53 protein-coding genes (1 of these 53 running past the window's edge) are annotated in these 57,301 nt (G+C 47.0%); 25 read left to right on the forward strand and 28 right to left on the reverse strand.

Annotated elements, in window-relative coordinates:
- Nucleotides 1–168 precede the first annotated feature (168 nt).
- Nucleotides 169–906 carry a hypothetical protein gene (locus tag FTT64_RS05165; protein ID WP_045795471.1) on the forward strand — a complete coding sequence of 246 codons (738 nt, stop codon included), beginning with the start codon at nt 169–171 and terminating at the stop codon, nt 904–906.
- On the opposite strand, the gene thiM is transcribed toward FTT64_RS05165, so the two are convergent.
- The 3 genes from thiM to FTT64_RS05180 all read right to left on the reverse strand — a co-directional run bounded on the left by thiM (nt 903) and on the right by FTT64_RS05180 (nt 3,397).
- The gene (gene thiM / locus FTT64_RS05170; RefSeq protein ID WP_016659073.1) at nt 903–1,766 is read right to left on the reverse strand and encodes a hydroxyethylthiazole kinase; all 864 of its coding nucleotides are present in this window, start codon (nt 1,764–1,766) and stop codon (nt 903–905) included. The genes FTT64_RS05165 and thiM overlap by 4 nt on opposite strands.
- An 11-nt stretch (nt 1,767–1,777) precedes the next feature.
- Complete coding sequence (locus FTT64_RS05175; protein WP_180182106.1) at nt 1,778–2,944, reverse strand: hypothetical protein; 1,167 nt, start codon at nt 2,942–2,944, stop codon at nt 1,778–1,780.
- Nucleotides 2,945–3,139: 195 nt separating this feature from the next.
- On the reverse strand, nt 3,140–3,397 hold the full coding sequence (locus tag FTT64_RS05180) for a hypothetical protein (RefSeq protein ID WP_005178638.1): 258 nt from the start codon (nt 3,395–3,397) through the stop codon (nt 3,140–3,142).
- 664 nt (nt 3,398–4,061) lie between these two features.
- On the opposite strand from FTT64_RS05180, the gene pepN reads away from it, so the two are divergent.
- A complete protein-coding gene (pepN, locus tag FTT64_RS05185; protein WP_180182107.1) occupies nt 4,062–6,668 on the forward strand; it encodes an aminopeptidase N in 2,607 nt (868 codons plus the stop codon).
- Between the two features lie 240 nt (nt 6,669–6,908).
- Nucleotides 6,909–7,124, forward strand: coding sequence for a hypothetical protein (locus FTT64_RS05190; RefSeq protein WP_005178631.1), 216 nt, complete (start codon nt 6,909–6,911; stop codon nt 7,122–7,124).
- Nucleotides 7,125–7,194: 70 nt separating this feature from the next.
- Here FTT64_RS05190 and FTT64_RS05195 read toward each other — a convergent pair whose 3' ends face one another.
- Together FTT64_RS05195 and FTT64_RS05200 are read right to left on the reverse strand one after the other, a co-directional pair.
- Nucleotides 7,195–7,641, reverse strand: a complete 447-nt coding sequence (locus FTT64_RS05195; protein ID WP_005178630.1) for a universal stress protein — start codon at nt 7,639–7,641, stop codon at nt 7,195–7,197.
- A 106-nt stretch (nt 7,642–7,747) separates the two neighbouring features.
- Nucleotides 7,748–8,191, reverse strand: a complete 444-nt coding sequence (locus tag FTT64_RS05200) for a universal stress protein (RefSeq protein ID WP_005178628.1) — start codon at nt 8,189–8,191, stop codon at nt 7,748–7,750.
- Nucleotides 8,192–8,475: 284 nt separating this feature from the next.
- Between FTT64_RS05200 and FTT64_RS05205 the strand changes: the two genes are divergently transcribed.
- Complete coding sequence (locus FTT64_RS05205) at nt 8,476–9,495, forward strand: alpha/beta hydrolase (RefSeq protein ID WP_005178627.1); 1,020 nt, start codon at nt 8,476–8,478, stop codon at nt 9,493–9,495.
- Nucleotides 9,496–9,520: 25 nt separating this feature from the next.
- Here the strand turns inward: FTT64_RS05205 and FTT64_RS05210 are convergent, their stop codons facing one another.
- The 4 genes from FTT64_RS05210 to FTT64_RS05225 form a co-directional block, all read right to left on the reverse strand.
- Nucleotides 9,521–10,699 carry a benzoate/H(+) symporter BenE family transporter gene (locus FTT64_RS05210; protein ID WP_180182108.1) on the reverse strand — a complete coding sequence of 393 codons (1,179 nt, stop codon included), beginning with the start codon at nt 10,697–10,699 and terminating at the stop codon, nt 9,521–9,523.
- A gap of 108 nt (nt 10,700–10,807) precedes the next feature.
- Nucleotides 10,808–11,461, reverse strand: a complete 654-nt coding sequence (gene leuE, locus FTT64_RS05215; protein WP_104489198.1) for a leucine efflux protein LeuE — start codon at nt 11,459–11,461, stop codon at nt 10,808–10,810.
- 91 nt (nt 11,462–11,552) lie between these two features.
- Nucleotides 11,553–12,536, reverse strand: a complete 984-nt coding sequence (gene tal, locus FTT64_RS05220) for a transaldolase (protein WP_005178624.1) — start codon at nt 12,534–12,536, stop codon at nt 11,553–11,555.
- A gap of 95 nt (nt 12,537–12,631) precedes the next feature.
- Nucleotides 12,632–13,522 (reverse strand): LysR family transcriptional regulator, encoded by an 891-nt coding sequence (locus tag FTT64_RS05225; RefSeq protein ID WP_180182109.1) that lies wholly within the window; start codon nt 13,520–13,522, stop codon nt 12,632–12,634.
- A 98-nt stretch (nt 13,523–13,620) separates the two neighbouring features.
- Between FTT64_RS05225 and aceI the strand changes: the two genes are divergently transcribed.
- Nucleotides 13,621–14,055 carry a chlorhexidine efflux PACE transporter AceI gene (gene aceI / locus FTT64_RS05230; RefSeq protein WP_104473026.1) on the forward strand — a complete coding sequence of 145 codons (435 nt, stop codon included), beginning with the start codon at nt 13,621–13,623 and terminating at the stop codon, nt 14,053–14,055.
- 104 nt (nt 14,056–14,159) lie between these two features.
- Here aceI and FTT64_RS05235 read toward each other — a convergent pair whose 3' ends face one another.
- On the reverse strand, nt 14,160–15,671 hold the full coding sequence (locus tag FTT64_RS05235) for an acetyl-CoA C-acetyltransferase (protein ID WP_045795462.1): 1,512 nt from the start codon (nt 15,669–15,671) through the stop codon (nt 14,160–14,162).
- A 242-nt stretch (nt 15,672–15,913) separates the two neighbouring features.
- Between FTT64_RS05235 and FTT64_RS05240 the strand changes: the two genes are divergently transcribed.
- The 5 genes from FTT64_RS05240 to dnaX all read left to right on the forward strand — a co-directional run bounded on the left by FTT64_RS05240 (nt 15,914) and on the right by dnaX (nt 22,433).
- Complete coding sequence (locus FTT64_RS05240) at nt 15,914–17,305, forward strand: 3-oxoacyl-ACP reductase (protein WP_171431786.1); 1,392 nt, start codon at nt 15,914–15,916, stop codon at nt 17,303–17,305.
- 165 nt (nt 17,306–17,470) lie between these two features.
- Nucleotides 17,471–18,325, forward strand: a complete 855-nt coding sequence (locus FTT64_RS05245; RefSeq protein WP_180182110.1) for a MaoC/PaaZ C-terminal domain-containing protein — start codon at nt 17,471–17,473, stop codon at nt 18,323–18,325.
- 69 nt (nt 18,326–18,394) lie between these two features.
- Nucleotides 18,395–19,660: a serine hydrolase gene (locus FTT64_RS05250; protein WP_180182111.1), complete on the forward strand. Its 1,266-nt coding sequence runs from the start codon at nt 18,395–18,397 to the stop codon at nt 19,658–19,660.
- A gap of 71 nt (nt 19,661–19,731) precedes the next feature.
- Entirely contained in the window at nt 19,732–20,175 is a 444-nt protein-coding gene (locus tag FTT64_RS05255) for a copper resistance protein NlpE N-terminal domain-containing protein (RefSeq protein ID WP_005178609.1), read from the forward strand.
- Nucleotides 20,176–20,321: 146 nt separating this feature from the next.
- Nucleotides 20,322–22,433, forward strand: coding sequence for a DNA polymerase III subunit gamma/tau (dnaX, locus tag FTT64_RS05260; protein ID WP_180182112.1), 2,112 nt, complete (start codon nt 20,322–20,324; stop codon nt 22,431–22,433).
- A 24-nt stretch (nt 22,434–22,457) separates the two neighbouring features.
- On the opposite strand, the gene FTT64_RS05265 is transcribed toward dnaX, so the two are convergent.
- Together FTT64_RS05265 and FTT64_RS05270 are read right to left on the reverse strand one after the other, a co-directional pair.
- The gene (locus FTT64_RS05265) at nt 22,458–22,895 is read right to left on the reverse strand and encodes a thioesterase family protein (RefSeq protein ID WP_168399929.1); all 438 of its coding nucleotides are present in this window, start codon (nt 22,893–22,895) and stop codon (nt 22,458–22,460) included.
- 72 nt (nt 22,896–22,967) lie between these two features.
- Nucleotides 22,968–24,128 (reverse strand): iron-containing alcohol dehydrogenase, encoded by a 1,161-nt coding sequence (locus FTT64_RS05270; protein ID WP_180182113.1) that lies wholly within the window; start codon nt 24,126–24,128, stop codon nt 22,968–22,970.
- 118 nt (nt 24,129–24,246) lie between these two features.
- Between FTT64_RS05270 and FTT64_RS05275 the strand changes: the two genes are divergently transcribed.
- From FTT64_RS05275 to FTT64_RS05290, 4 genes are read left to right on the forward strand one after another with little or no spacing between them, the layout of a single operon-like run.
- Complete coding sequence (locus FTT64_RS05275) at nt 24,247–24,753, forward strand: low molecular weight protein-tyrosine-phosphatase (RefSeq protein WP_005178601.1); 507 nt, start codon at nt 24,247–24,249, stop codon at nt 24,751–24,753.
- 15 nt (nt 24,754–24,768) lie between these two features.
- Entirely contained in the window at nt 24,769–25,806 is a 1,038-nt protein-coding gene (gene murB, locus FTT64_RS05280; protein WP_180182114.1) for a UDP-N-acetylmuramate dehydrogenase, read from the forward strand.
- Nucleotides 25,807–25,821: 15 nt separating this feature from the next.
- Nucleotides 25,822–26,949 carry a YdcF family protein gene (locus FTT64_RS05285; RefSeq protein ID WP_016659056.1) on the forward strand — a complete coding sequence of 376 codons (1,128 nt, stop codon included), beginning with the start codon at nt 25,822–25,824 and terminating at the stop codon, nt 26,947–26,949.
- A complete protein-coding gene (locus FTT64_RS05290) occupies nt 26,949–27,992 on the forward strand; it encodes an alpha/beta hydrolase (protein WP_005178596.1) in 1,044 nt (347 codons plus the stop codon). Before FTT64_RS05285 ends, FTT64_RS05290 begins: the two co-directional genes overlap by 1 nt.
- 41 nt (nt 27,993–28,033) lie before the next feature.
- Here FTT64_RS05290 and FTT64_RS05295 read toward each other — a convergent pair whose 3' ends face one another.
- On the reverse strand, nt 28,034–29,704 hold the full coding sequence (locus tag FTT64_RS05295) for an FMN-binding glutamate synthase family protein (RefSeq protein WP_005178590.1): 1,671 nt from the start codon (nt 29,702–29,704) through the stop codon (nt 28,034–28,036).
- A gap of 262 nt (nt 29,705–29,966) precedes the next feature.
- Between FTT64_RS05295 and FTT64_RS05300 the strand changes: the two genes are divergently transcribed.
- Nucleotides 29,967–30,653, forward strand: a complete 687-nt coding sequence (locus FTT64_RS05300) for a response regulator transcription factor (protein WP_005178588.1) — start codon at nt 29,967–29,969, stop codon at nt 30,651–30,653.
- The gene (locus FTT64_RS05305; RefSeq protein WP_257231883.1) at nt 30,650–32,539 is read left to right on the forward strand and encodes an ATP-binding protein; all 1,890 of its coding nucleotides are present in this window, start codon (nt 30,650–30,652) and stop codon (nt 32,537–32,539) included. The genes FTT64_RS05300 and FTT64_RS05305 overlap by 4 nt, the downstream gene beginning before the upstream one ends.
- Before the next feature lie 4 nt (nt 32,540–32,543).
- Here the strand turns inward: FTT64_RS05305 and FTT64_RS05310 are convergent, their stop codons facing one another.
- The 3 genes from FTT64_RS05310 to FTT64_RS05320 all read right to left on the reverse strand — a co-directional run bounded on the left by FTT64_RS05310 (nt 32,544) and on the right by FTT64_RS05320 (nt 34,868).
- Nucleotides 32,544–33,725 (reverse strand): JmjC domain-containing protein, encoded by a 1,182-nt coding sequence (locus FTT64_RS05310; RefSeq protein ID WP_005178584.1) that lies wholly within the window; start codon nt 33,723–33,725, stop codon nt 32,544–32,546.
- 169 nt (nt 33,726–33,894) lie between these two features.
- Entirely contained in the window at nt 33,895–34,485 is a 591-nt protein-coding gene (locus FTT64_RS05315; protein ID WP_045795448.1) for a nucleoside triphosphate pyrophosphatase, read from the reverse strand.
- Nucleotides 34,485–34,868 (reverse strand): DUF2237 family protein, encoded by a 384-nt coding sequence (locus tag FTT64_RS05320; protein WP_034597805.1) that lies wholly within the window; start codon nt 34,866–34,868, stop codon nt 34,485–34,487. Before FTT64_RS05320 ends, FTT64_RS05315 begins: the two co-directional genes overlap by 1 nt.
- Nucleotides 34,869–35,011: 143 nt before the next feature.
- Here FTT64_RS05320 and FTT64_RS05325 point away from each other — a divergent pair, with 143 nt between their 5' ends.
- From FTT64_RS05325 to FTT64_RS05340, 4 genes are all read left to right on the forward strand, one after another.
- On the forward strand, nt 35,012–36,199 hold the full coding sequence (locus FTT64_RS05325) for a phosphoglycerate kinase (protein ID WP_005178578.1): 1,188 nt from the start codon (nt 35,012–35,014) through the stop codon (nt 36,197–36,199).
- Nucleotides 36,200–36,331: 132 nt separating this feature from the next.
- Nucleotides 36,332–36,607 (forward strand): hypothetical protein, encoded by a 276-nt coding sequence (locus tag FTT64_RS05330; RefSeq protein WP_180182116.1) that lies wholly within the window; start codon nt 36,332–36,334, stop codon nt 36,605–36,607.
- A gap of 137 nt (nt 36,608–36,744) precedes the next feature.
- A complete protein-coding gene (gene fba / locus FTT64_RS05335) occupies nt 36,745–37,782 on the forward strand; it encodes a class II fructose-bisphosphate aldolase (protein WP_005178575.1) in 1,038 nt (345 codons plus the stop codon).
- 111 nt (nt 37,783–37,893) lie between these two features.
- Entirely contained in the window at nt 37,894–38,748 is an 855-nt protein-coding gene (locus tag FTT64_RS05340) for a DMT family transporter (protein ID WP_104490401.1), read from the forward strand.
- Here the strand turns inward: FTT64_RS05340 and FTT64_RS05345 are convergent.
- Both FTT64_RS05345 and nfsB read right to left on the reverse strand, forming a co-directional pair.
- Entirely contained in the window at nt 38,711–38,944 is a 234-nt protein-coding gene (locus FTT64_RS05345) for a hypothetical protein (RefSeq protein ID WP_005178570.1), read from the reverse strand. The genes FTT64_RS05340 and FTT64_RS05345 overlap by 38 nt on opposite strands.
- A gap of 97 nt (nt 38,945–39,041) precedes the next feature.
- Complete coding sequence (gene nfsB / locus FTT64_RS05350; RefSeq protein WP_005178567.1) at nt 39,042–39,695, reverse strand: oxygen-insensitive NAD(P)H nitroreductase; 654 nt, start codon at nt 39,693–39,695, stop codon at nt 39,042–39,044.
- Nucleotides 39,696–39,943: 248 nt separating this feature from the next.
- On the opposite strand from nfsB, the gene hpaI reads away from it, so the two are divergent.
- Nucleotides 39,944–40,738 carry a 4-hydroxy-2-oxoheptanedioate aldolase gene (gene hpaI / locus FTT64_RS05355; RefSeq protein WP_180182134.1) on the forward strand — a complete coding sequence of 265 codons (795 nt, stop codon included), beginning with the start codon at nt 39,944–39,946 and terminating at the stop codon, nt 40,736–40,738.
- Nucleotides 40,739–40,801: 63 nt separating this feature from the next.
- On the opposite strand, the gene FTT64_RS05360 is transcribed toward hpaI, so the two are convergent.
- On the reverse strand, nt 40,802–41,521 hold the full coding sequence (locus FTT64_RS05360; RefSeq protein ID WP_016659048.1) for a UDP-2,3-diacylglucosamine diphosphatase: 720 nt from the start codon (nt 41,519–41,521) through the stop codon (nt 40,802–40,804).
- A 57-nt stretch (nt 41,522–41,578) separates the two neighbouring features.
- On the reverse strand, nt 41,579–42,088 hold the full coding sequence (locus FTT64_RS05365; RefSeq protein ID WP_005178561.1) for a peptidylprolyl isomerase: 510 nt from the start codon (nt 42,086–42,088) through the stop codon (nt 41,579–41,581).
- 166 nt (nt 42,089–42,254) lie between these two features.
- Here FTT64_RS05365 and FTT64_RS05370 point away from each other — a divergent pair, with 166 nt between their 5' ends.
- Nucleotides 42,255–43,979, forward strand: a complete 1,725-nt coding sequence (locus FTT64_RS05370; RefSeq protein ID WP_016659047.1) for a glutamine--tRNA ligase/YqeY domain fusion protein — start codon at nt 42,255–42,257, stop codon at nt 43,977–43,979.
- Nucleotides 43,980–44,117: 138 nt separating this feature from the next.
- Here the strand turns inward: FTT64_RS05370 and FTT64_RS05375 are convergent, their stop codons facing one another.
- Nucleotides 44,118–44,648: a lecithin retinol acyltransferase family protein gene (locus FTT64_RS05375; RefSeq protein WP_168384366.1), complete on the reverse strand. Its 531-nt coding sequence runs from the start codon at nt 44,646–44,648 to the stop codon at nt 44,118–44,120.
- Between the two features lie 84 nt (nt 44,649–44,732).
- Here FTT64_RS05375 and FTT64_RS05380 point away from each other — a divergent pair, with 84 nt between their 5' ends.
- Complete coding sequence (locus FTT64_RS05380) at nt 44,733–45,581, forward strand: phosphodiester glycosidase family protein (protein WP_180182117.1); 849 nt, start codon at nt 44,733–44,735, stop codon at nt 45,579–45,581.
- Here the strand turns inward: FTT64_RS05380 and FTT64_RS05385 are convergent.
- The 4 genes from FTT64_RS05385 to putA all read right to left on the reverse strand — a co-directional run bounded on the left by FTT64_RS05385 (nt 45,568) and on the right by putA (nt 51,544).
- A complete protein-coding gene (locus tag FTT64_RS05385) occupies nt 45,568–45,822 on the reverse strand; it encodes a hypothetical protein (protein ID WP_045795440.1) in 255 nt (84 codons plus the stop codon). The genes FTT64_RS05380 and FTT64_RS05385 overlap by 14 nt on opposite strands.
- A gap of 166 nt (nt 45,823–45,988) precedes the next feature.
- Entirely contained in the window at nt 45,989–46,213 is a 225-nt protein-coding gene (locus FTT64_RS05390) for a hypothetical protein (RefSeq protein WP_005178553.1), read from the reverse strand.
- Between the two features lie 243 nt (nt 46,214–46,456).
- Entirely contained in the window at nt 46,457–47,539 is a 1,083-nt protein-coding gene (trmA, locus tag FTT64_RS05395) for a tRNA (uridine(54)-C5)-methyltransferase TrmA (RefSeq protein ID WP_087662276.1), read from the reverse strand.
- A gap of 252 nt (nt 47,540–47,791) precedes the next feature.
- Nucleotides 47,792–51,544 carry a trifunctional transcriptional regulator/proline dehydrogenase/L-glutamate gamma-semialdehyde dehydrogenase gene (gene putA / locus FTT64_RS05400; RefSeq protein ID WP_180182118.1) on the reverse strand — a complete coding sequence of 1,251 codons (3,753 nt, stop codon included), beginning with the start codon at nt 51,542–51,544 and terminating at the stop codon, nt 47,792–47,794.
- Nucleotides 51,545–51,673: 129 nt separating this feature from the next.
- Between putA and FTT64_RS05405 the strand changes: the two genes are divergently transcribed.
- Nucleotides 51,674–52,156, forward strand: coding sequence for an Lrp/AsnC ligand binding domain-containing protein (locus tag FTT64_RS05405; protein ID WP_005178547.1), 483 nt, complete (start codon nt 51,674–51,676; stop codon nt 52,154–52,156).
- A 92-nt stretch (nt 52,157–52,248) separates the two neighbouring features.
- On the opposite strand, the gene putP is transcribed toward FTT64_RS05405, so the two are convergent.
- Nucleotides 52,249–53,757, reverse strand: a complete 1,509-nt coding sequence (putP, locus tag FTT64_RS05410) for a sodium/proline symporter PutP (RefSeq protein ID WP_104490403.1) — start codon at nt 53,755–53,757, stop codon at nt 52,249–52,251.
- 424 nt (nt 53,758–54,181) lie between these two features.
- Here putP and aspA point away from each other — a divergent pair, with 424 nt between their 5' ends.
- Nucleotides 54,182–55,630 (forward strand): aspartate ammonia-lyase, encoded by a 1,449-nt coding sequence (gene aspA / locus FTT64_RS05415; RefSeq protein WP_180182119.1) that lies wholly within the window; start codon nt 54,182–54,184, stop codon nt 55,628–55,630.
- Nucleotides 55,631–55,719: 89 nt separating this feature from the next.
- On the opposite strand, the gene FTT64_RS05420 is transcribed toward aspA, so the two are convergent.
- On the reverse strand, nt 55,720–56,424 hold the full coding sequence (locus FTT64_RS05420; RefSeq protein ID WP_163170190.1) for an NAD-dependent deacylase: 705 nt from the start codon (nt 56,422–56,424) through the stop codon (nt 55,720–55,722).
- Nucleotides 56,417–57,301 carry the 3' portion of a LysR substrate-binding domain-containing protein gene (locus FTT64_RS05425; RefSeq protein ID WP_005178537.1) on the reverse strand. Its footprint extends 75 nt past the window's final position, so 885 of the gene's 960 nt are visible here — the last part of the coding sequence; its start codon lies off the right edge, out of view; its stop codon occupies nt 56,417–56,419. The genes FTT64_RS05420 and FTT64_RS05425 overlap by 8 nt, the downstream gene beginning before the upstream one ends.

Consider the following 57,301-nt stretch of genomic DNA (forward strand, 5'->3'; position numbering starts at 1 on the left):
TCATTAGATTAAATTTACTCACAATTATCTTGATTAATATGAATTATTTCATATAATTACAATGATTTATCACAAAATGGACAAATCCAGGAAAATAGTGATAACTGATTCCGGGTTGTGACACTAAAATGAGTCTGAAAAATTAAAACAATCATAGGGTGAAGGATTATGGATATCACTGAGACGGTGTTTGACTTCAAAGCCTTATCCACACAACAACAAGATTATTTTTTTGAAAAAATTGCCGAGTTTGATCAGCAGGTGTTTACGTTAACCTGTGAAAAGGAGCTAAAGAAATATCTGTATGACCCGCAGGCAATTTCGGTCACTATTATTCAATATCATCATCGTGGCAAACTGGTCGGGCAGACTATTATTCCACTGTTGGCCTTAACCCTGTTACATCAGCCAATTCTGGTGGTCAACTCACGCGCCAGTTTTTTAAAAAGCTATCGCCATCAATACAACCATAAAATCATCAACAGTGCGCTCAAAGCCATGCTGAACCAGCGCTTTAAATATCCTTTAACGCCCATGTGGTTTATTGCCACCATCAACCAGCCGAAGCTTTATGCACATTTTGTATCACGTGTTCGGGGCTTTTATCCACGCAGTGATATCCGGATGCCGGAGGATTATTTAAGCGTGTTGCAGGTGATGGCCAGCCGGCAACACGACATCCAGAAGCGTGATGAAGATATTTATGTGCATCAGACCTGTGTGCCGCTGCGCAGTGAAGAAGAACTGCAACAGTTAAGAGTGCATGCCAATCCGCATTGCGATTTTTTTCTGCAACACGCACCGGACTATTTTGATGGCATCGGCCTGATGTGTATTTGCCGTTTAGACAGTAAAACCCTGACCGAAACGGCACTCAACTTTGCTTTGGACCGGAAGGTGTCTTAAGGCGCCAGAAATTTTAAATCGGCATGTTCACGGATGGTGTCCGCATCCAGACTGAAAATTGCATCTATAAACGCCACATTAAAACTGCCAACCTGTGAACTTTGCGCGTGGGCCAGTTTTCCGGCAATGGCAAAATGGACATGCGCGGCAATGGTGGCAATGGTCACCGGACTGACCGCGGCATACGCCGCAATTAAAGCGCCTAGGGCACAGCCGGTTGCGGTGACTTTGGGCTGTAATTCCGAGCCACCATTCACCTGCACCACCTGTTCCAGCTGTCTGGACAGAATAAAATCGGATTCACCGGAAATGGCAATACATTCGGCATGCGCCAAGAGGCTTTTGGCCTGTGCATATACCGCGGTGCTGTCCAGGGTCGAATCAACACCTTTGGATTCTACCTGTGCGCCGGCCAAGCCGCCAATTTCCGACGCATTGCCGCGAATCACACTCGGTTGAAAGGCCAATAGCGCATCAACCATATCTGAGCGCCATTTTAAGACGGGCCCATAACCGACCGGGTCCAGCACCCACGGTTTGGCAAGACGCTGGGCCGTTTCTGCCGAAATCTGCATGGCCTGCATCTGTTCGCTGGTCGGTGTGCCCAAATTAATACTTAAGGCGCTGCAAATACTGCTAAAGCTTTCTGCTTCAAAAGGATTATCAATCATGGCCGGTGATGCACCGGCAGCCAGCAGAATATTGGCGGTGTAATTGGTGGCGACACTGTTGGTGATACATTGCACCAATGGTTGCCGGGTTTTAAGCAGGCTCCAGGCTTCAATAATTTTTTCAATCATTGCCGCGGTTTCATCGGGCAGGCTGCTGTCAAGAGTGGAAAGCTGTTCTGGATAATTCATCAGTTACCCCTTTATTGGGTAAAGTAGTGGTCTTGCTGTTTACAGCGACGGCAGAACAAGGACACATAATGCTGGGCATCATAATCGACATCCAGTTCATCCGAGCCGCAGTGCATACAGCGTTTTAAGGCATAAAATTTTAAGCGCGGTTCAATCTTTTCCCAGATTTTCCAGATCGGTTGTACAAAGATCATTTCATCATAATTGAGAAAACGGAAAAATAGAATTTCCACCATTTTGCTCATCGGTAGTTGTGGTGGATGTGGCAGCGTGGTGGTCATCCATTTTTCTTGCAGGCCACGTTCACGGTACTGTTCTACGGTTTTTTTCAGCAGATTGGTATTAATGAATTTTTCATTGCGCGGCTGTAATAATTTCTGGCCATGCAGATAATCCAGCGCGGTTTGTACCAGATAAAAAATCTGACCCGCTGCCAGGCTGTCCAGCAGGCGAAAACACAGGCTTTTAAAACTGTTATTGCCAGAAATTTGCACCTGCCAGATGCGGCAATAAAACTGCATGAACTGCACCACTTTTTCATACATCAGTTCATAGATGGCATCTTTGACTTCATCTGAACTGTGAAAGGGCACGCCCTGACTCAAATTCTGGTAAAACCATTGTCGAAGCTGATGGGTAATACTGAACAGGCTCGGCTCCGAATAACCGTCCAGCCGCACATTCACATAATACTGGCCGGCTTCATCGGCAAATTCCTTGGCCACCAGAATCTGCTGGTCAAGCAGCTGTTTGATCAGCTGTTTCTGATATAAATAGTTGGGTGAAAAAGGCTGGAATTTAATTCGCTCCCAGTAAATATATTCATCATGCTGGGTATTTTCATGTACCTGATCGTCCAGCATCGACAATAAAAACAGTTTCTGGATAAAGCTTAACTGATTCAGCTTGTGCTCAACCATGTCTTTATCTTTGCCTTTATTTTTGAGCTTGCGGTTTTCCTGTACCAGCGCTTCTTTAATCAGCTGTTTGCGTTTTTTTTCACAGGCCGGGCAATGACAACTGTGCAAATTGCCCGGATACACTTTATGTTCGCAGTAACTGCACTCGTGATAGCTCAGCTCCTGATCGTACTGTTCGGCTTCCACCCAATACATGGCAGCGCGGCACAGCGGACACGAGGTGCTTTCATCTAACTGTTTTTGCAGAATCTGGAGCATATTCAGGTGCAGTCATCATTTTAGAAATAGGATGTCTGGATTATACATGGCTGGGCCGCATTGGTTTGCTCAAAAAAACATAAAGCAGAAAACTTGGACACTATGCTGAATTTAAACGCCCTGACTTGAACAGCTCTTTTTCATAAAAAATACGGCAGGACGCCGTATTTTAAATGGAAGTTAGAGGAGAGAAGATTATACCGGACACGGTAGCGAATCATCCTCCTCACCAAGTTGCTTGGCCTGAATCAGCGCCTGTACTTTTTTGCTTGGGATTTTCTTGCTGCCCAGGGCATCATAGGTATTCAAAATAGAGGTAACTTCATTGGTCTGCATGGGAATGCCTTCACAGCTCATAAAGAGGGCAATCACTTTATGGTCGATGTTGGCCTGATCGAGAGTTTGCAGGGTTTTAATATTTTCTACACGGACGATATGCTCTTTTAAATACATCTCACACCTCTTCTCGTTTTTTCATCATTGTTATCATGCGCTCGGCGCCTTTAAATACAAGCAAGAAGCGTGCACAAAATGTAGCCGATTTGAAAATAATGTAATGACCTACGCTGAAATGGCGATCCATCCAACTGAAAGCGTCATTTAGCCGATAACTGTTTGACTCTAGAAGCGAAATTGAAAAGCTAAATTTGAATAAATCTCCCTTCGCAAATGCTGGCGAATTGTCACCGGATTTATCTTGACGAAGTCTAAATAAGCCTCTGTTTAGACTTGGGAAATTATCCGGTTTTATCTCGCAGTATATTTTTAGCTGCACAGATCACAGGTCTTTGATTACAGAATGTAGTCAAGTGGCAGCTTTATGTAGGAACTTGTATCTCAATAGCGCAGAATTTCAGGTCAGATGGGCAGAACAGCACCAGCATGGCGCAACACCAGTGCGAGAAGATTTTAGCGGGCAGATTAAGCTGTTGGATTCGCTGCATAATTCAGCATCTCTGTATTTTTAAACAGATTTAGTTGAATGATGAATTGAAAAGTTGTGGCCGGATGCCCATATTAGAACAGACGCGCATTCAGCAGACAGACTGAAAAAGTTGGCGTATGATCAAGACATCATCCGCATAATGCCCCGGCGTATAAACAATTAGGACATGATATGAATATCGCAGCAAATCCAGTGGTTGAAGCAGACCAAACTATTTATTTAAAAGATTATCAAAAACCTGCATTTCTGGTGGATTCAATTAATCTGGATATTCAGGTGTATGCAGACCACACCATCGTCAATGCTATTTTGGAGATGCAGCGCCAGACCGAAGGTGATCTGGTGCTGCTGGGCCGTGACCTTGAGCTGAAATCTATTCATCTGAACAGTCAGCAACTGACCGAAAATGACTATCAGCTTGATGCTGAACAGCTGGTAATTCAGAATGCGCCAGATCGTGCACGTATTGAAACCCAGGTGGTGATTCATCCGGAAAGCAACACCATGCTGGAAGGTCTGTATCAGGCTGGTGATCTGTTTGTGACCCAGAATGAGCCGGAAGGTTTCCGTAAAATTACCTTCTATCCGGACCGTCCGGATGTGTTGTCGGTATTTACTACCCGGGTGGAAGCCGATAAAAAATATCCGGTGCTGCTGGCCAATGGTAACCTGATTGAAAAAGGCGAGGTCGATGCCCAGCGTCATTATGCGATCTGGCAGGACCCGACCAAAAAGCCAAGTTATCTGTTTGCCTGTGTGGTCGGCGATTTAGCGGTGCTGAAAGACAGCTATGTGACTTCTGAAGGCCGTAATGTGGCACTGGAAATTTATGCGGTAGAAAAAGATATTCCTAAATGTCACATCGCCATGGAAGCGTTAAAACATTCCATGCGCTGGGATGAAGAACATTATGGTCTGCCGTATGACCTCGACAACTATATGATTGTGGCGGTTAGCCAGTTCAATATGGGCGCGATGGAAAACAAGGGCCTGAACATCTTTAACACCTCTTGCGTGCTGGCCGATGAAGAATACACCACCGATGCGGCAATTATGCGGGTTCAGTCGGTCATCGCACACGAATATTTCCATAACTGGACCGGTAACCGGATTACCTGTCGTGACTGGTTCCAGCTGTGTCTAAAAGAAGGCTTGACCGTTTTCCGTGACCAGTCGTTTTCAGAAGATTTACAATCGGCCGCAGTACAACGGATTGATGATGTCGCTGTATTAAAAGCGCATCAGTTCCCGGAAGATTCTGGCCCATTGTCGCATCCGCCACGTCCAGATCATTTTGTTGAAATTAATAACTTTTATACCGCCACGGTGTATGAAAAAGGGGCGGAAATTAACCGCATGATGTCGACCTTGCTCGGCAAGGAAAAATTCCGCGCGGGTACCGATGAGTATTTCCGCCGTCATGATGGTCAGGCGGTGACGGTCGAAGACTGGGTTGCGGCACTGACTGCCGGTTCAGGCGTTGATTTATCGGCATTTTTAACTTGGTATAACCAGCCGGGTACTCCAAAACTGCAGGCACATGGCGAGTATGATGCTTCGACTCAAACCTATCGTTTAAGCTTTAAACAGAGCCTGAAAGCGCATCCGAAATATCCAGACCTGAAAGCCGTGCCAATTCCGGTGGCTTTGGCGCTGTTTAATGCTGAAACCGGCGAGCAATATGCGCTGCAATCTGAGGCCCTGTTTGAAAATGGCGTAAAAGATGGCGTGTATCTGTTTGATCAGGATGAGGCAACCATCGAATTTAGCGGCATTAATGCCAAACCGGTGGTGTCGCTGTTACGTAATTTCTCGGCGCCGGTAAATCTGGAATTTGATGCCAGTGATGCCGAGTTGGCCTTCCTGATGCAGTATGAAACCAACGGCTTTAACCAGTGGCAGGCGACCCAGACCTTGCTGGAGCGCATTTTGCTAAATGGTCATGCGGTAGAAAGTTATCTTCAGGCCATGAAAAACACGGTGCCGGCACTGGTCAATCAGGACCCGTTACTGGCCTCACGAATTTTTGATGTACCAAGTGAAGGTTATTTGGGCAGCCGGATTGATCAGCACTATAGTCCGGTGGACATTCAGGAAAAACGTGAAGCCTTGTTAAATACGCTGGCGCGTGAATTGGGTGCTTTCTGTAAGGAAACTTACTTAAGTCTGGACCCGGACCTGCAAAAAGAGTTTTCACAGGCCATGGGCGTGCGTGCGCTGAAGAATATTATGCTCAGTCTGATGGCACGTCAGGGCGATACCGAAGCCTTTGATCTGGCGCATCAGCAGTATCAGAATACTGGCAATATGTCAGAACGTTTAGGCGCGCTACGTGTACTGGTCTGGAATGATGCACCGCAAGCCGAATCCTGCCTGCAGGATTTCTATGACCGCTTTAAAGATGAAGCGCTGTCTTTAGACCAGTGGTTTACTGTACAGGCCTCCCATCCAAATGCAACGGCTGAAACCATTCATACCTTAACCCAGCATCCGGACTATGATCTGGGTACGCCAAACCGCATTCGTTCGGTCAGTGGTGGTCTGAATATGAATCCGGTAAATACCTGGAGTTTTGGGGTGCAGCATTATATTCATCTGGCCAAATACCTCGATGAAAAGAACCCGATTTTAGGTTCACGTTTGCTGCAGGTGCTGTCACGCTGGTATACGCTGGATGAACCACAGCGCAGTCAGGTACAGGTGGCCCTGGAAAACTTGAAGCCCTTGGTGAAATCGAAAAACGTGGTTGAAACTTTAAACAGTATGCTGAATGTCTAAACCGGTGCAGCTTTCGCTCGAAAAAATAGAATAATGAAGATTTATTTTATTTTCTCGGTATTTAGCTGTAACTTTATGTGAACTTTCCCGCATATTCGCGGGGAGTATGCTAAATTAAGGCTGAAACGTGTTTAGATAATTTAAATAAAAAAGCTCATCATTGTGGTGGGCTTTTTTATTTTTAGCCTGGAAAGGTTCAGGTGAAAAAGCCGGGTTCTGGCGTGAACAAGAGGTTGAGTGATGCTGGTTAAAATTGAAGATGGTTTTTACTTGAATTCACGACATATTATTGCGTTAAGAGTGAACAGAATATTGAATGAAGAGCGTTTTATGGTGTCTATTGAATATACACCACACTCGATGCAGGACAAGGGGCTGTATCAGCGCATCTTTCCGAATAAAATTGAAGCAGAACTGTTTTTACAGGCATTGCATCAGGAAATTTCCAAACCCTGACCGCTGTTCAGCAGATTTAAAAAAAACTCCTCACGTTGAGGAGTTTTTTTATGGCAGCTTTAGATTTACTTTAGACTTTTACAATTAGCACCGGAATAGGCGATTGGGTCAGCACGTTTTGCGCTACGCTACCCAGCATCATTTTCTTGAAACCGGTCCGGCCATGTGAGCCCATAATAATCAGATCGGCACCGACTTCATCGGCAATCTGCATAATGCCATCTGAGGGTGAAACGCCGTGCGCCAGTTTCTGATCGACCTGCACGCCTTCACGCTGGAAAGAATCAAGAATTTCCTGCAAGCGCAGTTTGGCATTTTTTTCGGCCTGCATGAAATAGTCGGTAATGGCCGGAGCAACTTTATAAAAATCGACGCCGACAAATGGGTCAACCGCAATCACGCTCATTACCGTGACCTGGCAGCCTAAATCTTTGGCCAGACTTAAAGCCTGTTCTACAGCAGCATAAGAAATCGGGGATTCATCCACTGGAACAAGAATATGTTTATAGCTGGTCATGACAGTTTTCCTTATTTTTACATATGAATATCGCGGGCTTTATTGAAACTGACAGTGAATGAAAGTACATCAAAAGCATTCAGGATTCTGAACTGTAGTAGGGCAATTAGGCCTTAATGACCAGCACCGGCAATTCAGAACTGCGCAGTACATCCTGAGCAAAACTACCGAGCAGGAATTTCTGGAAGCCTTTACGACCGTGTGAACCCATCACAATCAGGTCAACGCCCATTTCTTGTGCAGCTTCAACCACATGCTTGGCCGATACTTCACCTTCCACAATTTTAGTACTTACAGTAACGCCTGCAGCTTCGGCAATTTGCTGGCCTTCTTTCAGGGCTTTTTGTGCATTACCGTGTGCCTGCACAAAGTATTCTTTCATGATGGCAGATGAATAATAGAAATCGGCATCAGTGAACGGGTCTTCCGCCACCAGACTCACCAGACTCAGCTGACTGTTAAAGGCACGGGCAATTTCAGCTGCATGTTGCACCGCAGAATAGGAAATTTGAGAACCATCGACCGGAACGAGAATATGCTGATACGCCATGGAGAAACTCCTTATTGATATAATGAACTTAATGTTTAGCTATACTCTATAGATAGCACATCACCGGGGGGCATTCAATTTATTCCGGTGTTCTGTCTGCAAAAAAGATACAGATTTTCAATCACAATACCACTTAAGTAGGTCTTTGATTTAACAAATAATTCTGACTGGAATACTCTACATTGTCAGATCGCATTGTCGTGAAAAACCGGGTTCCATCTGCGCGGCGGCTGCTTTATAGTGAAGAAAAATAAAACAGCTGTATAAACAGGAAGATGGGTGAAATGAAGTATCTGATGTTAAGTCTGTGCATGAGCTTGCTGCTGGTGCTGAGTGGCTGCCAAAGCACAGCCGGTAATAGCCGTATTATTGCTGGCGCATTTAATCTGACCACCCAATTGCAACAGAAACTGATGGATCGGGATGCACCGCAGCAGGTGCGGGTGCTGGAAAATATCCAGTATCAGCAAGATCCGGATTTAAGCCTGGATGTCTATTTGCCAGCACAGACACCTGATGATACCGGATTACGCCCGGCCGTGGTCTGGATTCATGGCGGTGGCTGGATTTCCGGTTCCAAAGCCCATGCGCGCGGTTATTTTAAACGGCTGGCAGATGCCGGTTATCCGGTGTTTTCACTGCAATATCAACTGGCGCCAGCGGCGACTTATCCCACCCAGTTACACCAGATTAATCAGGCACTGGCCTATATTCAGGAACATGGCGCGCTGTTTGGTGTTGATGCCGAGCAACTATTTCTGGCTGGAGATTCTGCCGGTGCCAATCTGGCCAGCCATTATGCAGCCTTGTTGAGTAATCCGGAATTTGCCGCGCATTCGGAATTTGTGCCGGTTCTGGCCTTAACACAGCTGAAAGGGGTGATTTTGCACTGCGGGATTTATGATTTACCGTATTTTATTAAAACCGCGCCGGATGAAATCAAAATTGTCGAGTGGGGCATTTATAACATGGTGCAGGCCTATACCGGCGACCGCAAACAGGATGCGGAATTTCTGCAGCAGATTTCACCGATTCAGCATATTACTCCCGCGTTTCCACCGGTATTTTTAAGTGGCGGCAATAAGGATTTTCTGACTGATACTCAATCTTTACCGCTGTTAGAGGTGTTAAAGCAGCAGCAGGTGCCAGTAAAAGCAGTATTTTATCCCGACTCTAAACGCTGGCTGATTCATGAATATCAGTTCTTAATGCATCTGCCCGAAAGCCAGCAGACTTTTGAGCAGACCCTGTCATTTCTGGCCGATTATAGTAAAGCGGATCAGACAGATAGATCCGCGCCCTAAAATCTGCTGGTCATCATGTTAGTCTTTAGGATTTGGCTTTCCAGGGAAATTTCATCACCAGTAACACCACCACACCGCAAACCAGTCCCCAGAAGGCCGAGCCAATGCCCCAGAACTGGATGCCTGAAGCGCTTAGTAAAAAGGTCATTAATGCGGCTTCCCGGTCATCGGCCTCTTTAAAGGCAATAAAGGCGCTATGGCCAATGGTGCCAAACAGGGCGATACCGGCCAATGCAGTAATCAGCACTGCCGGAAAAGACATCAGCAGGCTGGTTAAGGTGGCGGCAAACAAGCCCATCAGGATATAAAACAGGCCACAGCTCATGCCGGCAATATAGCGTTTTGATGGGTCCGGATGCACCTGATGATCCAGACTAACGGCGGCACTAATCGCTGCAATATTCACGCTATAACAGCCAAAAGGCGATAACACGGCCTGCGCGGTACCGGTCCAGCCGAGCAACTGATTAACATGCGGCTGATAGCCATAGCTTTTAATAATGGCGATGCCGGGTAAATATTGCGAGGCCAGATTAATCACCAGCAAAGGTAAAGCCAGACCTAAAATAGCGGGCAGGCTAAATTCCGGACTGATCCACACCGGTTGCGCCAATGACCAGCTCACCACAGGAAAATGGAAATCCAGTACCAGCGGGCACAGCAGCATCGCGGCAATTACGGTCAGCACAATGCTATAGCGTGGCCAGAAGCGTTTTGACAGTACATAGGCTGCTAGTAAAGACAGGATAAATGCCCATTCATGCTGAATGCTGGCGAACAAGGCAATGCCGAATTTTAGCAGTACGCCGGCCAGCATGGCGCTGGTCAGGCTTTGTGGAATATAACGAAACAGACGTTCAAAAATACCGAAAAAGCCCAACAGTGCAGTCAGCACGCCACACACCAGAAAAGCCCCAATAGCCTGATTCAGACTATAACCACTGCCCGTGGCAATAATCAGGGCCAGCCCGGCGGTTGACCAGGACGTCGACACCGGATATTTGAATTTCCATGAGAGCAGCAAGCCCGACAGGCCAATGCCCAGACCCAAAGCCCAGAACCAGGAGGTAATCTGTTCGGCTGTGGCCCCTAAAGTTTGCGCCGCCTGAATCACCAGTACGGCAGAAACACTAATACCAATTAAAAAAGTGATAAATCCAGCAAAAACAGCCGGAATAGAAAAATCATGTATAAGCTTTTGCATAATCCGTTGCACAATAAAAATGGGAGAGAAAGCCGATAAATCATACGCCTTTCAATGGCCATCTAAAAGCTCAAATCTTTATCAGAAGTTAAAAATTTTGCTTGATTTTTATAGGGTCGAGCTGGCCAGTTTTAAGCCAAAACCACAAAACAGCAGGCCAACTGCGGCCACACCGGTCGCGGTAAGGCGGTAATTCCGGTTGAAATAGGTTGCCAGTTTCATTCCGGAAAAAATCAGAATTGACAGATAACTCATGCTGATGATTTGCAGAATAATGGCCAGCAGGGTAAAGGTCAGCGCCGGATAAGGATAGGCCGGATCAACAAATTGCACAAAAAAAGACAGATAAAACAGAATCGCTTTCGGATTTAAAATACTAATGGTTAATGCGGTGCGAAAAGGATGAACCTGTTCTGGCGTACTGCTGCTATTCTTGGTTTGAGTCGAGCGGCTTTTCTCGGGCTGCCAGGTGCGATAGGCGGCAATCATCAGACGTATGCCCAAATAACTTAAATACAGCGCGCCAATCATTTTCAGCGCTATAAACAGCCATGGAAAACTGTGTAGCACGGAGGCTGCGCCAAAGGCGGTACACAGGATTAAAATCAGGTCACCGGTATAAACGCCTAAAGCGCCCAGATAGCCGGCTTTAATGCCAAAGCGTGAGGCAATTGACATCACATATAAAGAGTTGGGGCCGGGCAGGATCACAATTAAAATGGTTCCAATAATGAACGTCATTACGTCAGTGATACCAAACACAGGAAATCCAGAGAACTAAAAAGGCCGATGCAGCATTATATAGCAACATCGGCCTCGAATACGCGCACAGCGGCGCGGCTAAACAGAAAAATTAAGCTTTAATTTCGGCATCAATACCAAAGCCTTGGCGCAATAACTGGCTTAACTGTTCACGCGCTTTAATAAAGCCATCAATACCGCTTTGCAGTAACTGGAAGGCCATTAAGTCATGTTCCAGCTGCTGTTTAAATTTCTCTTTTGTGATCGGCTCCAGCTCGCCTTGAGCTTCAATCGTGTCACTTGAGAGTTGTGCTGTGACTTCACGCTCATCCTGTTCCAGTTCGGCCAGCAGGTTGGGTGAAACGGTTAACAGGTCACAACCGGCCAGCGCCAAGACCTGATCAATACTGCGGAAGCTGGCACCCATGATTTCAGTCTTCACCGCATGCTGTTTGTAGAACTGGTAAATCTTTTTCACGGACAGCACACCCGGATCTTTTTCAATTGGGTAGTACATGACATTTTCGGCTTTTTTGTACCAGTCCAGAATACGCCCGACAAAAGGGGAAATCAGCGTGACGTTGGCATCAGCGCAGGCATGTGCTTGATGCAGACCGAACAGTAAGGTTAAATTGGTATGAATGCCTTCTGCTTCCAGCTGTTTTGCCGCCTGAATGCCTTCCCAAGTTGAAGCAATTTTAATCAGGATACGTTTCTGATCAATACCATATTCTTTATACAGCGCCAGCAGTTCTTTGGCTTTGGCAATGGTCGCATCTGTATCATAAGACAGTGAGGCATCTACCTCAGTCGATACACGGCCATCAATCAGTTTAAGAATTTCTACCCCGAACTTGACGGTTAAAATATCAATGGTGCGTTCAATCAGTTCGTCTTGCTGATAACCTTCTGCTTTGGCCTGATCAAAGGCTTCGGTTAAAAGCGGTTTACTGTCGGCCTGTTCAGCCGCCGCGGTAATTAAAGACGGGTTGGTTGTTGCATCTAAAGGACGAAACTTTTCAATGGCAGTTAAGTCACTGCTGTCGGCCACAATAGTTGTTAAGCGTTTTAATTGGTTTAAGGCGTTCTGTGTCATTGAATCCGCTTCTCTAGTTGTTCGGTTATTGCTTATGCAATTATTTATAACACAAACTGGATTTAACCCAAGTGAAAAGCGTTACAGATCAGTGTCTAATTTGTGCTTTTTCGTTGATTGCGCAAGTGATTAATCAAAAAACGAGCAGCCAGCCCCAGTTTGCTTTCACGGCTCCAGACCAGATCGACAAAATATTCAAACTTGGGCGAGAAATCCAGAAAGTCCAAAACCTGTAGTTGCTGCTTTAAGTTCGGGTTTTCATTCAGCATTTGCAGCGGCAACACACCCCAGCCCAGACCCTGTAAAATTAACGAGCAGGCAGTATGATGATTATCAGTGCGCCAGTACTGTTTGGAAAATAACAGTTCCGGCTGAGTACGACGGTCACGGCTGGCCACCACAATTTGCCGGCTGTGCAAAATAGCTTCAAAGCTGACCGGTGCCTGTTGAGCCAAGGCAAAATCTCGGGCCGCCACCGGCACCAAGGCTTCGCGTTTCAGTTCTACAAACTGCTCGCCACTGTCGAGCTGTTCACGTTCAAACATCACTGCCAGTTGCGCCGACTGTTCGACCAGCATGTGCATGGCATCTTCCTGTGGCGCTGAAAATATATTGATCTGTAGCGTTGGAAATTCCTGCTGCAGCAGGGCAATGTACTGGGTCCAGTCGCTATGAATCAGCTCGGAAACCACCACAATATTCAGTTCTGATTCCAGCCCTTCACTTAACGCTGCGGCATGCTGTTTCCACTGGTTCATTTCAACCAGCAGTTGCTCGGTCTTTTCATACAGGGTTAATGCCTGTGCGGTCGGCACCGGTTCACGCCCGATGCGTTGAAATAGATTCAAGTTCAGGTCAATTTCCAGATTGGCAATTGACATACTTACTGCAGATGGCACTTTTCCCAGTTGCCGCGCCGCTGCGGAAAAAGAACCGCATTCAATCACGGTTTTAAAGATGATCAGCTGTTCCTGGTTCACATTCATGGGCAGCAACCTGTCAATAATATTGAAAGATTCTAACTCGATTTGTCGATAATTTAAAAATAAGATGGCAGCAATTGATGAAATAGATACGGTTTAACATGTTGCTGTCGAAAAGAAGATTAATTCATGCCTTGAGTTATGAACTGATTTTACTGGTGATTATTGCCCTAGCTTTAAGCCTGATTTTCAAGATGCCGCTGGAAGTGACCGGTAGCCTGGGTGTGGCCATGGCAGTAACCTCGGTCTTGTGGAATATGCTGTTTAATCATTTTTTTGAAAAATTTGAAGCACGCAGACAGCTCAAGCGAACGGTGAAAGTACGGATTTTACATGCCATTGGTTTTGAAGGGGGCTTAATGTTAGCCACCATTCCAATGGTGGCCTATGCTATGCAGATGAGTCTGCCCGAGGCCTTTTTGCTGGATTTAAGCCTGACCTTATGTATTTTGGTCTATACCTTTATCTTCCAGTGGGGTTATGACGCGATTGAGGTACGTTTGGGCTATGCACCGGCCTATCGTGAGTCTGTTTAAAATATGTCTGATGAATTTAAGAGCAGACAATAAAAAGGTAATAAAACGTCCATAAAAAAAGCCACTGCACCAGGCAGTGGCTTTTTCAGTGAAGGCAGGGGAAATTACTTCTCGACAATCGCTGTTACACCTTGACCGCCTGCAGCACAGATTGAAATCAGCACACGACCTGAACCTTTTTCATTCAGCAGTTTGGCAGCAGTCGCCAGAATACGTCCGCCGGTTGCAGCAAATGGGTGACCAGCAGCCAGAGAAGAACCTTTTACGTTCAGCTTGTTACGATCAATTGAACCCAATGGTGCTTCTAGACCTAAGCGATCTTTGCAGAATTTTGGATCTTCCCAGGCTTTTAAGGTCGACAGCACTTGTGAAGCAAAAGCTTCGTGAATTTCATAGTAGTCAAAGTCTTGTAGAGTCAGACCGGCACGTTCCAGCATCCGTGGTACGGCATAGGCTGGCGCCATAAGCAGGCCTTCTTTCTTCTCGACAAAATCAACTGCAGCCGTTTCCTGGAAGGTTAAGTAAGCCAGTACGTCATGACCATTGGCTTTGGCCCATTCTTCAGAAGCAAGCAGAACACAAGATGCACCATCGGTCAGTGGGGTTGAGTTGCCTGCGGTCATGGTACGCGCATCACCTTTACCAAAGGCTGGTTTCAGTTTAGCCAGTTTCTCTACTGAAGAATCCGGGCGCAAGTTGTTGTCACGCTCTAAACCTAAGAATGGTGTGATCAGGTCATCAAAGAAACCTGCTTCATAGGCGGCTGCCATTTTCTGGTGTGAAGATGCAGCAAGTTCATCCTGCGCTTCACGCGAGATGCCCCATTCCAGCGCAGTAATCGCCTGATGGTCACCCATTGACAGACCGGTACGTGGTTCACCATTTTTCGGTGCATCCATCAGGTCTTTGATATTGATTTTGGTCAGCGCTTTTAAGCGGTCTTTACCGGTTTTGGCAATATTCAGCTCCAGCAGGGCTTTACGTAAACCGTCACCAAAAGCAATCGGGGCATCGGAAGTGGTATCGACACCACCAGCAATACCGACTTCAATTTGGCCCAGAGCAATTTTATTGGCCACTAAAAAAGCTGCCTGCAAACCGGTTCCACACGCTTGCTGAATATCGTAAGCAGGTGTTTCAGGAGCCAATTCAGTGTTCAGTACACACTCACGAGTCATGTTAAAATCACGGCTGTGTTTGAGTACGGCACCGGCAACGACTTCACCGAGGCGTTGGCCTTCTAAACGATAACGTTCTACCAGACCATTTAAAGCGGCGGTGAACATATCGATGTTTGAGGCAGTGAAGTAAGCGCCATTTGAACGTGCAAATGGAATGCGGTTACCACCGATAATCGCAACGCGACGGACAGTGTTTTGGCTCATGGTATTATCCTGTTGACCAGATGTTTCAGTTGTAGTTTCAGAAGGAGGAGGGGTTGTACTTTTTTTACGGGTAGATGCCGCACGGGTGCGTGCAGGTTTAGCCGCAGGGTTTGCTGACGAATTTGCCGTGCCAGAACTTTTGGTTGTACGCGTTGTACTTTTTGATGTATTTGACACAGTTTCTGTAGCAGAATTTTCGACCGCCGGATTTTCTTGAGTTGTTTTGCTCATAAGGCTTTTCCAAGCATGTTGATGATCTTCTTAGGGGTTACATTAGCATAATCTAGAATAGCCTGAATTGACTACAATGACATTGCAGAATGCTTTCAGGTCAAGTCATCTGTATATGATCTCAAGTATTATTCATAACAAACTGATCGATCTATTGAAATACAAAGTATCTGACATCATATTGAAGCTAAAGGATAACTTTAGATTAATCACAAATTCATTTTGTCTGAGAGATAATAATCATGACTGACCAATACCAAGCTTTTGCAAAATCTCCAATTGGTAAATTTGTCATTAAAAATTTAGGCCTGCCATCCCCAACTTTCCTTGAGCGTTTTGACAGCGCGACGCCTGTGGTCAAGGGTGCAGTTTTGTTGGGCGCAGCGCCGGAAAGCACATTATCAGGTGCAATTGCCCAGGTTCTGGCCAATATCCATGCCAACAGCTATGCCGGCAATAATGCAGAATTACAGCAGGCTGCTGCACAAGCCGGTTTAAACCTGTGTGCTTTTAACGCGGGCGATAAAGAATCTAAATTTAAAGCGGTGGTCTTTGATGCCTCAGGCATTCAGAACTCTGAACAGTTAAATGCGCTCTATAACTTCTTTAATCCGGTGGCGCGCCAGATTCAGGCCTCTGGCCGTGTAGTGGTCATTGGCACCACGCCAGAAACCGCCAAAACGGTAAAACATGCAATTGCACAGCGTGCGCTGGAAGGCTTTGTTAAATCGGTCGGGAAGGAGTTTAAAAAAGGCATTGCCGCCAATCTGATTTATGTTGATGACGGCGCTGAAGCAAACCTGGAATCGAGCTTACGTTTTGCCTTGTCACCGCGTTCGGCTTATGTATCGGGTCAGGTGATTCGTGTTTCTAAAGCAGATACAGTCGATGTGGATTGGGCTAAACCACTGGCAGGTAAAACCGCGGTTGTGACTGGTGCCAGCCGTGGTATTGGTGAAGCGATTGCGCATGTATTGGCACGTGATGGCGCGCATGTGATTTGTCTGGACGTACCACAGCAACAAGCTGACTTGGACCGTGTTTCCTCTGAAATTGGGGGTTCAACCTTGGCAATTGATATTACCGCCGCTGATGCGGGCGAGCAGATTAAAGCGGCAGCTGCTGCACAGGGCGGTCTGGATATTATCGTGCACAATGCCGGTATTACCCGTGACAAGACACTGGCCAATATGAAGCCTGAACTGTGGGATCTGGTGATTAACATTAACCTGGCTGCTATTGAACGCGTGAACGACTATCTGCTGGAAAATGACGGTCTGAATGCCAATGGCCGTATCATCTGCGTATCCTCGATTTCAGGGATTGCCGGTAACCTGGGCCAAACCAACTATGCAGCATCAAAAGCAGGCGTGATTGGAGTGGTGAAATATACGGCACCGGTGCTGAAAAATGGTGTGACTATTAACGCTGTGGCTCCGGGCTTTATTGAAACCCAAATGACTGCGGCCATTCCGTTTGCCATTCGTGAAGCGGGCCGCCGTATGAACTCGATGAGTCAGGGCGGTTTACCGGTTGATGTCGCAGAAACCATTGCCTTCTTTGCCTCAACTGCATCTACCGGTTTAAATGGTAACGTGGTGCGTGTTTGTGGTCAGAGTCTGTTAGGGGCTTAATATATCCCTCACTCGGAATCCCCCCTAAAATCCCTCTTTAATAAAGGGGGACTTCTCCTCCCTTTTTGAAGGGAGGTCGGGAGGGATTTGAGGGAATTAAAATAGAAAACCCAATTCTTATTAAAGAAAGGGTGATTTAAAAGATAAATATTCCAAAGGTTCAGTATGAATACTCGCCATTTTAGTCAACTTCCCAAGCCGTATTTAGCCTATCCAAAAGTGATTCAGGGCTTAATTTTTAAAAAGCCGAAGGGTGAAAAAGTTCTGCCGCAAGTTGAATATGTGGTGGATTCATTCAAGGTCGACCAGAAACATCTGAAAGCCTATAACGAAGTCTGTGGTTTTAAAAATAACGGCTATATTCCGGCCATTTATCTGGCGGTGTTATCGCAAAGCCTGCAAATGCACATGATGACTGCGGAAGCTTTCCCATTTCCGATTTTAGGTCTGGTGCATATCCGCAATCAGCTCAAGCAATACCGTAAAGTTGGCGTGAATGAGCAGCTGACTTTATCCTGCAAGTTTGGTGAATTGCAGCCACATGACAAAGGCGTACAGTTTGATTTTATCACCACTGCTAAAGTTGGTAATGAAGTGGTGATGGAAGGTTTAACCACCTATTTGTCACGTCACAAAAGTGGCAACAAGCCCGCGGCCAAAGCAGCAGAAAGTGCCGTACCGGATTATGTACCGGCAGGACAATGGGATGTGTCGGAAAATACCGGTCGCCGTTATGCGCTGACATCGGGAGATTTTAACCTGATCCATATTCATGCGTTAACCGCCAAAGCCTTTGGTTTTAAACAGGCCATTGCACATGGTATGTGGAGTAAAGCCAAAGCGCTGGCCAATATCCAGTTGCCAGATGCGTATGAAGCTGATGTCTGGTTTAAGTTGCCAATGTATCTGCCATCTCAGGTGGAATTCTTGACGGCACAGCAGGCACAAAATACTGACTTCCTGATTCGCAGCAAAAAGAATCAGAAGCCGCATGTCAGCGGTAGCATTCGCGCACTTTAAGTCATAGCGCCTAAGTCCAAACCGGATTTAGGCTTTTTTCATTGTTCATCTTGTTGCTGGAAAGGATGCATGAACAGCATAAAAGATTATCTGCGTGCAGATATTCAGAATTATCGTGGTTCAGTGGAAGAACCATTTAAAGATTTAGCCCATCTGTTTAGCCGTTTTCAGGATGCCCGCTCAACGCAAGGCGGCGCTGCGCTGGTGGTTTATTTTCAGGGACATAAAGTCATTGATATTTATACCGGTCAAAAATCTGCCAATGAAGCCTGGCAGCCGGATAGTCTGTCGGTCTGTTATTCCACCGGAAAAGGCGTGCTGGCCACGCTGGTGCATATTCTGGTGAGTCAGGGGCGGCTGGATTATGATGTGCCGGTGGCTGAATATTGGCCAGAATTTGCAGCGCAGGGCAAACAGCAGCTGACTTTAAGAGAGATGCTGTGCCATCGCAGTGGTTTATACGATATCCGTAACCTGATTGCCGATGCCTCGGAAATGGCCGACTGGTCGCATATGCTGGAGGTCATTGCCGCGGCCAAACCGCGTTTTCTGCCGAACAGTGATGCAGCCTATCAGCCCCTGACCTTTGGCTGGCAGGTCGGTGGTGTCTTGGAAAAAGCCTGTAATGAAAGCTTGGCTGTATTGATGCAGCGTCATTTAAGCGAGCCATTGGAATTAAACGGAGCTTATTTTGGCGTGCCGGTAGAGCAGTTGGCGCGGGTAGCGCGACCGTTTGCCACATCTCAGCCCGCCCAATCTGCCCAGCCTCCCAAAAAACAGGCTGCTGCTAAACCTGCACGTACCGCATCGCCTTTAGAAAAGCTGCTGGCCTTCAGTGGGCAACATCCGCAAGATTTTCAGGATGCCATGATTCCCAAAGGCATGAAGAAATTTTCATTCTTTAGTGATGCCGGTTTACAGGCGATTGTGCCGGCAGCCTCCGGGGTATTTACCGCGCAAAGTCTGGCCAAAATCTATGCCATGCTGGCGCAGGGTGGCCAATGGCAGGGGCAGCGACTGATTTCACCACAGGTGTTTCAGGCCCTAAGTCAGGTACAATATACCGCCCGTGACCGGGTGATGCCGCTGCCAATGCATTGGCGTTTGGGCTATCACCGCATTTTGAGCTTGGGCAAGTCGGCATCGTCAGGTTTTGGTCATATTGGTTTTAATGGTTCAGGGGCCTGGTGTGATCCAGAGCGGAATTTAAGTTTTGCTTATACCCATAATTTTCCGACCGGTTCCATCACCGGCGATTATCGCTTGTGGGGATTAACCCAGGAAACCTTACGCTGTGCCGATGGTGTTTTAAAAGGCCGAAAGGGCTGGTTTTAAACAGTTTGAGATGATTTTGAGCCTATCCTTGTGCTATGTTCTGGCACTAGTCAATTTGATGTTGTGCAAAGATGAAAAAAGTCATTTTGATTCCGCTGGTGGCCAGTTCAGTTCTACTCGGATGTCAGGATCAAAACTCAAGCCAGTCACAGACGGTGGTGGAATCTAAGAGCGCAATTCCTGCGTGGGTTGGTGAGTTCAAAGGCACTACGCCTTGTATGGGCTGTTTATCGCGCTGTGATGATTGCCCGGGAATGGCGGTGTCTTTAGAACTTCATCAGGATGAAACCTATACCTTGGTGCGTGAAAGTATGAGCCGGCACAATGCACCGGAAGTGATTCAAGGGCGGATTCGCTTTGCAGATGCATCGCGTCAGCAGCTTGAACTGCTGCAAGTCAACACCCGAAATTTGCTGTATATCGATCTTGAAAAACAATTGCTCGAGATTCGTGTAGATCAAACAGGCAAACGCTATCAAATGCAAAGTGATTTTATTCTGGCCAAGTCTGTTTAAATACTGGCTAATCATCTGCTAAATATACTGATTTTTAATCCCTTTTTTGCTGGCGCGAATAAGGGATTTTTCTTTGGATGCGCCCGTCATTTATTTCACTATTTACTAAAAAAACAGTATGCTTAGACCTGTAAAAAGGAGCATACATGTATCAGGTACTTGCGCGTAAATATCGTCCACGTAATTTTAATGAGCTGGTGGGACAAAATCATGTTTCTCGTGCACTGACCAGTGCCTTAGAGCGTGGCCGTTTACACCATGCCTATCTGTTTACCGGGACTCGTGGGGTCGGGAAAACCACTATTGCGCGTATTTTGGCCAAATGCCTGAACTGTGAAACGGGTGTGACCTCTACGCCGTGTGAAGTTTGTCCGACCTGTAAGGCGGTGAATGAAGGCCGTTTTATTGATTTAATCGAGATTGATGCGGCATCACGTACCAAAGTGGAAGATACCCGCGAACTGCTCGATAATGTGCCGTATGCACCAACGCAAGGCCGCTTTAAAGTCTACCTGATTGACGAAGTGCATATGCTCTCGACGCACTCTTTCAATGCCTTGCTAAAAACGCTGGAAGAACCGCCAGAGCATGTTAAATTCCTGTTTGCCACCACCGATCCTCAAAAGCTCCCGATTACGGTCATTTCACGTTGTCTGCAATTTACCTTGCGTCCTTTGGCAGTAGATGAAATTACCGAGCACCTATCTTCAATTCTCAGCAAAGAGCAGATTCAGGCCGAGCAGGATGCAATCTGGCAAATTGCTGAATCGGCGCAAGGTTCATTACGTGATGCCTTGTCCTTAACCGATCAGGCCATTGCCTATGGTCAGGGTGAAATTCATCATCAGGATGTCAAAGACATGCTGGGGCTGATTGACCGCACCATTATTTATGACCTGATTCTGGCGATTCATCAGAACCAGACTGCGCGCGTGAGCGCACTGTTAATGCAGTTCCGTCAGCAGGCACTGGATGTATCACTGGTGCTGGATCAGCTGATTTCGACTTTGCATGAGCTGGCCTTATTGCAATATCTGCCGGATTTAAGCCTGAAATATAGCGCCGAAATTAACCAGAAAATTACCCAGCTGTCGCAGCGCATTTCGGCTCAGGATTTACAGCTGTATTACCAGATTGCCAGCAAAGGTCGCGCAGATTTACAGCTGGCAGTTACCCAGGAGCAGGGCTTTGAGATGTGCGTGCTGCGTCTGCTGGCTTTCCGTCCCTTACAGCCAAATGAAGTGCCCTTGACGCAGGTCAGCGCACAAAGCAACGCAGTTGCTGTAGCACCGGCCGCTGAGTCAGCTACCGCGCAGCCTGAACCGGTGCATCCCGTTGTTTCAGCTGAGGATGAATTAGAAGCTGAAACTGCTGCTATAAACCCACCCGTTGCTGAACCATCATCAGATGATTTTCTGCAGGATGAAGCGTTAGAGGTTGCTGAAGTTGCATCTCCATCCGAACCAGACCATCCGGTGACTACACCGGCAGAAGCGGCATCTGCGCAGATGATTTTTGATCCGGCGGCAGATGAAGTGCTGTTTGATTTAGATGAAGATGATCGCGCTGATCAGCCGGCAACGCAGGAGGAGGCCAGCAGTGATGATTTCCTGTTTGATGAAATTGCCCCTTTACCAGAAACCACTCCTGCGCAGCCAACTCAACAGCCTGCTGAACTTGCAGCACCGGTTTCGTCTGTCGCACAGCCTGAGCTGACGCATCCGCAGGACTCCAGTCCGCAAGACAGTTTATTTGCGGAGCCAGCGCCGATGCCATCCACCAATCAGCCTGTCGTTGCTGCTGTAGACAATACCGCTATTCCACGTGCTGATCAGCGCCTGATGCCGCAAGATATTCTGCAACTGCCGGTGCAGTCCTTAGAGGGCGAATGGAGTGTGGAAAAATGGGAATACTGGTTCCGTAATAGTGATTTATCACCGGCGGTTCAGGAACTGGCCCAACACGGCCTGATGACCGGACAGATTGAAGCTGAGTCGGTTTTCCATATTCCGGAGCAGTATCAGCAATTGTTAAATTCGCAGTTACAGCATTTAGAAGCAGCGCTGAAACAGCGGTGGCCAAACAGCTTCCTGAAAGTGCAATATGGACAGGTCACAGAGGTGACGCCGTATAGCTTGCAGCAGGAACGTAAAGTACGTGCCTATCAACGCGCCAGTGAGCTGCTGCATCAGGAGCCGCAGGTTAAATCGCTGCTCGAAAGTTTTGATGGCGAATTGCAGAATATCCAGCTGAAATAACCACCGTCAGACCATTTCAACCGTTTACTGAGAACGCAGATAAGGTAACAGGGCATCCCGCATTTCGCTTGGAATCGGGGTGCTTTTACGTTGCTGCGCATCGACAAAAACATGCACCATATGTCCTTGAGCTGAAGCCTGCTGCTGATGCTGCTTGAAAATCGCCAGATCATATTTTAGTGAACTGTTGCCCAGCGCTGCAATCGCCACACCGACCTCAATCACTTCCGGATAACTCAGCTCGGCTAAAAAGCTGCAGCCGGAATCTACCATCAGTCCCATAATTTCGGCCTGATGAATATTCAGTCCGGCTTTCTCAATCAGCAGTGCATTGGCGGCGGTATCGAAGTAGCTGTAATACATGACATTATTGACATGACCATACATGTCGTTGTCTGACCAGCGGGTTTGAATCGGTAAAAAGAAGGTATATTGATCGCGGGTTTTGGCTACCGGTTTCATAAAAAGACGTCATCCCTGAATAGATCGAAAATTTATATTTTTGATTTACCACAACTTTAAATAGCTTCAGCCTTATTGATAAATCGCCTGATAGATGGCCAGCGCATCCTGTTTTTCCATGTCGCGTGGATTATTTTGCAGCAGGCGGGTTTGTAACATGGCATCCTCGGCCAGCTGTTCCAGCATGTTTTCAGGTACATTCAGGGCATTCAGTTTTAAGGTCAGACCACTGCGGTCCAGATAGTTTTGCATGTGGTCAATAAACAGATCACACAAGCCATCTACACAGCCTTTGCTGGATGGGTCGAGCAAGGTCATCAATTCGGCATACTGCTGCTTGGCGGCTGGTGCATTAAATTTCAGCACTTCGGTTAAGACCAGCGCATTGCTGTGTCCATGCGACAAATGAAAATGTCCACCCAGCGGATAGGCCAGTGCATGGACTGCTGCCACCGGTGCATTGGCAAAAGCCTGTCCGGCCAGCATCGAGCCGACCAGCATATTTTGACGGGCTTCTATATTGTTGCCATCTTTTAGCACCAGATGCAGATTCTGGTTCAGCAGTTTAAGTGCCTGAATCGCCAGCATATCGGCATAAAAGTTCTTTTTGTGTTTGGAGGTATAGGCTTCAATGGCATGTACCATTGCATCAATACCGGTGGCGGCCGTAATGTGCGCCGGCAGGTTTTGGGTAAAGTTGGCATCTAAAATGGTGACATCGGCATATAGGGCAGCAGAAACAATGCCGGTTTTGGTGGTTTCGCCGGTGGTGACAATCGAAATGGCCGTGACTTCCGAGCCGGTGCCGGCCGTGGTTGGAATCAGAATAAGAGGCAAACGCGGTTTTTGCGCCTGATTGACGCCATACATGTCATGCAGTTGCTGTTTTTGTTCAGGATGGGCCAGCAGGGCAATAATTTTGGCCACATCCAGCGAGCTGCCACCCCCAAAACCAATGACTGTATCTATCTGGTTTTGCCGGGCGAATTCGGCGGCTTCCAGCACAATATGTTCCGGTGGATCGGCCTGTACGCTAGAATAAATGAAGTAATTACATCCTGCAGCTTCGAGAATTTCCAAAACAGGCGCATGCAATTGTAATTGCACCATCCCCGGATCGGTCACCAGCAGCACACGTTGATTGTTCTGTTCAGTCAGGAGGGCTTTGAGCTGTTGGATGCTGCCCAGTCCGGCAATAATGTTGGGCACAGTCTGGAATTGAAATGGGCTCATACGCTTTATCCTTAATTTTTATACTTAAATCAACATTTATCTATAGTGACAATATAGGATTCATCCTGCAAATAACTTAACATAAGACACTTTAAAAGAAAGCAGTTTTGAGGTTGTTATGTCATCCAGAACGCCATACAAGGTGTTATGTGTCTGTTTGGGCAATATCTGCCGTTCACCTACCGCGGAAGTGGTGTTCAGACATTATTGTGATGCACAGCAACTGAATATCTGGGTCGATTCTGCCGGCACCAGTAATTATCATCCGGGCAAAGCACCCGATGCGCGCAGCCAGCAACATGCTTTGCAGCGTGGCTATGATTTATCTGCCTTGCGTGCCCGTCAGTTAACCACGCGCGATTTTCTAGATTTTGATCTGATTCTGGCGATGGATCAGGAAAACCTGCAAAATATTCAGCATCTAAAACGTCATGCAGCCGAAGAATATGGCGCAGAGTTGCTACGTGCCAAAGTGGCGCTAATGAGCGAACATGATCCACAATATCCACGTCATGAAGTGCCTGATCCTTATTATGGCGAAGCCGATGGCTTTGAACGCGTGCTGGATCAGTGTGAATCCAGTGCACAGGCTTGGATCAATATTTTAAAAACAGAATTGGCTTAAATCAGGTTTAAGAATATGAACATTCAACATCAGGTCCAGCTTAAGCCTTTTAATACCTTAAATCTGGCTGCAAATGCGTCTCATTATATTAAGGTACATTCCACCGATGATTTAATTGCGGCCTTAAATTATGCCAAGTTGCAGCAGCTGAATGTGCTGATTTTATCGGGCGGCAGTAATATGCTGCTGCCAGAGCAGATTCAGGCGCTGGTGTTACATATGGATCTTCAGGGCATTGAATTCCTGAAAGAAGATAATGACTTCAGTACCATTCGCGTCGGTGCGGGTCAGGTCTGGCATGATTTTGTGCTCTGGACCACTGAGCAGCAGTTATTTGGCCTACAAAATCTGGCCTTAATTCCCGGTCTGGTCGGTGCATCGCCGGTGCAGAATATTGGCGCTTATGGGGTTGAAGTCGGTGAATTTATTGAATCGGTACAGGTCTATGACCGCTATAACGGCCAGTTTAATTCAATTCTGGCCAGTGATTGTCATTTTGCCTATCGCCACAGTATTTTTAAAGAAAATCCAAACCGCTATATCATCACCCATGTCACGTTCAAGCTACGGAAACAGCCGGACTTGAAACTGAATTATGGCGATTTAAAAACAGCTGTGGGTGATGAGCAAACCGCTGAAAACCTGCAACGCCAGGTGATCCAGATCCGTCAAAGTAAACTGCCAGATCCGCAGCAATTTCCAAATGTTGGCAGTTTCTTTAAAAATCCGGTGGTGACTGCCGCGGTCTATGAACAGCTGGCGATTCAGTTCCCGAACATGCCGCATTATCCGCAACCCGAAGGCCAGGTCAAAATTGCAGCTGGCTGGCTTATTGATCAGGCTGGCTGGAAAGGGAAGCAGCTGGGCATGGTCGGTATGTTTCACAAGCAGGCACTGGTGCTTGTCAATTATGCCAATGCGACCCTGGCCGATGTTCAGGCAACATATCAGGCAGTACAGCAGGACGTGTACCAAAAATTTGGGATACACTTAGAACCAGAACCGGTGCTGTTTAATGACGCCGGGCTGATTATTCCCCACAATACCTTTTAATCAGGTTAGGCATTTATGAATAGAACTCACTGGATGGTGCGTATCGTACAAATGGCGGCTGTGCTATTTGTGCTGATGGGCTGTCTGGTGGTTTTTATCTATTCGCCGTTTTATTCCAAGTTTGTGATTAAAGTGCTGAATACCATTGTGCCGGTAGAGGTCAATGAAGTGGCTGCACAAAGCCAGCAGATGGGCGCACTGACCGATCAGGAAAATCTGGAACCTGGCTCGAATTTGTGGATTGCCCGGCAAGCTTATTTAAAAGTGATGGAAGAAGAGATCCAGGCCAAAAATTCACAGAATCTCACCATCATTCAGGCACGCTATAAAGCCTTGCAGGCTTTAATTCAGGATGAGCAGCGCAGTCAGCAGGAACAAGAGCAGGACAGCACACCGCAAATTCCATTGCTGGCCGATGTTTCCGCATCTGAGGCGCAACTTGCACAGCCTTCACAGCAGTTACAGGATTTATTGGAGTTAGACAGCTCTGAAAATCAGGCCCTAATGGAACAGTATCTGAAATTTTTAAGAACCCATGAAGTGGCAGCGGTTGAAACCGTACCGGTTGATGAAGAAATTTTTCAGGATATCGCACTGATTCAACAACAAAATAGCCAGAAGCCGCAAATAACTTCCCAGCCGTATGCAATTGTGGTTCTGGGCGGCGGTCTGACCTTACATGAAAATCAAAAAGATATTATTGTGAATAACTACACACGACTACGTTTAGAAAAAACCTTAGAAATTGAAAAACAGTATAAATTACCCATTGTGCTGAGCGGTGTTGAAGCACCTTATATGCAGAAATGGCTGGCAGAACGCGGGGTTGAAGCCAACTTGCTGGAAGATCGCAGTATGAACACCTGTGAAAACTCGCGTTTTAGTTCCTTGCTGCTACAGAAAAAAGGCGGCGCACCAACGGTGATTTTAATCACCGATCAATATCACATGCCGCGCACACGCCGTTTGTTTGCCTTAAACGGCATTGAAACCGTGCCGGTGGTCGCGCCAATTCCAACCGAGTTGACCCAATGGCAGCCTAGTGAGCAGAACTATGATCATAGCCGCCGTGCCAATTATGAAATGCTGGCCACCATCCGCGATATGCTGTTTGGTTCGAGCGACTGCCGGGAGGTGCCATAATGCCGAATATCCCGTTTTTAAATCCGAGTGTGCTGAAACAGCTGGATTTACCGGTTCCTAGCCGCGATACCACGCCGCAGGTGCTGGAGCCTTTAAACCTGAACCGGCCTTATGCGCCCACGGTGGATATTCAGGCCTATCGCCAGCTTTACGGTTTTGACAGCTTAGAGTGCGAGCATTGGCAGGGTTATGTGCAAATGCCGCTGTTTAAACTGCATGTGCAGGTGTTTCAGCCTAAACTTGAAGCGGGCAAGCTGGAAAAAAGCAAAGGTACGGTGTTTTTACTGCATGGCTATCTGGAGCACAGCGGCATTTATCAGCCGATTGTCAAAGAAATTCTGGAGCAGGGCTTTAGTGTCTTGACTTATGATTTGCCCGGCCATGGTTTAAGTAATGGCTCGCCCGCCAGTATCCAGAATTTTGATCATTACCAGCAGGTGCTACACGCCATTTACCAATATGTGCGCAATGCCGATCAATTGCCTAAGCCTTGGCTAGGGGTAGGGCAAAGTACCGGTGGTGCGATCTGGATGCATCATTTACTGGAATTTGCCGAGCGCCGGGAGAATCCGTTTGTTGAGCGGGTGCTGTTACTGTCACCTCTCATCCGTCCGGCCAAAAGTGCCTGGTGGCATAATTCAGTGGGCCTTGGGATTATCCGCCGGATTAAACGCGAAGTGCCACGCCATTTCAGACGCAATAACCATAACCCGGAATTTTTGCGTTTTGTGCGCTTAAAAGATCCGTTACAACCACGCATGATGGGCATGGACTGGATTCTGGCCATGTCCAAATGGATGCTGGAAATGGAGCAGCGACCAGCGTGCCGGATTCCGGTGTGGCTGGCCCAGGGCGCGCAGGATCAGACTGTGGACTGGCGCTATAACATCGAGTTTATCCGGCGTAAATTCCGCCTGCAAACCTTGCTGATGCTGGAAGAAGGGTCACATCAACTGATTAATGAACGCCCGGATATTCGTGCGGCCTTAACCGGTTTGATTCCAGCCTTTTTACATGCTTCGAATTCCAAGACTTATTATTAAGCTTTCCTCCATTTCATAAAAAAGAGGCCTGAGCCTCTTTTTTAAAATTCTTCCGCTTTGGCCAAATTCCACATACGGAAATAAAAGTTTTCTTCATCTTTATTTTCACAGCTCAGTAATTCGCCTTCTTTCAACCAGAAATGCAGCTGGGCATAGTTTTTAATTTCCCGGTCGTTAATCCGCTGCGCCAGATGATGGGCACGAATGTCGGCCGGGTGTTTTAAACCGGCTGCCGCAATCATTTCCGACAGGGCATGCATGGTATTTTTATGGAAGTTATAGACCCGTTCTGCTTTGGATGGCACATGCAGCGCTTTTTGACGGTCTTTATCCTGGGTGGCGACACCGACCGGACATTGGTTGGTATGGCAGCTTTGTGCCTGAATACAGCCGACAGCAAACATAAAACCGCGAGCGGAATTGACCCAGTCTGCGCCTAAGGCAAAGGTACTGGCAATATCAAAGGCACTGATAATTTTACCACTGGCCCCGAGCTTGATTTTGCTGCGCAGGCCCGCACCGACCAGGGTGTTATGCACAAATAGTAAGCCTTCACGCAGCGGCGTACCAATATAGTCACTAAACTCAATCGGGGAGGCGCCGGTACCGCCTTCTGAGCCATCTACCACAATAAAGTCGGGCACAATTTTGGTCACCAGCATGGCTTTGACGATACTCATAAATTGCCAGGGCTGGCCAATACACAGTTTAAAACCCACCGGTTTACCACCCGATAAATCGCGTAACTGCTGTAAAAATTGCAGCATTTCAATTGGGGTGCTAAAACTAGGATGGCGTGAAGGTGACACACAATCGCGGTCACGCGGCACGCCACGAATCTGCGAGATTTCTTCTGAAATTTTATGTTTCGGTAAAATACCGCCATGGCCCGGCTTGGCACCTTGGGAAAGCTTGAGTTCAATCATCTTGATATTCGGATTACCGGCCTGACGGGCAAATTTTTCCGGATCAAATAAACCTTCTGCGGTGCGGCAACCAAAGTAGCCACTGGCAATTTGCCAGACAATATCGCCGCCATATTCCAGATGATACGGGCTAAGGCTGCCTTCACCAGTGTCATGATAAAAGCCACCAAGTTTGGCCCCTTTATTTAAGGCACGGATGGCATTGGCGCTCAGGCTGCCAAAACTCATGGCAGAAATATTTAAAATCGACGCGCTATAAGGCTGGCTGCATTGTTCATTGCCAATATGAATCCGGAAGGTTTTTGGATCAGCCGGTGGGCAGGGGCGCAAGGAATGCACAATAAAACGGTAGTCGGCTTCGTACACATCCAAAATCGAGCCAAAGGGTTTATCGGCATTTTCATTTTTGGCACGTTGATAGACCAAACTGCGCTGCATGCGCGAAAAAGGCTGGGCATCCTGATCGGCTTCAATAAAATACTGGCGAATTTCGGGGCGGAAATCTTCAAAAATAAACCGGAAATGACCCATAATCGGGTAGTTTTTCAGAATGGAATGCTTGGTCTGAATGACATCATACAGACCGACCAGACTCAGCAGCGTGGTGATCAGCCAGAGCGAGTTAATTACGCCATCGGACAGAAAATAATAAATATAATGTGGCTCATAAAATAGCCTAAGCCATGTAATGCCCAGCGCAATTAAAATACAGGCAAACCAGACCGAGTGACGGGAGAAAAAAGTATTTAAAAGTTTATGGCGAATGGCTTGGGCTGGACTTGGCATTGTTATGATTTTTCCATTGCGAATTCAATCTTGTATTACTGTGCAGATTCTGAATAGGGCATACAAGTAATGATTTGTGAAATTTGGCAAGGGCTTTAGCACAGCTTAAAAATGAGCAATAAAATCTATAAAAATTAAAAAATAGCTGCTATGCTGAAATCATAAAAATAACAGTGCTAACACTCTGAAATTCCTTAATTCTAGGGATAGAGAACCGTTTAATAATATCGCTATATTGAAAGTTAAAAGATCGGGGAAGACAGTGGACATTACAGAATCAATATTACCGGCCCCTGTGCTGATTGTGGAAGATGAACCCATGATTCAGTCACGCCTCAGACATATCCTCCTTGAAATGGGCTACAGCAATGACATGCTGATTTTTGTTAGCCATTTAAAAGCAGCATTACAGAAAATTGAAGAACAACCGGTGTCTTTGGCGCTGGTCGATTTGGGGTTGCCAGATGGCAATGGAATTGAACTGATTGAACAGCTTCGGGCCAAAGACAGCAGTGTACTGATTCTGGTGATTTCGGCCTGGAGTACACAAAACAGTCTGTTTTCGGCTATTCAGGCGGGCGCCACCGGTTATGTATTAAAAGAACGCGATGATACTGAAGTGATCATGGCCATTCGCAGTATTTTAAGAGGCGGCGCACCGATTGATCCCTTTATTGCCCGGGAAATACTGTCGCAGATTTCAGTACAGAAACCACAGGAAATTGCCAAGCCGTTTAAACAGCCCGATGACGATATTGAACAGCTGACCAACCGTGAACATGAAATTCTAAATCTGGTCGCGCAGGGCCTGAGTAACCGGGAAATTGCCGAGCAGCTGTTTGTGTCGCGGTATACCGTGGAAAGTCATATCAAGCATATTTATCGCAAGCTCTCGGTGAGTAAACGCACCAAGGCAGTCAGTACAGCGCGCTCATTAGGCATTTTATGATCTACAGATTGCTCCAGTTTTGGTGCGGCTGTTGTCTTTATCTTTGTCTATCGAGTGCGTATGCAGAGCAAAGCTATGCCATAGACCCGTATTGTCAGGTTAATATTCAGTCGGTCAGCACCGTACAGACACCGGATATTCATAGCCATCCACATACAGGATGGCAGCCTGTGACTTTGCCTGATCGCTGGAACGAGCGCTGGCCGGATTATAACGGCGGGGTGTGGTACAAAATTGTCTGGAACTGGTCCTGTCAGGAACCGGCCGTGCTGGACCAGTCAATTGTATTTTCTATTAATTATTTAAATAGCGCGGGTGCGGTGTTTTTAAACCGCGATTTAATCTGGTCAAACCGGCATCTGGAAGAACCACTCTCCAAAAGCTGGAATATGCCACGCTACTGGATTTTACCGATTAGTGGCTTGCGTCCCGACCAGAATGAAATTTTAGTTTATGTGCGAGGCTATGCCTTTCAATCCGCCGGTCTTGGTGATGTTTCCTTCCAGAATGTCTATAACAGTTATACGGAATATCAGCAACAGATCTGGGATCGCCGTACCTTATTTGTGATTAATGCAATTTTATCGGCGACCTTAGGTGTGTTGTGTCTGGTAATCTGGCTGTTTCGGCGTAAAGAAGTTAGTTATGGCTGGTTTGCCTTAAGCTGTTTGCTGTGGCTGTTATTCGTCTCCAATATTATTAGCACAGAAACTTATCCCTTCCCGAATACGCTGATGGCGGCACAGGCCAATATTGCCTTTTTTGTACTGTATATTCTGTCGTTCATTGTCTATTTACTGCGTTTTGTTGATAAAAAATTTCCGATACTGGAAGAAACCGCTTTTATCTGTTCGGTGGCGGTGATTTTGGGGATTTTCGTGACGCCGCTCGATTATGCACAAACCGTTTTCGGGCTGGTGTTTTTAGGCTATAGCCTGCTATTTTTCGGGGTTTTCCTGTACCTGCTGCGTTTAACCTTCCGCGTACCACGTGTAGAAAATATCCTGCTGGTGATCTGTTTAAGCCTGATTATTATTTTTGCCGCTTTAGATATTGCACTTTTGGCTGCACCGTTTGATACCGATTTAAAGCCCTTATCGCCGTATACCTCACCGGTGGTGACGCTGTTTATTGCCTTAATTCTCGGGATTCGCACCACCAAAAGCATGCAGAAAATTGAGCAGTTTAACCAGCAACTTGAATATCGCGTGTTTGAGGTTCGTGAAGACTTAAAACAGAGCATGTCGGAAAAGCATTATCTGGAATTGGAAAATGTGCGTTTGCAGGAGCGGATTCATCTTTCGCATGATTTGCATGATGGCTTGGGTGCTTCGCTGGTACGCTCGATGATTATGGTCGACCAGAGCGAGCAGCCCATGAGTAACCGCCAGTTTCTGTCGATCTTGAAATTGCTACGTGATGATTTGCGGCAAATTATTGACAGTGGTTCCTCAATTGGTGCCAAAGTGCCGGAAACGCCGGTGTTGTGGATTGCGCCGGTGCGACATCGGTTCAGCCAGCTCATGGATGAAGTTGAGATGCGGGCCACCTGGAATATTGCCAGTGAATGGGTGGTGCAACCGACACCGCTGCAATGTCTGAACCTGATGCGGGTGCTGGAAGAAAGTCTGACCAATGTGGTGAAGCACAGTCAGGCCAAGCATGTACAGGTGACGCTAGATTTTCCCGATGAACAGACTTTATGTTTAAGTATTCAGGATGATGGGATTGGTTTTGATACCCATGGGGTGCTCGATCATGGGATGAGTATTGGCGTACGCAGTATGAAGCTGCGTCTGGCGCGGATAGGTGCAGAGTTAAAGGTGAACTCTACACCTGGTTATACCTTAATCAAGGCGATTTTAATGGTATCACCTCAGGATTAGGCCCTTATTCGGCCTCATCTTCTGCATCTTCAGCTGGCAGCAGCATCAGCACAGAATCATTGAGTAACTGGGCCACATCTTCCAGAATGTCTTCATGGTACAGGTCTTCATTCAGCTCGACGAGTTCACCATCAGCAATCTGCTTCAGTAGCGGCGCAAACTCATCCGAAATATATAAACCTTCACCATTGGCCCAGAACAGCAACTCGCCATCTTCTTCGGTATAGAGCAGGCGTGAAGCCGGTTCTAAAATCAGTTGATAGCCCTGATCCAGCGCATCTTCCAGATCGCCAGTACCAATTTCTTCTGCTTCTGGAATATTGTCTGGATATTTTGGCTCTGACATCAGGCTCATGATGGCATCTTCCAACACGGTCGAGTTGTGCAGTTGTGCCAGCAATTCGGCTTTTAAATATTCCAGTTCCGGCTGGGTAATTTGTCCAATCGGGCTGATCTGGTCGCGGATCAGATCTTGCAACGGATTTTTTAGCAACTGGTTGTCAGAAAACTTGTCACTGACGCGATCCATCATGTCGCTGATATTTGGCATACGGAAACCGAAAGAGAAGGTCAGGCAGTCATCTTCGGCCACGCCATAGTGCGATAAACCTGGTGGTACGTAAAGCAGGTCACCTGGTGCCAGCACTTCATCAAAATTGACGTCCATTTCTGGCAGTAATTTCAGCGGCTGGCCTGGAACAAATTCGGTTTCGGCATCACACATCTGGCCCAGTTGCCAGCGGCGATGACCATAGCCCTGCACCAGAAATACATCATAGAAGTCGAAGTGTTTGCCGACCGAACCGCCTTTTGGCGCATATGACACCATAATGTCATCACGGCGCCACTGCGGAATAAACGGGAATTTTTTCCACAGTTCCGCCAGATCAAAAGAGTAGTGATCTACCGCTTGGACCAGCAGCGTCCACAGCTTTGGCATTTTCTGGAAATCGGCTTTTAATAGCGGTGAAGATTTTACGGACCACTGGTTCGGATCACGATCTTTCTGCTTGATTAAGCGGGCGCTGATATTTTCGTCCAGTGCCAGCTCCATGACATCACTCGGCTCAAGAATATTGGCAATTTCAGGCAGAGCATTACGCACCAGCAGCGGTTTTTTTTGCCAATATTCGGCAAGGAATTGTTCAGCGGTGATTCCGCCTAAAACGTCTAAAGGTTGAGACATGTCAAATAACTACAACATAAATTTAGCTGTTATTGTCCCTTGAGTTGTGCGGTGGTGCAAGTGATGAACTTCATCTTGAGGAAATTTAGAAAAGTGGCAGAAGGGAAAAGATGGCGAAAAAAATGATCAGGACAGGCACCTGATCATTTTGGGTATTGCATTACCGTGTTTAGGGAATCTGCAGATTAAGCTGGCGGAGAATCTGGCACAGCTGAATCATTGGCATACCCATCAAGGTGGTCTGGTCCTGGCCAATCATCTGTTCAAACAGGCTAATCCCCAGACTTTCGCATTTAAAACTGCCGGCACAATGCAGCGGCTGTTCCAGTGCCACATAGCGCTCGATTTCATCCAGGCTCAGTTTACGGAATTTGACCTTATAGTGTTCAACCAGGGTCTGTTCAAAGCCGCTGGATTTTTGCTGTACGCTTAATGCGGTACTAAAGTAGACAATTTTGTCCGAGTTGGCCTGCAGCTGGCGAATGGCTTTTTCCGGGCTTAAGGGCTTGCCAATAAAAATATCGGGCGCACCTTCACGCCACGCCACCTGATCGGAGCCAATCACAATGGCTTCAGGATATTGCTCGGCAATACTCTGGGCTTTTTCAAAAGCCAGCCGTTTGGCCAGATCATCGGCATGGCTTTCACCTTGCGGTGATTCATCAATGTCGGGTGTCATACACTGATAGTCGAGCTTTAAACGGTCCATCAGTTCTTTACGGGTCTGGCTGCTGGACGCCAGAATAATTGGACGCTTCATTAGACAGCATATTCCATCAAAATATCTAAGGGAACGTAAGACAGTACCGCCTGATGGCAGGCCTGAATTTTTACGGGTGGTGCTTTACCGGCCTGATAGGCTTCAACCCAGCGGGTCACACAAATACACCAGAAATCACCCGGTTTTAAGCCCGGAAATTCGACTTCAGGCAATGGCGTGATCAGGTCATTGCCAATTTTCTGGGAAAAGTTCAGAAATTCCGAGGTCATTTGTGCACAAACAGTGTGCTGGCCCAGATCCGTGGGCGCCGTATGGCAAAAGCCATTACGAAAATAGCCGGTAATCGGGTCAAAACAGCAGCTGGCCAAAGGCTCGCCTAAAACATTTAAACGGTTCAGGGTTGGATCTGGATGTATAGACATAGGCATAAGAATTATCAGGTCTGTTTTTTTCCTATCATAACAAAACTTTGGCAATCGTTAGCTTTTCTGCAAAAGAAGCTAACCTTTTTCTGCATAATCATTTAGAATCTTGGCGATTTTAATATCTAAAAAGTGAGCTATACATGAATTTTCAGCGTATGACTGACCTCGACCTGGCACAAAAGCGTGTTCTGATCCGCGAAGACTTAAACGTGCCGGTGAAAAATGGTGTGATTACCAGCGATGCGCGTTTACGTGCTGCCTTACCGACAATTAAAGCGGCTTTGGAAAAAGGCGCAGCCGTAATGGTGTATTCTCACCTGGGTCGTCCTGTTGAAGGTGAACCTAAAGCTGAACAATCACTTGCGCCTGTCGCAGCTTACCTGACCGAAGCACTGGGCCAGGAAGTCAAATTATTGACTGACTACCTGGATGGTGTAGAGGTAGAGGCAGGTCAAGTGGTGTTACTTGAAAACTGCCGCTTTAACGTGGGTGAAAAGAAAAACAATCCTGAGCTGGCAGCAAAATATGCAGCGCTGTGTGATGTATTCGTAATGGATGCCTTTGGTACTGCGCACCGTGCAGAAGCCTCAACTGAAGGTGTTGCGCGTCTTGCCAAAGTTGCCGCAGCAGGTCCTTTACTGGCTGCTGAACTGGATGCCTTGGGCCGTGCACTGCAAACACCAGAAAAACCAATGGTGGCCATTGTTGCCGGCTCTAAAGTATCCACCAAGCTGGATGTATTAACGTCACTGTCTGACATTTGCGACCAGTTGATTGTGGGTGGTGGTATTGCCAATACTTTCCTGGCAGCTGCGGGTTACAACGTGGGTAAATCACTCTGTGAAAATGATTTGATCGACACAGCCAAAGCCATTGCTGCCAAAGTATCTGTACCACTTCCAACGGATGTGGTAGTTGCTGATGCATCTGAAATCAACTTTGATGACTTCTTGGGTTCACTGGCAGCTGCCAAAGCAACCGTGAAAAAAGTAGAAGATGTGGCAGACAATGACATGATTCTGGATGTCGGTCCAGAAACAGCCAAAGCATTTGCTGAGATCTTGAAAACTTCTAAAACCATTCTCTGGAATGGCCCAGTTGGCGTATTCGAAGTGGATCAGTTCGGTGAAGGGACTAAAGCCCTGTCTTTAGCGATTGCTGAATCAGAAGGCTTCTCAATTGCAGGTGGTGGTGACACCTTGGCTGCCATCGACAAATATGAAGTTGCAGACAAAATTGGTTATATCTCTACAGGTGGCGGTGCTTTCCTTGAGTTTGTAGAAGGCAAGACCTTACCAGCAGTTGCCGTATTGCTAGAACGTGCTTAATTCGCACACGCTTGCAAGATGACAAAAGGTTGACCTCGGTCAGCCTTTTTTATGCACTTCATTTTTTAGTCATAAAACTGTCATGTTTCTGAAATATTATGATCAAAAATCACCGGGTTGTAGGATATTCTGATGAACCAAAAATTAACTCTTGCCGCGTTACTTGCTGCATCTTTAGCTTTCACTGCATGTGCTAAAAAAGACGACAATGCAACAGCGACCACTGCAGATGCATCAGCAGCTGTAGCGTCAGAGCAAATTTCTGCAGAACAGCAAGCGGCGATTGATGCAATTGATCAGCCAGTACTTGATGAAAACAATACCGATGTGCCTGAAGAAGTGGCCAATGCACCAGCAGATGCCGCAACCCCAGACAGCGTAGCAGCGCCAGCATCTGAAGCGCAATAATCCTAAAAGCTCCACAAATTGTAGTAATTTGTATAAAAGTCCCTGCATTGGCAGGGATTTTTTTTAAATACGACGTTTTGTTGCTGAATTGAAACAAATCCCCATGTAGAATATGCAGCATTACCTGGGAGGATATTATGGCTCTTATTTCAATGCGCCAGCTATTGGATCACGCCGGTGAACACGGATACGGCGTACCAGCGTTTAACGTAAACAACTTAGAACAAATGCGCGCAATCATGTTGGCCGCAGATGCGACGAATTCACCTGTAATCGTACAGGCATCTGCAGGTGCCCGTAAGTACGCAGGCGCACCATTCTTACGTCATCTTATTTTGGCTGCAATTGAAGAATGGCCACACATTCCGGTGGTGATGCACCAAGATCACGGTACCAGTCCTGACGTATGTCAACGTTCTATCCAGCTTGGCTTCTCATCAGTCATGATGGATGGTTCACTGGGTGAAGATGGTAAAACTCCGACCTCATATGAATACAACGTAGATGTGACCCGTCGTGTGGTACAAATGGCGCACGCATGTGGCGTTTCTGTTGAAGGTGAAATCGGTTGTCTGGGCAGCCTTGAAACAGGTATGGCCGGTGAAGAAGATGGTGTCGGTGCAGAAGGTGTACTGGATCATTCTCAATTGCTGACTTCAGTTGAAGAAGCACGTTCTTTCGTAGCAGATACCAATGTAGACGCACTGGCAATTGCAGTGGGTACTTCACACGGTGCGTACAAATTCACCCGTCCACCTACAGGCGATATTCTGGCGATTGACCGTATTAAAGAAATTCATGCGGCACTGCCAAATACGCATCTGGTGATGCACGGTTCAAGTTCTGTGCCACAAGAATGGCTGGCAGTGATCAACCAGTACGGCGGTGACATCAAGGAAACTTATGGTGTACCTGTTGAGCAGCTGGTTGAAGCGATCAAGCACGGTGTGCGTAAAATTAACATCGACACCGACTTGCGTCTGGCCTCTACCGGTGCAATGCGTCGCTTCATGGCTGAAAAACCAAGCGAGTTTGACCCACGTAAATTCTTCGCTAAAACTGTCGATGCAATGAAAGATATTTGTGTTGCACGTTATGAAGCGTTTGGTACTGCCGGCAATGCCGACAAAATCCGTCCAATTTCTTTAGAGAAAATGGTGGATCGTTATAAATAATTCCTGGTGAAGTATTTATAAAAAAAGCCCACATTGCGTGGGCTTTTCTGTATCTGAACCGCTATAGTGCAGCAGAGCAGATCACATAATGCATATAAATAAGAGTAGATCATGGAACTGATTTTAGCAGCGGCCATTTGTAGTGTGGTGGTGTCGATTCTCTTGAAAGTCGCAAAGAATCGCGGCTATTCACCTTTGCAGATGATCAGCTGGAATTATGCCTCGGCCAGTGTGCTGTGTTTTTGGTGGTTTCAGCCTAATGTACAACAGCTGTCCCTCACCGACACGCCGTGGCTGCTGATTCTGGCTTTAGGGGTATTATTGCCAAGCGTATTCCTGTTTTTAGCCAAAGCATTACAAACTGCCGGAATTTTAAAAACCGAAATTGCCCAGCGGCTGTCGGTGGTGCTGTCTTTAACTGCGGCCTATTTTATTTTCCAGGAACAGTTTAATAGCCTGAAAATTGTCGGGATTGCGTTGGGGATTGCAGCGGTACTGTGTATTTTATATTCGCATCGTGGCGGTTCATCGTCCGCCCAGGCGGGTATGCTGTATTTGGCTTTGGTCTGGGTCGGTTATGCACTAATTGATGTGTTGCTGAAATACACCACCGGTTTAGGCCTGCAGTTTGCGCTGGTACTGAACCTGATGTTCATCTGCGCTTTTATTTTATCGTTGGGGTATATTCTGATTCAGCACAAAAGCTGGGGCAGTGGCAAAAATATAGCGGCCGGCTTAATTTTGGGGATGCTGAATTTTGCCAATATCGCGTTTTACGTCAAGGCGCATATGGCTTTAAAAGATTCACCGGCGGTTGTGTTCGCTGGGATGAATATTCTGGTGGTAATTTTAGGGGTAATCAGCGGTTTGCTGTTCTTTAAAGAAAAATTAAAACCCAGCACCGCCATTGGGCTGGGGCTGGGCATCATTAGTGTGATGTGTTTAGCTTATGCGATGACGGCTTGAATTTGATGAAGCTGGCAGCAAAAATCAGCGGATGTTTGATCAGGTCCTGAAGTTCGGCAATGCCCAGTAACAGACCGGCTTTCTGGCAGCTCGGACAATGAGGATAATGGCGTTTTTCCTGCTGATATTGATGCAAATACAGTTTATTGCATTGACGACATTCAAACTTCATTGGGAGCTGGGCAAGGATAGACATCTTTCTTCTCCGGTCTATTATTATTGTGTTGTGAAAGGGAAAGCAAAAATCAAGCCGAAATCAGGGACTTTCGTCCCTGTATTATGTAATGTAGTTCTTACAATTTGGTGAAAATTTCATCTTTATTCAGGCGTGACTTGGGTAGTTTAGCATTAAAGTCCTGCTCACTGCGATAGCCCAAGGTCAGCAGCACCGATGGAATTAAACCCTTGTCCTGTAATTCTAGTTCTTCTGTCAGAATCTGTTCATTAAAGCCGCCAATCGGGGTGGCATCTACACCTTCAATACCGGCAGCCAGCAACATCTGACCCAAGGCAATAAAGGTCTGGTTTTCGGCCCAGCGCTGAATATCACCTTTTTCATTGCGGTAATAATCCACATATCCGCTACGGCTGTCTTTCTGGCCCTGCTTGGCACTGGCATCTTTAAAGCGGCCGCTGACATCATCCTGCTGCAACAAATTGTCCAGATGCTCATCGCTAATATCGGCTTTGGTGCAGAACAAAATGGTGTGGGAAGAATCTAAGACTTTAGGCGCATTGTAGGCATATTTCCCGACCAGGGCTTTGGCAATGCGCTGCTTGGCTGCATCATGCTCGGCAATAAAAAAATGCCAAGGCTGGATATTAATAGAAGAGGGGGTAAAACGGAGAATTTCGAGAAAGCGTTCAAACTGCTCTTGAGGAATTTTTTTTGCAGGATCATAGGCTTTGGTGGTATAGCGGCTGCGTACGACGTCGAGCAAATCCATAAAGATACTCCAGCAATAAGGATAAATTGAGAAAGGCTGAACCTTCAGCATCATACGCCATTTTGACGGCTTTGATGGCATATTCGCTGCAATTTTATTGTCAAAATTAACCTTAAAATATGCTCATCGTATTTTCAGTTATTGCCCGATTAAGTGTTAAATCAAATCACAACAGCGGTTTTGAATATTGGCAATTTTAAAAAAACGGCATTTAATGGAAGTAGGTGTGGACTATAGCGAGCCTGTCGATGGACTATCGTAATCACTTTAAATATAAATTAAAAACCCAGCAGCAGATTGGTTTATGGGTCGGTCTGGCCGATGCCTATGGCACTGAAATTGCGGCCAATGCCGGTTATGACTGGTTGCTGATTGATGGGGAACATGCACCCAGTGATTTAAGAACCACACTGGCCCAGCTGCAAAGTATTGCGGCCTATCCGTCACAGGCGGTGGTCCGTCCGCCAATTGGCAGTGTGCAGCTTATTAAACAGTTGCTGGATATTGGCGCACAAACCTTATTGATTCCGATGGTGGAAACCGTGGAGCAGGCCGAACTGATGGTTAAAGCAGTGCGTTATCCACCGGAAGGGATTCGCGGTGTAGGTGCGGCTTTGGCACGTGCCACACGCTGGAACAGTATTCTGGATTATTATGCCACTGCACATGAAAATATCTGTTTGCTGATTCAGATTGAGTCAGTTACAGGGCTGGAAAATCTGGATAACATCTTAAAAGTCGAGGGCATTGATGGGGTATTTATTGGCGCAGTAGATTTATCTGCCACTATGGGTTATGAAGGCAATCCGAACCATCCTGACGTGCAAAACGCAGTGGTTGATGCAATTCAACGAATTCGCGCATCGGGTAAAGCGGCCGGGATTTTATCGACTCAACATGACGTGACGCAAAAATATATTGAACTGGGTACCGAATTTGTCGCTGTCGGTGTCGATACCAGCGTATTAATGAATTCCTTGCGTGAGCTGCTGGCCAAATATAAAACCGGAGCGAGCTGGGTAAAACCTGAAGGGGGGTATTAAGCGGTCATTATTAACCTGACAGATGATGCAGGTGGTGGGGATTTATAGTCATCCACCTGCTGCTTAATAGGTCCAGCGTTTCAGTTGCAGGTGAGTGGTAGGCTGTTCAGGATCAATTTCCAGAATCAGTGCCTCATGCGCACGCCAGTCCCCCAGCACAATCCGCTTTTTGCCATTCAGCTCATGGATGGCTGGTCGATGGGTATGACCATGAATCAGTACATCCACCTCGGCCAAAGCCTGCGTTACCGCAGCCGGATTCACATCCATCACTTCATATGATTTGACTTCTTTAGAAGCGCGGCTTTGTTTGCGAAAACCGTTGGCCAGTTTGCTGCGAAAGGACAGCGGAGTTTTTCTTAACAGACGCAGCACGAGCGGATGACGGATAACTTTTTTAAAGCGCTGATAGGATACATCATCGGTGCACAAGGCATCGCCATGTTCCAGACGATAGCGGGTCTGGCCAATAGTGAGGGTGTCAATTTCAGGTAATAATTGCCCGTTAAACTGCTGTAAAAAAACCTCATGCAGTGCGAAATCGCGGTTGCCGACCTGAAAATACAGCTGATTGCCTGCGGCATTAAACTGTTTTAAAGCGCTGACAATTTCATCCAGCCAAGGGGCGGTGTAGTCATCGCCAATCCAGGCATTGAACCAGTCGCCTAAAATATACAGCTGGGTGTTTTGATCCTGATAAGCACGTAATAAATCTAAAAACCCCCGAACGAGTCGAGGGTGATCAGGTGACAAATGTAAATCTGAAATAAACAGATAGGTCACAATCTTTTCCTTGGAATCTCCCAACGCCCTTAAATAAAGGGAGGTTGAGAGGGATTCTTATTCAGAAATGATCTTGGCAGATTCAATCACCACATTTTCTAGTGGAACATCAGCGTGGTAACCACGGTTGCCTGTACGTACGCCTTTGATTTCAGCAACTACGTCCATACCTTCAACCACTTTACCAAATACGGCATAACCCCAACCTTGTGCAGTTTTGCCCGTGTGGTTCAGGAAGGAGTTGTTTTTCACGTTAATGAAGAATTGAGCAGATGCAGAGTGCGGAGCCTGGGTACGCGCCATTGCGATGGTACCTTCGTCATTGCTCAGACCATTGTCTGCTTCGTTTTCGATTGAATCACGGGTTGCTTTTTCTTTGAAGTTTTCATCAAAGCCGCCGCCTTGAATCATGAAACCATCGATGACACGGTGGAAAATTACGCCATCATAGAAACCGTCACGAACGTATTGAAGGAAGTTCTCAGCAGTTTTAGGTGCTTTTTCAGTGTTAAGCTCAAGAACAATACGACCTTTGTTGGTGTTTAATTCGACTTGAGGAAAACTCATTGTGTTATCTCCTAATCATGGACAAAAAAGCCATGGGTTTTTTGGTTGAGAGAAGCATAAGCAAACTGTAAACTACAAGGCAAGTAAAAACGTTATTTTCTTTGTTAAAAAGTGGGAATAGCGTTTTAATTATCCTAAATTTTTATCTAGAAGTGATTTATTAACTATGAAGCCGAATGATGCTGTTTCATCTCTGCCTAACACCCCGACACCAAGTAACCATGCCTCTGTCGATGCTGCGCAGCAAGAACAACAGCCGGGCTTAGATTTTGTGCGTCAGGTCATTACCGATGATCTGGCAGCAGGCCGTACTGAAAAAGTGATCACACGTTTTCCACCAGAACCGAACGGTTACTTACATATTGGTCACGTGAAAGCAATTTGCCTGAATTTCGGGATTGCCGAAGAATTTAACGGTTTATGTAACTTACGTTTTGACGATACCAACCCGGATGCCGAAGAACAAGAATATGTAGATGGTATTGCCAACGACGTGAAATGGTTGGGCTTTAACTGGAATGGCGAGCCACGCTATGCGTCGAGCTATTTTGACCAGTTGTATAGCTGGGCGGTGCAGTTAATTGAACAGGGTGATGCCTATGTCGATTTGCAAACTCCTGAAGAAATCAAGCTGAATCGTGGTTCATTTGTCGAGCCGGGTAAAAACTCACCATACCGTGATGCGTCTGTAGAAGACAACCTGGCGCGTTTTGAACAGATGCGTAATGGTGCGCTGGGCGAAGGTCAGGCGGTATTGCGTGCCAAAATTGATATGGCATCGCCAAACGTACATATGCGTGACCCAATTTTGTACCGTGTGCTACATTCCGAGCATCACCAGACCGGTGACAAATGGAAAATGTACCCAATGTACGACTATGCGCATCCATTATCCGATGCGATTGAAGGCATTACTCATTCACTGTGTACGCTTGAATTCCAGGATCACCGTCCGTTCTATGACTGGGTGGTGGAAAAGGTAAAATCAGCGGCGGTACCACGTCAGTATGAATCCAGCCGTTTAAACGTCGATTACACCATTACCTCAAAGCGTAAGCTGCGCCGTCTGGTGGAAGGTGGTTTTGTTAAGGGTTGGGACGACCCGCGTATGCCAACTGTAGTGGGTATGCGTCGTCGTGGCTTTACTCCGGAAGGCTTGCGTGATTTCTGTAAGCGCGTTGGTGTGTCGAAGTCTGACGGGATTGTCGATGTGGCAATGCTGGAATACTGCATCCGTCAGTCGCTAGAAAATACCGCAGCGCGTGGTATGGCCGTGCTGAATCCATTAAAAGTGACGTTAACCAATCTGCCAGCAGAAATGGATCTGACTCATTCGCGTCATCCAAACGTAGATATGGGCGAGCGTGTCATTCCGCTAACCTCTGAAATCTATATTGACCGTAAAGATTTCGAAGAAGAGCCACCGAAAGGCTTTAAACGTCTGATTCCGGGCGGTGAAGTGCGTTTACGTCATGCTTATGTGATCAAGTGCGACGAAATCATTAAAGATGACAAGGGTGAAATTATTGAGCTGAAATGTTCAATCGACCCTGAAACTTTAGGTAAGAATCCGGAAGGCCGTAAAGTAAAAGGCGTGATTCACTGGGTATCTGCCACTAAAGGCGTGAAGGCTGAAGTGCGTATTTACGACCGTCTGTTCACCGAATCTGACCCAGAAGTCGGCGATGACTTCCTGGCGAATCTGAATCCGGACTCATTGAAAGTGGTACAAGCGGTTATTGAGCCGGCTTTAGCGCAAGCGCAAGCAGAAGATCGTTTCCAGTTTGAACGTGAAGGTTATTTCGTGGCGGATCAGTATGATCATTCCAGCGAAACGCCAGTGTTTAACCGTATTCTGGACTTAAAAGACAGCTTCAAACCGGGCAAATAAAAGCGCATTTTGCTAGATGATTGAAAAAGCCTGCTGGACTCAGCGGGCTTTTTTATGCGGTGTTGAAAATGGAAAGTAAACGTTGAAAGGAAGTATTTAGATGATCAACAGTGTTTGATCTATAGATGATTCAGTGAGTTATTTCTTTTCATCGCGTTTATAAAACAGATGGGTCGGCATCTGCATTTTGGCTTTGTCGCGCAATTTCTTTTTAATATACAGCACCAGGGCAAAACAGGTGGTGGTCAGGGTCAGCATCATGCTGTTCATATAGCTCATTAAGGAGCTGACATAGCCAATGGTGGTTAAGCGGTTCATCATCTGGAAGACTTGCGGACTGCTTTCCACGCCGGTAATGGCCCAAGTGCATAAATGTTCGCAGTTATTGATAATCAGGTGATAATTGTTTTCATGCATCCGTGAACGCATCCGGCGCACCACTTTACGGCCTTTATATTTGGGTTGATCATAATGCTGCACATGCACCGGTTTGCCATGACTGAACTTGTCTAGGCTGGTGATTTCAATCGGATGTTTTTTAAATAAATGCGCAAAACCGGAATAATGAATGACACGACCACGTCCAGCATAAATCCCGTGGTGGGTATAGCCGAAATGTTTGACAATCAGATGCGCCCCTAAAGGGAACCGTGTGTTCTGCTTGAGCATTGTGACATTAGTAAAGTGACAGATGTATTTTAAAGCTCTAGTGTACTGCTTCTTGACACAAGAATCGACAGGGTGGCGACAAGAATGGCTGAATTATACAACGATGAACAGGGAACAGATGCAATGAAAAAGTTAGGACAGTACTTTGCACGAGTTACTGCCAAACCGCTGTTAAAACTGCTGATTCTGCTGGGTGCTTGCAGTGCAAACTGGGCACAGGCACAGCCGCAAATCTACAGCTGGCAGCTGAAACATAGGCTGGGTGATTTTGATGTCACGGAAATCCGATCAATGGCGCAGCTGAAGCTGGTATTAAAGAATACAGCACAGCAGCCCTATCGTTATTTCACTGCGCTCCAGGATGATCTGCAACCGTGCCAGCAGCTGGAATTTGCCATGAATGCCGGGATGTTCCATGCCGATTATGCACCCGTCGGACTGTATATTGAAGAGGGCAAGAGGGTAAGCCAGTTAAATACCCAGACCCAAGGCTGGGGCAATTTTCTGATTCAGCCGAATGGGGTACTGGCCTGGGACAAGCAGCCACTGTTGATGACCACCCAGCAGTATCAGCAGGCCAATGTGCAACCGAAATATGCCACCCAATCTGGCCCGATGCTGGTGATTGACGGAAAAATTAACCCAAACTTTATTCCGGATTCCGATTCCAGAAAAATCCGCAATGGCGTTGGGCTGAAGGATTCCACCCTGTATTTTGTGATCAGCCAGCAGCCAATAAATTTTTATGACTTTGCCCGGCTGTTTCAGCAGCAGCTTAAGACACCGAGTGCGCTGTACTTGGATGGTTCAGTATCTTCTGTGTATATTGCGGCCTTAAAACGCCATCGCCAGTACCGCGCAGTTGGCCCGATGCTGGCGTATATTGATGATTCAGCCTGCGCGACTGAGCCAGAAAAATCTACTGGCCAATAATGCCTAAGGTCTGGGTTTGCTGGCTGCAGAGGCGTTTGGCATCTTCAGTCGACATTTCTTTGATTCCGGCCTCAAACTGTTTTTTCTGGAATTGACGTTGTTCTTCCGAAAGCCCCATTTTTGTGCTCAAGCTGTCCATCTTGTCCCAGGCTTCTTCACATTCTGCCGGCATACGGTCGCAGCCTGTGAGGGCCAGGCAGAGCAGTGGAAGGGTAAGAGCGCCGATCATTTTGTTATTCATAGCGGTGTCCTTATTGTTATGTATTGAATTAAAAATACGATCAAGACTGATCTAAGCCCTTGAGCATACATGAAAAAAATGTCAAAACTAAGAAATCTGATTAAAATCAGACCAATAAAAAAGGCACCTAGAAATTCTAAATGCCTTTTTCTGTGGTCAGACTCTGCTATTGCAGGGGTAAATGTTGAAGTTCATTCAACTCTTTACGGCTATAGCCGCGCGAAGCGAGAACCTTTTTAATACCGATAATCACATCTTCATCTGTCGCTTTTGCTAAAGCTTCAAGAAGCTGTTCATTTGTCTTACAAGAGCAATCATTTTCAACACAAGCAATCTGATTCTTATGCTCGTTTTGCTGTTCCTGAGCGAACAGCTTTTGCCAAAAACTCATAGAGCCTTCATTTGCAACCTAACATAGCTCGAAATATAGCCAATTTAAAAATTAATGCAAGTCGACTAAAGTGATAAAAGCAGCAAACAGACTCTAGAAATTTCGATAGCTTGTAACAGTTTAAACGTAATTATGATGGCTATAAGCCTTGATTATAACTAAGTTGCTTGTTTTTATAAGAAAAAAGGAAGATTAAAAAATCTTCCTTTTCGGACTGAATAATATAATTTGAAACAAATTGTTTTAGATCTTTTCCAGTAAGACACCAGATTCCACATGATGGGTATAAGGGAATTGGTCAAACAGGGCAAATTGGGTGATCTTGTGGGTGCTGGCCAAAGTCTGCAAATTGTCATGCAGCGTATCCGGATTACAGGAGATATAAATAATCCGCTCAAAACGCTGCAACAGTTTTAAGGTTTCGGCATCAATACCGGCACGTGGTGGGTCTACAAACACGGTATCAAACTGATAGCTGGACATCTCAATGCCGGCTTCCTGCAAACGGCGGAATTCACGCTCGCCGTTGTAGGCCTGGGTAAATTCTTCGGCAGATAAACGCGCCACCTGAATATTGTCAATCTGGTTCTGCTCAATATTCCACTGCGCCGCATAGACTGAAGATTTGGCCAGTTCTGTGGCTAAGACGCGATTAAAACGGGTCGACAGCGGCAGGGTAAAGTTACCATTGCCACAGTACAGCTCTAACAGATCCTGATTGGCGTGTCCGGCAGCTGTACAGGCCCATTCCAGCATGTGCTGGCAAACGCGCGCATTCGGCTGGGTAAAGCTGCTTTCAATCTGTTTATATTGATACTGGCGTTCAAAGACTTGCAGTTCTTCCACCACAAACTCATCGCTCAGTACCAGTTTCTGGCCACGGCTCCGGCCAATAATTTTAATCTGCAGTTGCTCGGCCAGCTGTTTGGCCAGCGCTTCCCACTCTGCAGTTAATGGACAGCGATAAATCAGTGAAACTAGCATTTCACCTTTTAAGGTTGCCAGAAAATGCACTTCAAACAGGCGATTGGATAACAGCGGTTCTGCTTTTAAGGCATTCAGCAGTACCGGCATTAACTGGTTGATGCTAGCATCAGCAATTGGAAATTCATCAATTCGAATGACTTTTTTGTTCTGCTGCTCATCGCGTTCAAACATGGCATAAAACAGGTCATCTTCGGTATGCCAAATCCGGAATTCTGCACGCATACGGAAATGCTGTTCAGGCGAGGCAAACACCTCCAGCGCTGGAGGATTAAATTCGGCAAACTGTGCAGAAATACGTGCAACTTTGGCATCAAGTTGTTGCTGATAAGATGAAGTCATATGCAGTAAAAATCACAAACCCATTGAAACAGGGGATGGTAACAAAGTTTCAGGCAGATGCCTAAAGATATTCTGTGCAAACCTTAAATTGCGGTAGCGTGACGGGAGAAATCGAGCTTCGGCTCAACAGATCGGCAGATTAAAGCCGGGAAATAGATCACTTGCGAGAGCAAAGATAAAAAAAGCCAAACCAACAGAGACCAGGGAGAGTTGGTTTGGCAAAGAGGAATAACACCATGAAAAGGGGTGGCTTTAATCCAGCGTCATCAGGCTGGCGTTCCCTCCAGCTGCAGCAGTATTAATGCTGATGGCCCGTTCAATCACCAGACGTTCCAGCGGAATTTTCGGATCATTCGGTTTGAGATGGCTGATGCCGACAATCGCTCCGGCACGCTGCGCTACCGTTTGCTGTAACTCCAGCAATTGCGCCGAGCTGCCATGATGCAGCACTGCATCATAATCGCCATGCAGCAAGTCTGGGATCACGCGAATCCGCTGGGCAATCTCTGGCGGCATTTTCGGCAGATATTTCAGCATGAAGCGGTTTTCTGCCAGAACCACCGGCTGACTGCCGACTGCAAAAATCGCCAGTAACTGATGAATCTGATCCAGCTCCTGTTCGGCCAGGGATAGCACGGCATGGCGGGGCAAAATCGTATACTGATTACTTTCACCGGTTGGACCAGTCAGATTGAAGCTCTGACCCGTGGCAATTTTCTCCGGTAGTTGAATCAGCTGCTGCGGGAACTCGGCCTGTACCCAGTCCACCAGTTGGCTATACAGGGCAGGCATTGCTGCTGGATGCAGAGCCTGCGCCGCAAATGGTTGAGCCAGTTTTTTCTGCGAGCAGTATTGCATTAAGCGGTAGAGATACAGCGGTCCACCGGCCTTAGGTCCGGTCCCCGACAGGCCTTCGCCGCCAAAAGGTTGCACCCCGACCACAGCACCGACAATATTACGGTTGATATACAGGTTGCCGACCTCGGCTTGGGCAATCACGCTATGAATGGTTTCATCAATACGGGTATGCAAGCCCATGGTCAGGCCATAACCTTTGGCATTGATTTGCGCCAGCAGTTGATCAAGCTGTCCATAACGGTAGCGAATCACATGCAGTACCGGGCCAAACACTTCGCGCTCCAGATCATCCAGATGCGGCAGTTCAATCAGCGTTGGTGGTACAAAAGTGCCGTGTTGCAAGCTTGCATCGCTTTGCTTATTCCACATCAACTGATGCACCGGATAGCCCTTAATGCGCATTTTTTCAATATGACGCTCAATATTGTTCTGCGCTTCCAGGTCAATCACCGGACCAATGTCGGTTTTTAGCACATAAGGATTACCCACGCGTAACTGCTGCATGGCACCTTTGAGCATGGTCAGCACCGTGTCGGCATTATCTTCCTGCACACATAAAATTCGCAGGGCCGAGCAGCGCTGACCGGCACTGTCGTAAGCAGAGCTGACCGCATCCAGAATCACCTGTTCAGTCAGGGCTGAAGAATCGACAATCATGGCGTTTTGTCCGCCGGTTTCCGCAATCAGTGGAATGGCACTACCAGTCTGGCTTAAACGTTTGGCCACGGTCTGATTCAGGATTTTGGCGACTTCAGTCGAGCCGGTAAACATAATCCCCTGAATCCGTTCATCCTGACTTAGCTGCGCACCGACCGTTTCACCGCGTCCCGGCAGCAGTTGCAGTACATTTTTCGGAATGCCGGCATCCCATAAAATCTGCACCGCTTGCGCTGCAATCAGCGGGGTCTGCTCGGCCGGTTTGGCCAGAACGGTATTGCCAGCCACCAGTGCCGCGGCAATCTGGCCGCTAAAAATCGCCAGCGGGAAATTCCACGGGCTGATACACAGCACCGGCCCTAGCGGAATGATCTGGGTATTGATGTCCAGATCACGCATTTGCGCGGCATAGTAGCGCAGGAAATCAATTGCTTCACGCACTTCGGCAATGGCATTGCCATAGGTCTTGCCACTTTCGCGGCAGAGGAGCAGCATGAGCGGTTGCAGGCGTGCCTGCATTAAATCGGCAGCACGTTCCAGACATTGTGCGCGTTCATGTTTGGAAATATTGGCCCAGACGGCTTGTGCCTGTACGGCATTTCCCAGCGCCTGATTGACTTGTGCTGCTGTGGCTTCCTGTACATGACCAACAATATCCTGATGCTGCGCCGGGTTTAAAATCGCGTGTACATCGGCACTGTCTTCGGCGGTTAAGCCTTCACCCATCGGCTGGGCAGTCCATTGATGCTGATGCAGATTCTGCGCGGTTGCGTTTAAAGCCGCCAAATCCTGATCATTGGCTAAGTCCAGTCCAGCAGAGTTGTCGCGCTGCGCGCCGTACAGTTCATGCGGTAAGGGAATTGCCGGATGTTTCTGGCCGACTTTCTGTTCCTGTTGAGCTGTGGCTAAAATGGTCTGATGCGGATTTTCGATCAGATCTTCAATGTTTAGGGTCTTATCGGCAATACGGTTGACGAAAGAGGTGTTGGCACCATTTTCCAGCAAACGACGTACCAGATAGGCCAGCAGGGTTTCATGGTTACCGACCGGCGCATAAATACGGCACGGCACGCCGAGCTTCTGCTGCTGTTTCGAGCCGACCACATTTTCATATAATGGCTCGCCCATACCATGCAGGCATTGGAACTCGTATTGGCCAGCATAATAGCGCGCTGGATCGGCCAGATGATAAATCGTGGCCAGCGTTTGAGCATTGTGAGTCGCAAACTGCGGATAAATCTGTTCCGGTGCCGCCAGTAATTTTTTCGCGCAGGCAATATAGGACAGATCGGTATGCACTTTACGGGTAAAGACTGGATAATCTGACATGCCATCAATTTGCGCTTTCTTGATTTCGCTGTCCCAATAGGCGCCTTTCACCAGACGGATCATCAGGCGTTTCTGGCTGCGTTTGGCCAGATCAACCACATAATCTACCACATAGAAGCAGCGTTTCTGGTAGGCCTGAATCACAAAGCCAATGCCTTTCCAGTTATCCAGTGCCGGTTCAAAACACAGACGCTCCAGCAACTCTAAAGACATTTCCAGTCGTTCAGATTCTTCGGCATCAATATTCAGGCCAATATTGTAGTCCTTGGCCAGCACCGCCAGTTGCAGCACCTTGTCATACAGTTCGGTATGTACGCGGTCAATTTGAGCACGCTGATAACGTGGATGCAGGGCAGAGAGCTTGATCGAAATCCCCGGGCCGGTATAAACATCTTTATCTTTAGAGGCCTGGCCAATGGCATGGATGGCATTTTGATATTCATCAAAATAACGCTCTGCATCGTGTTCGGTCAGGGCCGCTTCACCGAGCATGTCATAAGAATAACGGAAACCTTTTTCTTCTAACGGTTCGGCGTGTTGCAGGGCTTCGCTAATGGTTTCACCAGTCACGAACTGCTCACCCATCATCCGCATCGCCACATCTACCGCTTTACGGATAATGCCACGACCACTGCGCGCCAGCAGGCCAGTCAGAATACCGCTTAAGCTGTTCTGTTTCGGGGTTTCCATCAGCTTGCCGGTCAGCATTAAGCCCCAGGCCGCTGCATTCACAAACATCAGGTTACTTTGGCCTAAATGCTCTTTCCAGTTGCCTTGATTGATCTTGTCACGGATCAGCAGATCACGGGTTGCGGTATCAGGAATACGTAATAGCGCTTCGGCCAGACACATCAGGGCGATGCCTTCTTGTGAAGAGAGGGAGAACTCTTGCAACAGGCCTTGCACCAGACCGGCTTTACCGCTGGAATTTTTACGTTCACGCAGGGAGTGGGCCAGCTGAAAAGCCAGCTCATAAATCTGGCTGTTCAGTGCATCAGGAATTTCACTGTGCTCGAGTAAATGGCTGACACATTCACTTTCAGGGCGACGCCATGCCGTATTAATGGCAATTTCTGCCTCATTTTTTTCTTTGAATTCAGTGATGTAATCCAAATGCGGTTTTGCGTCGTCGAAATGGGTTTCGCTATCCATCATGTTCATGCCAACATCCTGTGACGATATATTTTAGTTGAACGGTGTACCTTATATAATTTATGATCACAGAAAATATGCCAAATAACTCACTATAATTTTTGTTATTTTTAGAGATAAATACGGATTATGAATGGAATGATGAGTCTAGATCGCACTGACATTAAAATTCTGGATATTCTGCAAAAAGATGGCCGGATTTCAAATATTAAACTGGCCGAAGCCGTCAATTTATCGCCAACTGCTGCGCTGGCACGGGTACAGAAACTGAGCAAAGATGGTTTTATTCTGGGCTATGAAGCCAAGCTGAATCCGGAGTTGCTGAATAGCAGCTTTGTGGTATTTGTGGAAATTCTGCTGGATAAAACCACGCCGAATGTACTGGAAGAATTTTCAGATGCGATTTTGCAGCATCCGGAAATTGTGGAATGTCACATGATTAGTGGTGGTTTCGATTTTGTAGTCAAAATCCGCTGCGCCAATATGGAAGAATTCCGCAAGATTTCCGGGCAAATTTTATGGCAGTTGCCGGGGGTGAAAGAAACCCGCAGTTATCCGGTGATGGAAGTGATTAAGGAAAGCTCGCAGCTAAAACTGAAATACCAGCACAAGGCCAAATAAACCGTCATCTTTGTCTGTATTTTCCGTTAAAACCCAAAAGGAGCCGAAGCTCCTTTTTTATGGATGATCAATCAATTCGGTAGATTGCTGTGCTAGCTGTTCATTTCCTGCATGGCTTTTTTGTACTCGGCATCTGACTGTTCAAAGCGCTCAATCACCTCTGTACTTGGTGCCCGGTCGAGCAGACTGACTATTACAATACTCAGGCTGGCCAGAATAAAGCCGGGAATAATTTCATAGAGTCCGGTATCGGCCATGACATTTTTCCAGACAATCACGGTCATCGCACCGACTAGCATCCCGGCAATCGCGCCTTTCAGGGTCATGCGTTTCCAGAACAGCGACAGAATAATGAGAGGACCAAAAGCCGCGCCAAATCCGGCCCAGGCATAGGCCACCAGCCCCAGGACTTTACTCGATGGATTGCTGGCCAGCCAGATTGCCAGCATTGCAATCAACAGCACCATAAAACGGCCGACCCAGACCAGCTCTTTTTGTGAGGCATTTTTGCGTAAAAAGGCTTTGTACAAATCTTCAGTTAAGGTACTGGAGCAGACCAGTAACTGACAGCTGAGCGTACTCATGACCGCGGCTAAAATGGCGGCCAGAATAATCCCGGCAATCCAAGGATTAAACAGAATTTTGGTCAGCTCCATAAACACGGTTTCCGGGTTCTGATTCACCACAGCCGCCAGTTCTGGAAATTGCTGGAAATAGGCAATGGCAATGAAACCGGCACCCACCGCGCCGCCCAGACAGAGAATCATCCAGCTCATACCAATTTTACGCGCCGCCGGAATGGTTTTAACCGAATCGGCCGCCATAAAACGCACTAGAATATGCGGTTGTCCAAAATAGCCTAAGCCCCATGCCAAGGAAGATAAAATGGCAATAAAACTTAAACCGGACAGCATTTGTGTGGCATGTGGACGTGCGGTTTCCAGTAACAGACCAATTTGCTGACTATGATCACCCAATGCCAGATAGGTCATGATGGGGGTAATCAGCAGGGCAAAAATCATCAGCCCGGCCTGGAAGGTATCGGTCCAGCTAATTGCCAGGAAGCCGCCAATACAGACATAGCTGATGGTGGCAATCGCGCCAATCCACAGCGCCGTGGTATAGGACCAGCCAAACAGGCTTTCAAATAAACGCGCACCGGCCACCATGCCGGATGCACAGTAAATCGCGAAAAATACCAGAATCACCAGTGCTGAACTGACGCGCAGGATTTTCTTGCGGTCGCCAAAACGGCTGGTGAAATAATCCGGCAGGGTCAGGGCATTGTTTTGTACTTCGGTATGAACCCGCAAACGCCCGGCGACCAGAAGCCAGTTTAACCATGCACCAATAATCAGGCCGATGGCGATCCAGGCTTCAGATAATCCGGCCAGATAGATTGCACCGGGTAAACCCATCAGCAGCCAGCCGCTCATATCCGATGCGCCGGCAGAAAGCGCAGTCACCACGCTGCCCAGACTGCGGCCCCCAAGAATATAATCCGAGAAATCTGTGGTGGCCTTGTAGGCATACAGCCCGATACCGATCATGGCCACGATATAAAATATAAAGGTAATTAATGTGGGATTCAGTTGACTCATATGCCCATCCTTTGTCTGTAAGCGTTCATCCATCCGAGATGATTTTTTGCGCATTTTTTCAAGGAGCTGATTCAAGCATGGAATTAAAATTACGTTCTGTAACATTTCGACGGGATTTATAGCGGTCTTGTGTTGCAGTTTGTAGCTTTAGATACAATTGCAAAAATGGCTGCAATGAGCGGAAAATTATTAAGTCAAAATTTTGAATAAAGCCATAGATATTTTTATTTTTGCAAATATGGAGAGGATCTGTTAAATCTGGCTTAAAAATGGAGTAAATTTACATTATGTTACATCCAGTACATTCAGAAAGAATGTGTAATTAAATATTTCAAAAAGCGTATCAATCTTGTGTAGTTTCAGGCTGGCACAGGTTTAAGATTTTCTTATGCACAATATTGGTGCGAAATAGTGAGTAAACAGTGTGATTACGGTTCAGACAGAGAAAACAAGAATAGAGCATGATTTGCTGGGTGCTAAAGAAGTGCCGGCAGACAGTTATTATGGTATTCATACCTTGCGTGCCTTGGAGAACTTCCAGATCTCCAATCAGCAGGTCGGTGAAAACCTGCATTTCATTCGTGCTTTGGCGCAAGTGAAAAAGGTATCTGCACAAACCAATTTACAGTTTGAAAAAATCTCCCCGCAGGTGGCTGAGGCGATTCAGTATGCCTGTGACCAGTTGATTGAACAGCCCGCCGCATGGCGTGCGCATTTCCCTTTAGATGTTTATCAGGGCGGTGCCGGAACGTCGATTAACATGAACAGCAATGAGGTGATTGCCAATATCGCCTTAGAACATCTGGGGCTGGAAAAAGGCAGTTATTTTTCCATTCATCCAAATGATCATGTTAATAAGTCGCAATCGACCAATGATGTCTATCCAACAGCCTTGCGTTTAGCGACTTATTACAGTCTGGATGATCTGTTCGTGCAGATGCGTAACCTGATTGACAGTTTCTACAAGAAAGTAGCTGAATTTCAGTATGTATTAAAAATGGGCCGGACCCAGCTGCAAGATGCCGTGCCGATGACCTTGGGGCAGGAGTTCCGTGCCTTTGCCACCTTGTTAAAAGAAGATTTAAAACTGATTGACCGGACCCGTCAGTTGTTATTGGAAATTAACCTCGGCGCTACCGCGATTGGTACGGGTGTAAATACTCCCAAAGGCTATGCCCAGGAAGCGGTGCAGGCTTTAAAAGAGATTAGCGGCTTGCCATTAATTGGCGCAGAAGATTATGTTGAAGCCACCAGCGACTGTGGGGTTTTCATCATTTTATCCAGCACACTGAAACGTCTGGCAGTGAAATTATCGAAAATCTGTAATGACCTGCGTTTATTAAGTTCTGGCCCGCGTACCGGTCTGGGGGAAATCCGTTTACCGGAGTTACAGGCCGGTTCTTCGATCATGCCCGCCAAGGTCAATCCGGTCATTCCGGAAGTGGTGAACCAGATTGCCTTTAAAGTGATTGGCAATGACCTGACCGTGACCATGGCAGCCGAAGCCGGGCAGTTGCAGTTAAATGTAATGGAACCGGTGATTGCTGTGTCGATTCATGAATCCATCCAGTTATTGACTCAGGCCATGAAAAGTCTGGATGAGAAATGTATTCAGGGTATTCAGGCCAATGAACAGGCCTGCCATGATGCGGTGATGCGTAGCGTCGGTATTGTCACTTTGCTTGACCCGATTCTAGGTCATGCCAAATGTGATGAAATCGGGAAACTGTGTATTGCTGAAAACAAAACCATTCAGCAGGTGGTACTGGAGCAGGAATTACTGACTCAGGAACAGCTGGATGAAATTTTTGCCCTGCATAATCTGGTCAGTGAGGTAACACCACCGGAAGCAGTTTTTGCCCAAGTCAGCTAAGACACTGATTGCTTCAGTAAAACAGCAAAGGCTCAAGGTCATATATTGGTTTTGAGCCTTTTGTGTTTGGCCGATGGTTTTGATTCAACTTACAGGGTCGCCAGCAGACGTGGCTTTAACTGTGCCAAACCTTGGGTTGCAGTGGCGGCAATACATTCATATTGCGCCGGTAAACGCTGCTGATTGGCTTTCGGGTCAATATAATAGGCCTGACAATTGGCCGGAATTTCATGAACCAGACCAGCCACCGGGTAGACCGCCAGACTGCTGCCAATCACAATAAAAATGTCGGCATCCTGTACCCATTCAATCGCCTGTGCATAGGCAGGTACCGCTTCACCAAACCAGACCACGTGTGGCCGTAGCGGATAACCCGCATCACAGACATCGCGTTCCAAATCCAGCTCGGCGCCTTCAATCGGGTAAAAGCGGGTAGTGGTTTGTGCATCGGGACCGGAGGTTTTGGCCAGCCGGATATTGCCATGCAAATGTAATACCTGCTGGCTACCGGCACGTTCATGCAGATCATCAATATTCTGGGTAATAACAGCCACATCAAAATACTGTTCCAGTTCGGCAATCAATTGATGCGCCGCGTTGGGCTGGGCATTCAGAATATTTTTGCGCCGTTCATTATAAAAACGCTGCACCAGCGCCGGATTTTTGGCCCAGGCTTCCGGTGTGGCCACATCTTCCACCCGATGCTGCTCCCACAATCCATCACTATCACGGAAGGTATTGATCCCGCTTTCGGCGCTCATTCCGGCACCGGAGAAAACAATCAGTTTAGGCATAGGCAGATTCCTGTGTGGCGATACTGTGCGTGACTTCCTGTTGCATCCATTCTACAAATTTCTGAATTAAAACTGAATTTTCCTGACTAGAATGTACCAGATAATAGGAGCGCCGGCCGCTGAGCTGCTGATCTGAGGCCAGTACCAGTTCACCGCTGGTTAATTCCTGCTGAATCAGCATTTGCGGGATGAGTGCCATGCCCATGCCATGACTGGCGGCCACAGCCAGCATCGAAAACAGTTCATGACGCTGTCCATCATACGGATGGGCATGCTCAATCTGCTGGGTCTGGAACCATTCCTGCCAGATGGTCGGTCGTGTGGTTTGCTGTAATAAGGGCAGTTGCTGTAATTGTTCAGCAGCCAGGTTATAACCATAGCGATGGCTTTTTTGTGCCGCAGGAAAATGCCGGGCAATCAGCTGCGGTGAGCACACCGGCACCACATCTTCCTTCATTAAAAAATGGGTGTGGATTCCGGGCCAATGATCAATCTGCTGCTGCGTACCGGCATAAATGGCCGCATCAAAAATATTTTCATTAAATAAAAACGGTTTGGTGCTGGTTTCCAAATGAATAGTAATTTCCGGATAGCGCTGGTTAAAACGATGCAGCTTCGGCACCAGCCAGCGCGTGGCAAAGGTCGGTACTACACCCAGCTTTAAGGTGCCACCTAATCCTTTATGCGACATCACATCGAGCGTGCTTTGCTCCAGCCCCAGTAAATAGGGTTTGATACTTTTATAATAATGCTGTCCTGCAGGCGTCAGTTCGACTCCATGCCGGGTCCGGATAAACAGGCTTAAGCCAAGAAATTCTTCCAGCTGCTGGATTTGCCGGGAAACCGCACTCTGGGTAATAAACAGTTCTTGCGAGGC

Source organism: Acinetobacter sp. Q186-3, assembly GCF_013420655.1.
GTDB classification, from domain to species: domain Bacteria; phylum Pseudomonadota; class Gammaproteobacteria; order Pseudomonadales; family Moraxellaceae; genus Acinetobacter; species Acinetobacter indicus.

Bases quoted from the DNA above. Each gene is read 5' to 3' on its own strand.
- FTT64_RS05175 (WP_180182106.1), bottom strand. From the start codon at position 2,944: ATGCTCCAGATTCTGCAAAAACAGTTAGATGAAAGCACCTCGTGTCCG.
- FTT64_RS05325 (WP_005178578.1), top strand. From the start codon at position 35,012: ATGAATTTTCAGCGTATGACTGACCTCGACCTGGCACAAAAGCGTGTT.
- aceI (WP_104473026.1), top strand. From the start codon at position 13,621: ATGTTGCTGTCGAAAAGAAGATTAATTCATGCCTTGAGTTATGAACTG.
- FTT64_RS05290 (WP_005178596.1), top strand. From the start codon at position 26,949: ATGCCGAATATCCCGTTTTTAAATCCGAGTGTGCTGAAACAGCTGGAT.
- FTT64_RS05380 (WP_180182117.1), top strand. From the start codon at position 44,733: ATGGCTGAATTATACAACGATGAACAGGGAACAGATGCAATGAAAAAG.
- FTT64_RS05385 (WP_045795440.1), bottom strand. From the start codon at position 45,822: ATGAATAACAAAATGATCGGCGCTCTTACCCTTCCACTGCTCTGCCTG.
- FTT64_RS05180 (WP_005178638.1), bottom strand. From the start codon at position 3,397: ATGTATTTAAAAGAGCATATCGTCCGTGTAGAAAATATTAAAACCCTG.
- fba (WP_005178575.1), top strand. From the start codon at position 36,745: ATGGCTCTTATTTCAATGCGCCAGCTATTGGATCACGCCGGTGAACAC.
- putA (WP_180182118.1), bottom strand. From the start codon at position 51,544: ATGAACATGATGGATAGCGAAACCCATTTCGACGACGCAAAACCGCAT.
- FTT64_RS05275 (WP_005178601.1), top strand. From the start codon at position 24,247: ATGTCATCCAGAACGCCATACAAGGTGTTATGTGTCTGTTTGGGCAAT.
- FTT64_RS05390 (WP_005178553.1), bottom strand. From the start codon at position 46,213: ATGAGTTTTTGGCAAAAGCTGTTCGCTCAGGAACAGCAAAACGAGCAT.
- putP (WP_104490403.1), bottom strand. From the start codon at position 53,757: ATGAGTCAACTGAATCCCACATTAATTACCTTTATATTTTATATCGTG.
- FTT64_RS05375 (WP_168384366.1), bottom strand. From the start codon at position 44,648: ATGCTCAAGCAGAACACACGGTTCCCTTTAGGGGCGCATCTGATTGTC.
- FTT64_RS05370 (WP_016659047.1), top strand. From the start codon at position 42,255: ATGAAGCCGAATGATGCTGTTTCATCTCTGCCTAACACCCCGACACCA.
- FTT64_RS05315 (WP_045795448.1), bottom strand. From the start codon at position 34,485: ATGAAGCGTCCAATTATTCTGGCGTCCAGCAGCCAGACCCGTAAAGAA.
- FTT64_RS05195 (WP_005178630.1), bottom strand. From the start codon at position 7,641: ATGACCAGCTATAAACATATTCTTGTTCCAGTGGATGAATCCCCGATT.
- FTT64_RS05210 (WP_180182108.1), bottom strand. From the start codon at position 10,699: ATGCAAAAGCTTATACATGATTTTTCTATTCCGGCTGTTTTTGCTGGA.
- FTT64_RS05255 (WP_005178609.1), top strand. From the start codon at position 19,732: ATGAAAAAAGTCATTTTGATTCCGCTGGTGGCCAGTTCAGTTCTACTC.
- FTT64_RS05250 (WP_180182111.1), top strand. From the start codon at position 18,395: ATGAACAGCATAAAAGATTATCTGCGTGCAGATATTCAGAATTATCGT.
- FTT64_RS05310 (WP_005178584.1), bottom strand. From the start codon at position 33,725: ATGTCTCAACCTTTAGACGTTTTAGGCGGAATCACCGCTGAACAATTC.
- FTT64_RS05320 (WP_034597805.1), bottom strand. From the start codon at position 34,868: ATGTCTATACATCCAGATCCAACCCTGAACCGTTTAAATGTTTTAGGC.
- FTT64_RS05235 (WP_045795462.1), bottom strand. From the start codon at position 15,671: ATGAGCAAAACAACTCAAGAAAATCCGGCGGTCGAAAATTCTGCTACA.
- FTT64_RS05190 (WP_005178631.1), top strand. From the start codon at position 6,909: ATGCTGGTTAAAATTGAAGATGGTTTTTACTTGAATTCACGACATATT.
- FTT64_RS05365 (WP_005178561.1), bottom strand. From the start codon at position 42,088: ATGAGTTTTCCTCAAGTCGAATTAAACACCAACAAAGGTCGTATTGTT.
- FTT64_RS05240 (WP_171431786.1), top strand. From the start codon at position 15,914: ATGACTGACCAATACCAAGCTTTTGCAAAATCTCCAATTGGTAAATTT.
- FTT64_RS05345 (WP_005178570.1), bottom strand. From the start codon at position 38,944: ATGTCTATCCTTGCCCAGCTCCCAATGAAGTTTGAATGTCGTCAATGC.
- FTT64_RS05165 (WP_045795471.1), top strand. From the start codon at position 169: ATGGATATCACTGAGACGGTGTTTGACTTCAAAGCCTTATCCACACAA.
- trmA (WP_087662276.1), bottom strand. From the start codon at position 47,539: ATGACTTCATCTTATCAGCAACAACTTGATGCCAAAGTTGCACGTATT.
- FTT64_RS05295 (WP_005178590.1), bottom strand. From the start codon at position 29,704: ATGCCAAGTCCAGCCCAAGCCATTCGCCATAAACTTTTAAATACTTTT.
- pepN (WP_180182107.1), top strand. From the start codon at position 4,062: ATGAATATCGCAGCAAATCCAGTGGTTGAAGCAGACCAAACTATTTAT.
- FTT64_RS05205 (WP_005178627.1), top strand. From the start codon at position 8,476: ATGAAGTATCTGATGTTAAGTCTGTGCATGAGCTTGCTGCTGGTGCTG.
- FTT64_RS05285 (WP_016659056.1), top strand. From the start codon at position 25,822: ATGAATAGAACTCACTGGATGGTGCGTATCGTACAAATGGCGGCTGTG.
- murB (WP_180182114.1), top strand. From the start codon at position 24,769: ATGAACATTCAACATCAGGTCCAGCTTAAGCCTTTTAATACCTTAAAT.
- hpaI (WP_180182134.1), top strand. From the start codon at position 39,944: ATGGACTATCGTAATCACTTTAAATATAAATTAAAAACCCAGCAGCAG.
- FTT64_RS05225 (WP_180182109.1), bottom strand. From the start codon at position 13,522: ATGAATGTGAACCAGGAACAGCTGATCATCTTTAAAACCGTGATTGAA.
- FTT64_RS05200 (WP_005178628.1), bottom strand. From the start codon at position 8,191: ATGGCGTATCAGCATATTCTCGTTCCGGTCGATGGTTCTCAAATTTCC.
- FTT64_RS05420 (WP_163170190.1), bottom strand. From the start codon at position 56,424: ATGCCTAAACTGATTGTTTTCTCCGGTGCCGGAATGAGCGCCGAAAGC.
- thiM (WP_016659073.1), bottom strand. From the start codon at position 1,766: ATGAATTATCCAGAACAGCTTTCCACTCTTGACAGCAGCCTGCCCGAT.
- tal (WP_005178624.1), bottom strand. From the start codon at position 12,536: ATGACACAGAACGCCTTAAACCAATTAAAACGCTTAACAACTATTGTG.
- FTT64_RS05305 (WP_257231883.1), top strand. From the start codon at position 30,650: ATGATCTACAGATTGCTCCAGTTTTGGTGCGGCTGTTGTCTTTATCTT.
- dnaX (WP_180182112.1), top strand. From the start codon at position 20,322: ATGTATCAGGTACTTGCGCGTAAATATCGTCCACGTAATTTTAATGAG.
- FTT64_RS05245 (WP_180182110.1), top strand. From the start codon at position 17,471: ATGAATACTCGCCATTTTAGTCAACTTCCCAAGCCGTATTTAGCCTAT.
- nfsB (WP_005178567.1), bottom strand. From the start codon at position 39,695: ATGGATTTGCTCGACGTCGTACGCAGCCGCTATACCACCAAAGCCTAT.
- FTT64_RS05270 (WP_180182113.1), bottom strand. From the start codon at position 24,128: ATGAGCCCATTTCAATTCCAGACTGTGCCCAACATTATTGCCGGACTG.
- FTT64_RS05405 (WP_005178547.1), top strand. From the start codon at position 51,674: ATGATGAGTCTAGATCGCACTGACATTAAAATTCTGGATATTCTGCAA.
- FTT64_RS05265 (WP_168399929.1), bottom strand. From the start codon at position 22,895: ATGAAACCGGTAGCCAAAACCCGCGATCAATATACCTTCTTTTTACCG.
- FTT64_RS05330 (WP_180182116.1), top strand. From the start codon at position 36,332: ATGAACCAAAAATTAACTCTTGCCGCGTTACTTGCTGCATCTTTAGCT.
- FTT64_RS05340 (WP_104490401.1), top strand. From the start codon at position 37,894: ATGGAACTGATTTTAGCAGCGGCCATTTGTAGTGTGGTGGTGTCGATT.